This window comes from Maridesulfovibrio pacificus (SeqCode) (assembly GCF_048612815.1).
GTDB lineage: Bacteria > Desulfobacterota > Desulfovibrionia > Desulfovibrionales > Desulfovibrionaceae > Maridesulfovibrio > Maridesulfovibrio pacificus.
The window spans coordinates 742,437-800,107 of the sequence record NZ_JBLZNE010000001.1; the positions used below are offsets into that span (position 1 = coordinate 742,437).

Here is a 57,671-nt window from a genome sequence, read left to right on the forward strand (position 1 = left end):
TCATCGGCATAGTTCTCAATCTCAGGTTTGAAATGGATCATATCTGTGATTGAAAGTTCCGGCTGACGCAGCACTGCCGCAAGGGGAACAGATTTGTTAGGAACTGTTCCGCCGATTTTTGTGATTATTTCACGGGTCGGCTGATCCGGCTTGATCTGAGTGGAGTTTATCATTTCCAGAACTTCATCGAGCCCTTTTTTCTTGGCGGAATAAAGCGCCCAGTGATCATCTTTGACCAATCCCAGTTCACGGCCGATTTGTGTGAGGCGCAGATCTGCGTTACCTTCACGAAGCAGCAGCCTGTATTCTGCACGGGAAGTGAACATGCGGTAAGGCTCAAGTGTTCCCTTAGTTACGAGGTCATCCACCAGAACGGCAATGTATGCCTGATCGCGTGAAAGCAGGAAGGGATCGCGTCCGGTCAGTTTGCAGAAAGCGTTGCAGGCCGCCCAGAGTCCCTGTGCTGCAGCTTCTTCGTAACCGGAAGTACCGTTGATCTGGCCTGCCAGATAGAGACCGGGAAGAACCTTGGTTTCAAGGGTCGGCAGCAGCTGGGTAGGCGGTACGAAATCATATTCAATGGCGTAGCCCGGGCGTACAATCTGAGCCTGTTCCAATCCTTCGATGGAGTGGATCATGCGTTTCTGTACATCCAGCGGAAGGCTGGTGGGAATGCCGCTTGGGTATACCTCAGGGCTGTCATAGCCTTCAGGTTCAAGAAAAATCTGGTGACGGTCTTTTTCAGGAAATCTGGCAACCTTATCTTCAATGGAAGGGCAGTAACGCGCGCCGGTTCCCTTGATCACCCCGGTGAACATGGGAGAGCGTTCAAAACCGCTACGGATGGCTTCATGAGCCTTTTCATTGGTATAAGTGATATGGCAGCTTACCTGAGGCAGGCTGATTTCCTTGGTACGGAAACTGAACGGTTGAGGCGGATCATCTCCGCGCTGTTCTTCCAGTTTGTCGTAATCAATGGAATCCTTGAGCAGGCGGGGAGTGGTCCCGGTCTTGAGACGACCAAGTGTGAGCCCTGCGTCCTTGAGGCTTTTGGACATACCGACGGAAGCCGGATCGCCCATGCGTCCGCCGCTGAAATTCTCCAGTCCGATGTGAATGAGACCTTGCAGGAATGTTCCGGTGGTCAGCATTACCGAACGGGAATGGAATTTTTCTCCGATTCCGGTCACAACCCCTGCGGCTTTGCCGTTCTCTATGATTAGCGATTCAGCAATATCCTGCCGGACCCAGAGGTTGTCCTGTGAAAAAATATCCTTCTGGACCACGCGCATGTATTCATTGCGGTCCATCTGTGCACGGCTGGCGCGTACAGCAGGCCCTTTGCGGGTGTTCAGGATACGGAACTGGATTCCGGCCTTATCGGACCAGAGGCCCATGTAACCACCCAGTGCATCAATCTCCTTGACCATATGTCCTTTTGCAAGCCCGCCGATGGCAGGGTTGCAGGACAAATGACCGATACGATCCACATTGATGGTTAAAAGCAGGGTTTTCAGGCCAAGGTTTGCGGCAGCCATAGCGGCTTCGCAACCAGCATGGCCCGCACCTGCGACAATAAGGTCGAATTTTTCCGGCGGCGGCTGTTTTCTGATCATGATATTAACTTACTTCGCTAGAACGGCAGAAGTGCCATTACTTTTGCATCATTGAGAGTGTTGCTGATGGAGCCTTTTTCATTGGGCTGGTGGGCCTGATGCAGCAGGGTGGACCAGACAACAGTCTGGTAGCCGCGCTCGCGCAGGTGGGCAGCAACTGTTCCGCCGCCGATTCCGCCGGCTCTGGCGTTCACGCCGTAAACTTCTTTAACAGCGTCGACAACTTTTTCCACGATCTCGGCATCTGCCGGGGTGGGCGGTGCAGCCTGACTTTCGCTTTCAACTTCCACTGTGACTTTTACGCCGTACTCTTCGGCAACGTAAAGCCCCATGCCTTTAACCTGATCAATCACTTCCTTCAGGTCGTAAGTGGGCAGCACACGGCAGTCGATGTAGAAAACATCCTTGCCCGGAATGGTGTTGATGTTTTCGACGTTGGCTTCCTTTTTAGTCGGTTCGAAAGTGGAGAAGGGCGGGGAGAAAAGTTCGTCTTCTTCATCAAAATGGTATTTCAGTTCCGGCACTTCCATAATCATTGCAGCAGCAGCGACAAGGGAGTTCACGCCTTGTTCGGGAGTGGAAGCGTGGCACTGTTTGCCTTCTACTGTCACCTTGAACCATACGGATGATTTTTCAGCGATTTCAACCAGTGCGGAGTCTGGCTCGCCGGAATCAGGTACGAGAAAAAGATCGTTCTTTTTGAACAGGTCTTCGTGCTCTTTGACGATGTACTCAAGACCGTAATGTGAACCTGTTTCTTCATCGGAAACGAAGATGAGTCCGATATTGATGCCCGGAGTCAGGCCGGAATCAAGCAGGGCTTTTGCCGCAATTACGGAGCTTACCAAGCCCTGATGGTTGTCTTCCACGCCGCGTCCGTAGATTGTATCGCCATCCTGTACCATTTTAAACGGATCAGTATCCCAGAGGCTGAGGTCTCCTACGGGAACAACGTCCATATGGGAGATGATCCAGAGGGTTCTGGAGCGATCCTGACCGGGTATTACAGTAACCAGATTAGGTCTGTAACCGCACTCAACTCTATCATCCGGCGCATTGTATGATTTGACTTCGCCGAATCCGTTTTCTTTAAGGTATTCGGTCAGGAAGTCCGCTTTGGCTTTTTCCCCGGTACCATTGTTGGTGGGACCGATAGCGGGAATGGCAACCAGCTTGGCGTGGAGGTCTAGAGCTGCGTCTTTCATTTCGTCGATTTTTGAAAGAAGCTGAGTAGGCATTGGTGTTTCTCCGGTTATGCATCAGATACAGGGTTATTGGAAATTCGGCCATGTTCAGGCGTACCAAAGAGAAGAGCCGGAACAAGTCCGGCTCCCATGATACACGAAATGAATCGGTTGAAAAACATCCGTGAGAATGTTTTTCAGGTAATATGCAGTTAACGACTTGCCTGAAAAGACAGTGTTCGCTTGTACTGGCATCACACTTATAAAATAAAGCTAAACCCATTTTATAAGCGAAATTAATGAATAATTTTGCAGATGCTTTACTAGCGACCGCGTGCAGCACGCTTGGATGCTTTAAGCGGGTTAACTTTAACTTTACCTTCTTTGTCAACACCGGCACGCACGTGAGTTGCGAAGTTACATACGCTGTGAGACCACTTTTTAGCGGGCTGAGCGTAGCTGGGGCAGTAGTTTTTACCTTCGAAATCAACTGCGCGTTCACAACCGTCACACTGTTCAACAACGGTTTCGAGAATTACGCCTTTGTAGGAAAGACCTTCAGCAGTCATTTCTGCACCTTCGAGTGCGTGTACTCTTGCATTCTTTTTAGCCATGTAGCGCCTCCTGTTTGGCAAGTCGCTTGCGAACAAGCGTTAGTTTTATATTTAAATATCTTTGCTTGGAAAAGCACAAATCCATATGCAGTCTTCCCCTATGTTGTCAAGGAAAAAACTAAATTTGGATTTCAAAAAAATATCCGATTAGCGGTTTTTAAGCCGCTTCAAGGCCCATTCTACCGCCTTTTCCGCTTCCCGTGAAATAGTTTCCACATCAGCGGTTTGAAATTTACCATCCCGGTAGAGAACGGTGCCATCGCAGATGGTCAGGCAGACATCCTGCCCTCCGGCAGAGTAAATTACGTGCGAGAGGGGCTTGTATACAGGTTTAAGGTGCATCTTGTCCATATTTATAGCAATGATGTCCGCTTTCATTTCCGATTTAATTGCACCGCAGTCATCAAATCCTAAGAATTTAGCTCCAGAAAGGGTTGCCATATCAAGAACTTCCTGCGCTGGCATGGCTTCCGGGTCCTGTAGGAATCCTTTTTGGAGCATGGCCGCTGTACGCATTTCATCGAACATGTCCAGATTGTTATTGCTGGCTGCACCGTCTGTGCCCAGTCCGGTTGTTACTCCGGCATCAATAAACTTGGTCAGTGGGCATATGCCTGAGCCCAGTTTGAGGTTTGATTGCGGGTTGTGGGCAATCATTGCTCCCGCATTTTTGATCCAGCTAATTTCCTCATCTGTGACATCTACGCAGTGATGCAGGCGTGTCCGTTGTTTCAGCAAACCGTATTCTTTGAGAATCGCAATGGGCCGTTTGCCAAAGGTCTCCAGTGTAAGTTCGGTTTCCGGTACTGATTCCGCTGCATGAATCTGCCAAAGCAGGTCCAGACGCTCGGCAAGCTCCATGCTCTCGGCCAGTTGATCAGGATCGGTAGTGAATATCGCGTGAGGTGTAACCGCAGTTTTAATGCGATCATGGTCGGCAAATTGATTGTGCAGTCCTTCAATCACATCCCATGCTTCTTGAGCTGTTTTGAAAAAAGGTGAGGGGAATTTGAAAAAACCTTCCCCGAGCACAGCTTTCATACCTGTTTCATCAACTGCCTTGCCGACCACATCCTCATACATATAGCCGTCTAGTATGGCAGTGGTTCCGCTGGCGACCATTTCAGCGCAGCCAAGCCTTGCTCCCAGTTCAACCAGGTCCTTGGTCAGCCCTGATTCGATGGGGAACATATAATTATGAAGCCATTCCAGCAGGGGCAGGTCGTCAGCCACACCACGCATGAGGGTCATGGGCACGTGGGTGTGAGAATTGATCAAACCGGGAAGGATAACGGATTTGCCGCAATCAATGGTTTCATTGGCAATCCATTCCTTCTCAATATCAGCACTCTTGCCCACAGCGGAAATTATCTTACCACTGACAGCAACAGCACCATCTTCAATCAGCTCACGGTCTTCATTCTGGGTAAGAATGTAAGATCCCTTAATGATCAAATCACATTTGTTCGGCTGCATATAATTTACCCGCACAGCTTAACGTCAACAATGGCGAAGCCATAATAAAAGGTTTTAAGCCACCGGAGGGACCGTCGGTAGCCCCTCCGGAGGCGTCCTAAATATTTTCAATAGTCTTAATCAGCATGGAGGTGACGTTCTCGGCATTTGCTTTGAAAATTGCCAGAATATCATCCCATGTGACGGGGGCTTCGTCGGTTTTCCAGCAATCGTAGTCGGTAGACATAGCAACTGCGGCGTAGGGAATTCCTGCTTCGTTGGCTAGGATAGCTTCAGGGGCGGTGGACATATTGATGATGTCAGCTCCCCATGCGCGGAACATGTGCGATTCAGCTCTGGTGGAAAAGCGCGGACCTTCGATGGTGACTACTGTTCCCTTGTCGTGAACGGTAACCCCCAGTTCTTTGCAGGCCGCAGTCATTTTGGCGCGCAAATCAGCATCAAAAGGCTCAGCCATGGGCGTATGGGCCGGGGCGTGCGGTTCAAAGCTTTCGAAAAATGTAAGTTCACGCTTGCGGGTGAAATCAATGAACTGATCGATGATGACCAAGTGTCCACGGTCGATTTCTTCACGCAATGACCCTACTGCGGTGGTGGCAAGAATGCAGTCGCAGCCAAGATCTTTGAGTGCCTGAATGTTTGCACGGTTGTTCACGTAGGTCGGGGGGATTGTGTGCTCGCGTCCGTGACGGCCGATGATATGGACTTCTTTTCCGGCAATGGTTCCGGATTTGATGGGTGAGCTGGGGGAGCCCCACTTGTTGGAAACTTCAGAATCCTTTGCGTCTTTCAGAATGTCAGGATTGTCGAGTCCGCTGCCACCGATGATTCCGATTACTGCCATGATTGCTTTTCCTTATTTGCAAAGGTGAAAAAGAAAAAACTCCTGCCTCGATCGCTGATTTGTAATCCGTGATCCGGGCAGGAGTTTTGAAATATCCTGATTAAAGCTGGATGAGGCTGGTGGTATCTATTCCGCTCAGCTTGCTCTTTCCGTCAAGGAAAGTCAGCTCGGCGATAAATCCCATACCGGAAACCTTGCCGCCTGCTTTTTCAACCAGTTTTACCATTCCTTCAGCTGTTCCGCCGGTAGCAAGAACATCGTCGATGAGCAGAACATTTTCGTCCTTGGCGACTGCGTCAACGTGCATGCTCAGGTTGTCTGTTCCGTACTCGAGGTCGTAGCTTACGGAAATGGTCTCGTAAGGCAGTTTACCGGGCTTGCGGATAGGCACGAAGCCGATATCAAGCTTGGTAGCCAGCGGGGCTCCGAAAATGAAACCACGGGCTTCTGCTGCTGCGATTTTGTCTATTTTGTAGTCAGCAAAGCGTTCAGCAAGCTGATCAATTGTATATTGGAAAGCTTTTGGCTCAGCCAGAAGCGGGGTAATGTCAAAGTATACGATACCTTCTTTAGGAAAGTCGGGTATATCGCGGATATAATCCCTCAGATTCATGAAGTTCCTCCATCGGATTTATTTGATAAAATTTGCTTAAATGCTTTCGGTGCAGTTGTCAAAGGTGGAGGAACTGGACATTAAATGTTCATTTTGATGATTAAAACAGAACTTCACATAGCATTCCTTTCGGAACTTCTGTTAAAGAACTCTTGACTGTTTGTGCAGGTGTTCCGCCGCCAACTCCTCCTGAACCTTCTGCTCCTTTTTTCTTATTGAGAATATCCATTAGCATTCCCTGATACTGTTGCAGTTCCTGCTCTTTCATCTTTATAGCTTTTTCATTTTGTTCAGGATTTTGTCGTAATTCTTTGAGTTCTTTTTCCAGTTGTTTAATCTTTTTCCGTATCATTTCCTCTGTATTGTCTTTTTCAGAAGCCTCTTGAGCTACTTCTTTAGCTGATTTTTCCGTTAACTCACTGGATTTCCGAAGACCCTCAGCAGAGATATTCACCGAGTCCTCTGTTTTTAATTCGAGTGTTGTTTTTGCAAAATCTGTATCTTCAGATTCTGATTTGATTGGGGCAATTTTGAAAGTTGAACTGTCAATTTGATCTGCCGTTGTTGTTCCAATTTTTAGATCGAATCCCATATGCACCTCTTTTGATGTGTGTGAGTGTATTATTAATATCGGTAGAAAGTTTAATCTCTTTATGCTTGCTTAATGAAAGTGGCACAGATTTTTACAAAAAAAACCCCATCCAGAAGTTTTCTGGATGGGGGTTTAAATAATACTTAAAATTTGCTTATGTGAGTGAGTTACTCATTCCTTCTGCTCTGGTGCCGCCGGAAGCGTTAGTGCCGGAAGCCTGTGATTTTTGATCCTGCAGTTCAACCAACTGGCCCTGCAGCTGCATCAATTCGTTTTGCTTGGCAGCAATCTGGTCCTTGTTCTTTTCCGGATCTTTTTGAAGCTTTTCTATTTCTTCTTTGACCTTTTCGATCTGTTCCTGAATTTTTTGAATCTGATCGTCAATGGAGTTGCTGCTTTCTGAGCTTTCTCCCGTTGCTTCGGAAGATGATTCCATGGAAGTCATGGCAGCAAGTTTGTCTTGACCTGCCTGGGAAATGGAAACGGTGTCTCCGTCAGCACTTTTACCCATGGTCAGTCTGGTTGACTGGATTTCAGTTTCCTCTGCCGCAGCATTTTTGGCAGTTGATGTAGCGTACGTCTGTTGTGCGTCACCGCCGATACGAAAGTCGAAACTCATATTTATATCCTCTTTTTTAGAGTTATATGCGTGATACGACTTCCATATCGGCGGGCTTTTAAGTTTCTTTAGGGTCCTTTGTTTATTTTTATTTTAATACGGCAAATAAGGAGGAATGTGGTCGAAAATGCGGTTTGCCGTCAAAGTCCAATGTCCTGACTGTTCTAAAGGCGATGAGAGCGCTTTCGCGTGCATGGACTACGGCAAAGGGTATTTGCATATCAGGAAAATATGCGGCAAAAGCTTTCGACATATATTAGACGGGCAACCTAGAACTTGCTTAGTTGTCCATATGGAAGTTACATTAATTTTTTTAATATATTTTTTAAAGTGGAGTTTTTGTGCAAATAAGACACAGAGCCAAAAAAAGCCTCGGGCAGAACTTTCTGCAAGATGCCAATATAGCCCGTAAGATTGTAGATAGTCTTAAAATTACGGAAAACGATTCAATTATTGAAATCGGTCCCGGTCAGGGGGCTTTGACAAAATTTATTCTCGAAGCCGGACCGGAGAGCCTTACGCTGGTCGAAAAGGACCGCGATCTTGCTCCGGCTCTTAAAGCTGAATATCCGGAAGCCAGCGTAGAGTTGGAGGATGCCCTTAAGTTTGATTGGGCTGGTCTTGATCCCGAAAAGAATTGGAAGATTGTGGGCAACCTGCCTTACAACGTGGCTTCGAAAATTATGTGGGATATTGCGGCACAGTGTAATGCAACTTGCGTTTTCATGGTTCAGCATGAAGTTGCCCAGCGGGTTACTTCCGGGCCGGGGTCGAAAAAATATGGCGCGATCAGCGTTTGGATTCAAAGTTTTTGTCGGACAGACTATCTTTTCAAGGTTCCGCCGACTGTTTTTAAGCCAAAACCCAAGGTCGACTCCGCAGTAATAAAATTTTTTCCACTTTCTGAGGAAGAAAAACCCAGTGATATTGAGGGGCTTGCGAAGCTGGTAAAATACTGTTTTCAATTTAGGCGCAAACAATTAGGTAAGATATTGAAATCATTCATTTCTGATGAGGTGGTTCAATGGGCTGAAAAGGAAGGTGTTTCGCTTACGGATCGGCCGGAAGCCTTGTCACCACTGCAATTTCAGAGTCTTTATAAATGCGTTAAAAACGATTTTCCCTCTTGACTTGTTGGCGAAAATTTTGTTTTAGATTTTCATCAGGGTCGTTTGTTCAGGCAGTCCCGCTTTTTTTTTGAACGAAATACGGGGTAGGGGGCTTGTTTTAAACGGTTTTGAGTGTTAGCAAGACAAATTGTCGGGCGGGGATGTCCGGCAGTTTTTTTAATGAACCAAACTCTCGCCGGAGGGCGAGGTTAATGGCAGGTGCGATAACGTGCCGCAATAATCATTTTCCCGTTTCAAGGAGGAAGGACTGATGACTAAGGCTGAACTCGTTGTTAAGATTGCTGAGAAAGCAGGAATGACCAAAGCTGATGCAGAACGTTGCCTGAATTACTTTCTGGATACAGTAGAAGAAACCCTCGTTAACGAAGGAAAACTGACCCTTACAGGTTTCGGTACTTTCCAGGTTGACGAAAGAAAAGAGCGTGTAGGTCGCAACCCCCGCACCGGTGAAGAAATCAAGATTCCCGCTTGCAAGGTTGTAAAATTCCGCCCCGGTAAGCTTCTGAAAGACGCTGTAAAGTAGTTTAAGGAGATTTAATTATGTTGCATGGTGAAACTGTTCAGAGTCCTCTTCCTATGGATCTTCCTTGGTGGATGCCTGACCATTTTATTTTCTTCGGCGTCCTCTACATTGTGATCGGTATTCTTGGTGCCGGAATGGCCTACTGTGCTGTTAAAGCATGGATGGATTCCAAAAACGACACCGCCGCTCACTAGTATCACTTTTGAGTGACAATTTTTGTTCAGCATCTGCGTATGCGGGTGCTGAACATTTTTTTTGGGGGTTGCCCTTGACTCCATGCAATATTTAAGGTTAATAAAAATCTCTTCCGCACATTTTTTGTGCGAGATTAATTCAGGGGGGTGATTTGATTGCCCGGTGTATATCTCGAAGATTCTGATAACTTTGAAATAGCTCTTCGCCGCTTCAAGAAGCAGGTTGAAAAAGCTGGAGTTCTTTCCGAACTCAAAAAGCGTCAGCACTATGAAAAGCCCAGCGTACAGCGTAAGAAGAAAAAAGCTGCTGCCCGCAAAAGGCTCATCAAAAAAATGCGCAAAATGTCAATGGGTTAGTATATGAGTCTCATTGAGCAGATTGATAAAGACTACATTGCGGCCTTCAAGGCCAAGGATGATGTAAAGAAGGCGGTTCTGAGACACCTCAAGACTGCCATCAAAAATCGCACTGTTGAACTGAAAGGGGAGACTCTTTCAGACGACGAAGTACTTGATCTTGTTGCAAAGCAGATCAAGCAGCGTAAGGATTCCATTGAGCAGTATAATGCTGCGGGACGTCCCGAGCTGGCCGAAATTGAGGCTGTTGAAGTCGAAGCTCTTTCCGGCTACATGCCGGAGCAGCTTTCCGAAGAGGAAATTGCTGCAGCTATTGATAAAGCGATTGCCGATCTTGGCGCATCGTCCATGCAGGATATGGGTAAAGTGATGAAATCCATCACTGAAGCCTATAAAGGACAGGTTGACGGAAAGGTCGTTAGCGGCCTCGTTCGTGCCCGTCTTTCCTGACATCAGCTTAAGCTGAATTTTAACGGCAGGCCCCGGAGTTTCTCCGGGGCTGTTTGCCGTTTTTTCTGTATTGGTGTCCCGTTTCATTCGGGGTGCATGATCTAACACTTTTCTACATTGGAATCCCATGGAGCCAAGATCTCTCCAGTTACTCGAATTTCCGAAAGTTCTTAATGTCCTTTCCGGCCATTGTGTTTCCACGTCAGGTGCAGAGGCTTGTCTTGCCCTGTCTCCTATGGTCGATGCCGGTACCATTAATTCCACAGCCCAATTTTTCAGGCAGGGTCAGAATTTCGTAAAAGAAACGGGATTCAGGCTCGGCACATTTCCTCCGTTGGAAGGACTTTTTCAGTATCTGGTCAAGCCGAACAATGTGCTCGATGCTGATGCTCTTTATGCGCTGGTCCAGACTCTTGGTCAGGCTCGTACCCTCAAGGAAGCCCTTGAGATTGCAGAGAAACGGGAGTGGGATACTATCCTCGAATTTCTTGAAGGTGTAAGCTGGCCCGAAAAAACATTTTCCGGCCTCAAGCGTTGCCTTGATCAGGACGGCAATATCAAAGATGAAAGTTCCCCGGAGCTTTACGATATACGCCAGTCTATTCGTTCCCTGCATCAGCGTTGCTCTAAAAAAGTACGTGATTTCATCCACGGCGAAGATATTTCCCGTTTTCTGCAGGATGATTTCATGACTATTACCAACGACCGCTATGTTCTGCCGCTGAAGACAAATTTCAAAGGCCGCTTGCAGGGGATTGTTCACGATTACTCTAATACCGGTGAGACCTGCTATTTCGAGCCCATGTTCCTCGTGGAGCTCAATAACACAATGCAGGAACTCAAACAGCAGGAAAGGACCGAAGAGCTTAAGATCCTGACCTATCTGACCGGGCTGGTCCGTTCGGAATATGACCAGTGCGAGGCTGCATACGGTTTTCTGGTTGAATATGATGTTCTGCAGGCTAAGATAAGTTTTGCTGAAGCCGTAAAAGCTGTAGCCGTTGACGTACAGTCCGGAGCAGGTTTTGATCTTCGCGGTGCGCGTCACCCCCTTCTTGCTTCTGCACAAGGTGGCGTAAATCCACTTAATATTGAACTGCCTACAGAGCAGAAAGTTCTTATTGTCAGTGGCGGTAACGCCGGTGGTAAAACTGTCTGCTTGAAGACTGTCGGTTTGCTTTCAGTCATGGCATTCAGCGGAATTCCCGTTCCGGTGGAAAAGGGCTCAGTACTGCCGTTGTTCAAGGAAATTTTCGTCATCATGGGTGACGAACAGTCTCTTGAAGAAAGTGTAAGTACTTTTTCTGCACAGATTCAGTCCATCAGCCGTATTTGGGATTCTATGGATTCCTCAACCCTCTTCATTCTTGATGAGTTCGGTTCCGGTACTGATCCGGCACAAGGTGCTGCTCTGGCACAGGCTGTGGTGGACGGGCTGCTTGAAAATGGCGTTACCTGTTTTGCTGCTACTCACTTTCCGGCACTTAAGACTTACGCTCTGGTGACCGAAGGAGTACGTGCGGCCAGTGTGCTGTTTGATCCTTCTACCAAGAAGCCGCTTTTCTCACTTGCCTATGATCAGGTCGGAGCTTCCATCGCGCTTGATGTCGCAAGAGAGCACGGATTCCCTGAATCCTTGCTTGCCAATGCTGAGCAGTACCTGCTCATGGAAGGTTCTGATTCCGGTTCAGTTATGAACAGGCTCAATGAACTTGCGGTTAGCCGTGAGAAAGAGCTTGAAGAAATGGATCGCATCAAAACCAAGCTGGAGTCCAAGCGTGCCAAGCTGGAAGAAAAATTCGAGCGTGAACGTCTTACTGTGCTTGCTGATGTTAAAAAGCAGGCTCAGAGCGTTCTGAAAGAATGGCAGGATGGCAAGATCGGCCGCAAACAGGCTCTGAAAAAACTTTCTGAAGCGCGCTCTACAATCGGCGGCGATGAAAAGCCGAAAGCTGATGTAAAGCCGTTTTCATTTGATGATATCAAGGTCGGTAAGCCGATCCTGAATATCAGCTGGAACCGCAAGGGTGTGGTCATTGAAAAGGATGAACGCAAGAAGCGGGTGAAGGTTGATATGGATGGCGTAGCCATGTGGATTCCCGCAGACCAGCTTGGTCCTGTCGGCAAAAAGGCTGTGCAGGAGAAAGTGCGTCAGGTTACTGAAAAAGCAGACAAGAAGGCTCCCAAGGGTGAAATGACCCTTAAAATCGATCTGCGCGGTAAACGGGCAGATGTGGCGATCAGTGAGCTGGACCGTTTCTTTGATCAGGCACTGTTGCGCGGGGCTACTGAGCTTGAGATTGTTCATGGTCGTGGAACCGGGGCTTTGCGTCGCGAAGTGCATATCTTTCTGGACGATAATCCGGCAGTTGCCGGGTACAGCCTTGCTCCAGAAGACCGGGGCGGCGACGGTATGACCGAGGTTGAATTAGTTTAGTGCAAATTATTTCAGGCCGTGCTATGGATGTTCAGGCTGCAATGATTGTGCATTATTTCAACTGCTTCGAATTGTTTCGATGTTGTTACGGAGGATTCTTTGGATAGAGCTGCCATAGAGGCCATCAAAGAACGCCTTGACATAGTCGATATCGTACGCAGGTATGTAGAACTGAAACCTGTGTCCGGCCGTTGGATGGGACTTTGTCCTTTTCATAATGAAAAGACCGCTTCTTTCAGTGTGAATGGCGAGGAGGGTTTTTTCTATTGTTTCGGTTGCCAGGCTTCGGGGGATATTTTTGATTTTTACTCCCATATTAACGGGGTGGAATTCAAGGATGCACTTGAGCAGCTTGCTGCAGAAGCCGGGGTGGAGCTTACCCCGGGGAAAGTTGACCCTCAGGCAGCCAAGAGAAGTTCTGAACGCAAAATTTTCATGGATATGCATGAACATGCGGCTAAATATTTCAGTCGTATGCTCAAGCTTCCTGAAGGGCGTGAAGCCCGAAAATATATCGAAGGCAGGGGCATGGATGCCTCTGTTCTCGAATCTTTCGGTCTGGGGTGCAGTACCGATGATTGGCAGGGACTGGAAAAGTATTTGATTTCGAAAGGTTATACGACCGAACAGGGAGTCAAAGCCGGACTTCTTTCCCAAAATGCCAAGGGGCGCACTTATGATCGTTTTCGTGCAAGGCTGATCTTTCCCATCACAAATTTATCGGGAAGGGTTATTGCTTTTGGCGGAAGAATAATTACAGATGGAGAACCGAAGTATTTAAACAGTAGTGATACCCCTATCTACAAGAAAGGGGAGCACCTGTACGGCCTTTCCACGGCCCGGAACTCTATTGCCCGGACCAAGCGGGCCCTGCTGACCGAAGGGTACATGGATGTAATTTCCCTGCACCAGTTCGGATATACAAATTCCTGCGGGGTGCTGGGAACGGCACTGACTCCGGATCAGGTTAAACGCCTTTCCGGGTTCTGTTCGAAAATTGATCTCGTTTTTGACGGGGATGCTGCCGGGCTGAAAGCGGCTTTGCGCAGTACGGAAATGATTCTTACGCAGGGAGTTTCCTGCGGTGTAGTTGTTCTTCCCGACGGGGAGGACGTGGATAGCATCCTTCAGGCCCGTGGGGCAGAAGGATTTCAAGTGTTTCTGGATAAGGCACGTGACGGTCTGGAATTCAGTCTGGAAACCTTGCAGAAGGGGTCTTCTCCCCGTGAAGTTATGGATTGGGCGCAGGGATTCCTGAAGAGGATGACCAGTGCGTCCTTGCGTGCGTTTTATCTGCCTAAGGTCGCCAGCGGCCTTGGGGTGGCAGAAGCGGAATTAAGGTCGGTTTTTTCCGGTGCTCTCAATGCCCCGGTCCCGCAGCAGCAGAATACGGTTCAGAGGGATCAACCCCGCGCTGCGACTCCGGTGGGTGCACAGGTTAAAGATGATAAATATTTCTTGAGGTATGCGGTAAAACATCCAGAATATGTCGTCGAATTATCGGAAAGGGGAGTAGCTCAGGTCCTGACCTCGCACTGGGGCAAAACACTGTGGTCTAAAATTGCGGCTCACAGCGGGCAGGACATTATCCCGTTACTCGATGATTCTGAAAAAAGATTCTATGCCGGTTGCCGGATGGAGGAAGCTCTCTCCGGTGAAGATCTGGAAGATGAATGGCGACATGTCTGTAGGGTAATTGCCCGGCGGCGGTACGATATGGGCCGAAAAAAGCTCACCGATGCTTTGCGCCGTGCTCAGGCTCAAGGCGATACCGAACGCGTAAACGCGTACCTCAAAGTCCTGAACGACTCTGTATGGAGGGATGATGAGCAACATTAAGGATATTCAGGCGATTAAAACTCTGATTTCCGAAGGTAAGAAACAAGGATTTCTGACCTTTGAACAGCTGGGTAAGGCTCTGCCTGCCGAGTTCAACAAGGCTGATCAACTTGATGATGTCATCAAGATTTTCGACCAGTTGAATATTGCGATCGTCAACACACCCGAAGACGGCAAAAAGATTATGGATGCCGGGGTGGATAATGATGATGACATTGATCTTACTGAAAGCGAAGAGGAAAGCGTAGATTACGTTTCCCGTTCCACCGACCCAGTGCGCATGTATTTGCGCGAAATGGGCGCGGTAGGTCTTCTGGACCGTGAGGGTGAAGTTGTCATCGCCAAGAAAATTGAAAACGGCGAGATGGATGTTCTTTACGCACTGGTTGAAATTCCGGTTGCAATCGAAGAACTCATCAGCGTCGGTGAAGATCTTGACGAATCACGCATCAAGCTGAAGGACGTCGTTAAAACCATTGAGGAAGACGACCCCAGCGAAGATGAGATGAACCAGCGCCAGCGTGTTATCTTCCTGCTGGACGAAGTCAAGAAGCTATACGAAAAAAAACGTGACCTGTATTTCAAGCTCGATGAATGCGCTACCCTTGATAAAAAAGTCGCCAAGCAGCAGAACGAGATTGTAAACTATAAGACTGAAATCGTTGAAAGACTTCGTGATATTAAAATCGAGAAGACTCTCATCGACCAGATCATTGAAACTGTGGGTGATTACGTAAGGCAGATGCATAACTGCCAGCGTGACCTTTCCGCGTATATTCTCTCCACTGGTAAAACCCAGCAGGAGATCAAAGATCTGTTCAAACAGATTGATGACCGTGAAATCAACCCTGTTGCTGCTTCTGATGAACTCGGAATGACAGTGGATGAGCTTTTCTCATTTAAGGAAATGATTTCCGGTAAGATGGAAATTCTTGTCCGTCTTCAGGATAAATGTTGCCACAATGTGCATGAGCTTGAAGAAGTGCTCTGGCGCATCAAGCATGGTAACCGCAGTGCAATGCGTGCTAAGCAGGAGCTTATCCGCGCCAACCTGCGTCTCGTTGTTTCCATTGCCAAGAAATACACCAACCGCGGACTGCAGTTCCTCGACCTGATTCAGGAAGGTAACATCGGCCTGATGAAGGCGGTTGATAAGTTCGAATACCAGCGTGGTTACAAGTTCTCCACTTATGCAACCTGGTGGATCAGACAGGCCATCACCCGTGCAATTGCGGACCAGGCCCGTACCATCCGTATTCCGGTTCATATGATTGAGACCATTAACAAGCTGATCCGCACCTCCCGCTACCTCGTGCAGGAACTGGGACGCGATCCTTCCCCGGAAGAAATTGCTGAGCGTATGGATTATCCGCTGGAAAAAGTTAAGAAAGTACTTAAGATTGCCAAGGAACCCATTTCCCTTGAAACACCTATCGGTGATGAAGAGGATTCGAGTCTCGGCGATTTTATTGAAGATAAGAAGGCCGCAGCGCCTGCTGAAGAGGTGGTCAGCACCAAACTCGGCGAGCAGATTGCAACCGTTCTTTCTGATCTGACCCCCCGTGAGGAGCAGGTTCTGCGTAAGCGTTTCGGTATCGGCGAAAAGTCCGACCATACTCTTGAAGAGGTTGGTAAGCTTTTCAACGTAACCCGTGAGCGTATCAGGCAGATTGAGGCCAAGGCCTTGAGAAAGCTGCGTCATCCTGTTCGCAGCGCATTACTGCGTTCCTACTACGAAAATTAAAAATAAGAGAGCGGTACGGATTGTTGTCCGTGCCGCTTTTTTATATGATGTAGAGACAGCAAGCCTCCGGTTCTGTGGGAAGGATCGGATGCGGGGCATTTCTTTACCTTTACGCGAGGTAGGAATAGTGAGGTTCCGGCTCCGGCTGTCCCTGTGTGCCGATTATAGTGTAGGTTTATTAAATTCATAGATATGAATTAACTTAAAATAAATACGAATTTATTTTAAGTGTACCGCACTATTTGTCCCGGCCAAACGCTTTAAGATTTGAGGATAAATATCTGATGGACAATTCTACTGTTTTGTTTCTTGTACCTGTTATTGCACTTGTCCTTGATCTCGTTTTAGGAGATCCCAAGTGGTTCCCCCATCCCGTGCGCTATATCGGTATGGCTCTCGACAAGTACAAAAACTGGGTTTTCTCCACCGGCATGTCCCGTAAGATTATGGGCGGTGTAGGTGTACTGGTTTTCGCTATAGTGGTCTGGAGTGTACTCAAGATTTTTCTGGCAATCCCCTTCGTTGGCGTACTGATTGCCCTGTATCTTGCTTACGCAGGTCTTGCCCTCGGCTCCCTGCTCAGTGAGCACAAAAATGCTGCTGCCCTGCTGGACAGCGGCAGAATTGAAGATGCCCGTAAAGCAATTGCCGAACTGGTAAGCCGTGACGTTTCTGAACTGGATGAAAACGGTCTTCGTAAGGCTCTTGCTGAATCCACCAGCGAAAACCTGAATGACGGTTTCGTTGCTCCTTTCTTCTACCTCGTAGTTACCGGTCCTGCCGGAATGTGGGTTTACAAAACCATCTCCACCATGGATTCCATGTGGGGCTACAAGAATGAAGAATTCAAGGAGTTCGGTTACTACGCAGCTAAAGCTGACGATGTGCTGGCTTTCATTCCCGCACGCATCACCGGTTTCATGATGCTGGCTGCAGGCCGTATTATGAAGCTTGATTGGGAATCTGCTTACGATAATCTTATCGAAGATGCCAACAAGACCGAAAGCCCCAATGCAGGTTGGTCCATGGCTCCTGCAGCATGGCTGCTTGGCGCTCCTATGGGCGGCAAGGCTGTATACTTCGGTGAAGAAAAAGAAAAGCCCGTTCTCGGCCCTGAAGGTGGTGAATGGACTTCTCTGAAGTTGAAAAGACTTGGTGCTCTGGTAATGACCACCGCAATCTTCTCCGCTGTTCTGCTCGACATTTACTTTGTAATGGTCTGGGCTTCCGGCGTTGTTCATTAGAAATTAATCAGCCTATTAAGCTGACATTTAACCGGAATTCCGCAGCAGCGGGATTCCGGTTTTTTTTTATTAATACTCCGAGGTCTTCTTTTCTTGAATTTTGCCCTACCCAAGTGGCTCTAATCCGTATAAAAGAATAAAAAATATGGAGAATTTCATGCCTCAGGATTCATATAGAAATCGTCTTGTGCTGGGTGTTTTGATTCTGGCTATATGTGCTTTTGCAGTGGCTGCTTTTTATGCCTTTAATTCATCTCTTTCGAAGCCTGATAATTCTTATCTGGCCGCGCATTCAAAAGCTCGCTGGATCAAGTTAGACCTGCCTTTTCGACTTAATGCCCGCAATAACGGTTCTGAAATGACCCTTTTTCGCCGCAAGTTCGATATAAAAGATCGTATGGATATCCGTTTGCATCTCAAGGCTTTCCGCGGGGCCGGTATCTGGCTGGACGGTATGCCTGTGCGCAAGTTTGATGGGAATATGCAAAAATGGAGTGATGGTCTTGATGTTCAACTGCCTGTGATTGCTGCTGGCAAACATGAGTTGAAAATTGCGGTGGTTAATGAAAATGCACATCCGGCCTTGTTGCTGTGGGCTGAAGGTTCCGGTTCTGAGGCTTTAGATCTCTCCACTCCTGATGGTTGGGAAGCCAGTCGCGATGATTTTGTCTGGAACCCTGCTGTAGATGTTGCGAAACCGGGCAGGCTGCAAATTGCCAATGGGTTTGAACGTTCAGATCAGGCTTTGTTGGCATCTGTACCTTACATGTTGCCTTTGTTTTTGCTCGGGGCAGGTATTGTCTGGATGCGTGAAAGCGGCAGGGGGCCTGCATTTGTCCGCAGCCATGATTTTTCTCCAGCACAATTCAGGTTTGTTCTTCTTGGATTGTGGGCGGTCATGGCATTCAATAATTTTCATGATCTGCCGCTTAAGCTTGGTATGGATTCGGTTGGCCACTTCAAATATATTGAGTATGTCGCCGAAAATTTTAGTCTGCCCAGTCCGCTTGAAGGCTGGCAGATGTTTCAGCCTCCGCTTTACTACATCATTTCCGCTGCATTTTATAAATTTTTGCTCCTGTTCATGGATGTAGAAAGTGCTCTTTATTGGTTGCGCCTTGTTCCGCTGGTCTGTGGCGCGATCATGATCGAAGTATGTTACAGATGTGCTGTTAGGGCTTTTGATGAAAACCGCTTCGCTCAAATCGGGGCAACGTTGATAGGCGGATTTCTACCTATGAATTTTGCTATGGCCCAGTTTTGGGGCAATGAGCCTCTAGCTGCGGTCTTTTCCGCATTAACTATCTTGATGTGCCTGATCATTATTAAAGAACATGATAGAAGAAAGTTGAAGGATTTTGCCCTGCTTGGTTTTTGTCTCGGCTTGGCCATTTTGAGCAAAGCGACATGCACTCTTTTAATTCCACTGGTCCTCTTTTTTGTTCTTTTGCCCCTAATGGCAGAGAAAAGCGATTCCTCAGATGAAAAACTCAGCTGTATCAGGGGAGTTCTCCTGACTTTGATAACAACTTCAGTCATCGGTGGCTGGTATTACCTGCGGAATTGGCTCAGTTACGGCAAACCGTTTGTCGGCGGCTGGGATAAGATTCGTGAGATCAGCTGGTGGCAGGATCATAGCTATCGTGTCTGGGAGCATTTCAGTAGTTTTGGAAGTGCACTCATTAAGCCTGTTTACTCTACGATCAATGGAATTTGGGACGGACTTTATTCCACCCTCTGGCTGGATGCCAATCTCAGTGGAATGAGTAAATTCACGAGCAGGCCACCGTGGGATGATCAGTTGATGATGGCGACAGCATTGCTGGCTTTAGTCCCTTCAATCATGATTCTGGCAGGAATAGGGAGAACATTTTATAAGCCGGTTAGGTCTGTCTTTAATGGGCGTATGTTTCTTGTTGCGTGTATCGTGGTCTATTTTACTGCCGAAGCATATCTTTATCTCAATTTGCCCGTCTACAGCACGGCCAAGGCAAGCTACACTCTCGGCCTGCTGCCGTGTTATGGCATTCTCGCCATGGCAGGTATTAAACCATTGTTGAAAAATATCTACATTAAGTCGGTGCTATGCGGTTTTTTGACTGTCTGGGGAACTACAATCTACCTGACTTATTTTGTGTAAAAGAAAATGGCGACTTGAAAATCAAGCCGCCATTTTTATTCTATATGTATGCCTTTCGAAGCTACTCCAATTTCAAACTATTAAAAGTTTTTGGGATTCTTAAAACCTTTTTTTAAAAAGGGTTTAAGCCCTCGGAGAGCCGCCGGAGGCATTCTTATTTTTTCCCGAGTTCAATACTCCGCTTATAGCTTTGACGCACCGCATCAATAATATTGGCGCGGGTGGCTGTGCGGTCCAGATGGATGAGGGCTTGAATGGTAGTTCCTCCGGGGGAGGTTACCATTTCACGCAGCTGGCTGACGTGGAATTTGCTTTCCTGAGCCAGCTTGGTGGAGCCTTCAAACAGCTTGTTGACCATGGATGTTGCCTGTTCGCGGGGCAATCCCAGTTCAACTGCGGATTCGACCATGGCTTCTATGAAGTAGAAGACATAAGCGGGACCGGACCCGATCACCCCGGTAAATGCATCAAACTGGTTTTCTGCCAGTGCATAAACATCACCGAGAGGGGTGAACATTTCACGGGTGAAGTTTGCCTGCTCGTCGCTGAGGTGGTTGTCGTCAAGGCATACTGCAAACACGCCCGCGTTTACCAGTGCAGGAGTGTTGGGCATTACCCGGACAACAGGGCAACGGTTCTCGCAGAAGTCCTTCAGTTTTTGTACGGTCAGGCCTGCTGCGATGGAGATAATGCATTTGGACTCGTTGAGTTCAGGTGCAATATCTTCCAGAACTGCGGGAGCGTGCTGTGGTTTGACCGCCAGCACGATGAAGTCGGATTCCTTGGCAAGATCGCGGGGAGTCTCACATTGAATGAGCCCGGTCTCTTCGGCAAGGGCGTTCAGTGCTGTTTTGTTCAGGTCGGAACCAAGCAGGTTGATGCTGTCATCGCCAGCCATTCCTCTGATTATGGCGGCGCCCATGTTGCCTGTGCCGATAAATCCAACTTTTTTAGTCATATTAGTTTACCATTTCGAGGTTGCTGAAGAAGTAGGGTACTTCGATAGCTGCGGTTTCGGGTGCATCGGAGCCGTGGCATGCGTTAGCTTCGATTCCAGCACCGAAAGCCTTGCGGATGGTACCTTCTGCTGCTTCATTGGGGTTAGTGGCACCCATGAGGTCGCGGTAACGTTTGATGGCGTCTTCGCCTTCAAGAACGGAAACAACGCAGGGGCCGGAAATCATGAACTCAACCAGTTCACCGAAGAAAGGACGCTCTTTGTGAACAGCGTAGAAACCTTCAGCCTGAGTCTGAGTCATGTGGATCATCTTGGTTGCCTTGATCTTCAGACCAGCGTCAGAGATCATTTTCAGGATGTCGCCGATTTTGCCGGCTTTAACTGCATCCGGCTTGATGATGGAAAAAGTAAGTTCGCTCATTGTTTAAGTCCTCCAAGTGTATTCTTTTTTGCGGATTTTCGCATTACCCAGGTTTTACCCTGAACGGGAAGTTCATGTCGCCGCGATCAGGAAAAAAGCATCCTGTCCGTGGCTACATCCTCGCCGCGAAGGGAGTAGAATCGATCAAGCAGATCTTCCACCTTAAGCCCCTTCTTCTCCTTCCCGGAAATATCCAGAATTATCATGCCCTGATGGAACATGATCAATCTATCGCCCATGTTGATTGCCTGATTCATGTTATGGGTAACCATAAGTGTGGTCAGGTTATCACGACGCACAACGGCGTCGGTTATATCAAGAATTTTGCGTCCTGTCTTGGGGTCTAGTGCGGCTGTATGTTCGTCCAGTAATAAAATGTCCGGCCTTGTCATTGTTGCCATGAGCATGGTCAAAGCCTGTCTTTGACCACCGGACAGCAGTCCAACCTTATCCGCAAGTCTGTTTTCAAGTCCAAGACCGAGAGTCGCAAGCTGTTCTTGAAACAGTTTCCGATCACGTGATTTGACGCCTAGACCCAACCCTCTTCGTTTGCCTCGTTTGAGGGCTAGAGCCATATTCTGTTCAATGGAAAGGGAACCGCAGGTACCAAGCAAAGGGTCCTGAAATACGCGGCCCAGATTAGCTGCACGTTTGTGCTCCGGCCATCTGGTTACATCCTTGCCTGCAATGGTGATACTGCCGCTGCTGAGCATGAATGATCCGGCAATTGAATTAAGAAAAGTTGATTTCCCGGCTCCGTTTGAACCGATTACAGTGATGAATTCTCCGGCATCGACTTTGAGATCTACTCCGCGCAAAGCCTGTACTTCATTGACACTGTCCGGGTTGAAAGTCTTGGCTGCTTTTTCAACTTTAAGCATTATGCAGCCCTCCTTTTGAGCAGGCCGCTCTTAATTTGAGGAGAGACCAAGGCTACTACGACCAGTGCTGCAGTAACAAGGTTCAGGTCACTGGGAGTGAATGCGAAGTCTCCAAAACGTACACCAAGAGCCAGTGCAATGGCGATGCGGTAAATTATGGAACCGAGCAGGGCGGAAAGCATAGCCCGGGTGACATTGGGTTTACCGAAAAGGGTTTCACCGATGATAACCGAGGCAAGTCCCGCGATGATGGTTCCGATGCCCATATTTACGTCGGCAGCTCCCTGGTTCTGGGCTACCAGCGCACCGGAAAGGGCGACCATTGCGTTTGAAAGTCCCACACCGAAGATGATCATCATATCGCGGTTTACACCGAGGCTGGTGATCATTTTAGGGTTATCACCGGTAGCCAGCATTGCCAGTCCGAAAGATGTCTTCAGGAACCATATCAGTGCCAGCAGGGCTGCGCCGGAAATAATTGCGAAAAGTATGGGAGTGGAAAAGTGGGGTGCCAGTCCGCTAAATTCAATGAACTGGTCGATCAGGGTGTCTTCGCCGAGCAGGGTCATGTTCGGCCTGCCCATGATGCGGATATTTATGGAGTAGAGTGAAATCATGGTCAGGATGGAAGCAAGCAGGTGCAGAATTTTGAATTTTGTATTCAAAACTCCGGTTACCGCTCCGGCAATGAACCCAGCCCCTACTGCCATACTCATTCCGACAAGGGGATGGTAGCCGTTGCTGATGGCTACAGCCGAGACAGCAGCTCCAAGCGGCAGACTGCCGTCCACTGTAAGGTCAGGGAAATCCAGTACCCGGAAAGTCAGGTACACACCTAGAACCATGAGCCCGAAAGCAGTTCCCTGCTCAATGGCTCCCATAAATGCATATAAACTGATCATGATATGTTAAACTTATTTTTTAGTGGGAAGCGCAAATAAAAAAAGGCGCAGAATGTACTGCGCCTTTAACTCTTATACGGAAGATTTGCAAATATTTACTTAATCACCTTGTCGGCCCGATCCATGACCTGCTTGGGAATTTTCACTCCCATTTTAGCTGCAGCTTTCTCATTCACGAAAAGGCGCAGATTCTGAAGCGTTTCGACAGGCATATCAGCCGGTTTGGCTTTACCGCCAAGAATGCGGGCTGCCATGTCAGCGGTCTGCAGACCCATGCGGTAGTAGTCAACAGCCAGAGCGGCCACAGTTCCGCGTTCTACTGAATCGGTATCAGCAGAGAAAATGGGCAGCTTGTTCTGGCGGCAGACCTTGATAGCTGCTTCAAGACCGGAGACAACGGTGTTGTCCAGCGGAATGTAGATGGCTTCACATTTGCCGACAAGACTCTTGGCGGCCTGATAAACACCGCTGGAGTTGGCAATGGATGCTTCTTCTACCTTGATTCCGAAATCCTTGCAGATTTCCTTAAGCAGGTTGGTCAGCACGATGGAGTTGGCTTCACCAGCATTGTAGATGGTACCGATTGTTTTGATCTCGGGCATGAATTCTTTAATCAGTTCGACCTGACGCAGAACCGGACTCATGTCGGTCATACCGGAAATATTCTTACCGGGCAGCATGAGGCTTTTAACCAGCCCTGCGGCTACAGGATCGGTAACACCGGTGAAGAGTACGGGGATGTCCTTGATCTTCTGGGCAACAGCCTGTGAAGACGGGGTGGTGATGGTCATAACCAGATCAGGGTTTTCACCTTTTATCTGGTTGGCAATCTGAATATTGGTGGCCTGATTACCCTGAGCAATATGCTCATTGTAAATTACATCAAAGCCGGCTTCTTTAAGTCTGTCTTTAAAACCGTCCCTCATGGCATCGAGGGAGGGGTGTTCTACAATTTGGGAAATAGATACGGTGTAAGTCTGGGCGGAGTGGATGACAGGGACCGTCACCATGAACAGAAGTACGAGAAATAGGAGGATTTTTTTCATCCTGGTACAACCCTTTATTGAAAAATTATTTAATAAAATGAATTTGCCCTTAAAATGACACTTAAGTCAAGACAGGATCAAAATTATTTTTTACAATTATAGATTTAGCCATAGATTTAAACAACGGCGACACGGCTGTCTTGTCACTGTTGCATGTCACAGTACTTAACTGTTGGGGCGCAACGAACTTACCGGAACGATCCTGATTTTACCCCTGTTCTCAGCAACCCATTGGCGGATAGCTTTGAGAGTCTCGTGATTCGGATGTCCGATAGCAATGGCCTGTCCATGTTTACGTGCTATTTTGGCTGCCTTGGAAAGCTGGTATTTAATGGCCCCCACATCCTTTACGTTATCAAGGAATATGTTGCGTTCGTAAAATGTTACCCCTGCTTTAGATGCGGCCCTGCGGCAAGCACTTTTGGGGGTGGTCCGGCTGTCGAGGAAAAAAAGATGCTTCTTATTCAAATGTTTCAGCGCTGCCAGCATCCCATTATAGTTCTCAGTGAAGCTTGAACCCATGTGGTTGTTAAGGCCGGTTGCTCCGGGAACTTTTGCAATGGCAGCAAGCGTTATAGTGCTGATTTTGTCAGCATCCATGCCCACAAGCAGGGCGTCAGCACCGGGATTGACTTTAGGATACCCTTTAGGCTGCATGGGCAGATGAACCATGATTTCATTGCCGCTTTTCTTGGCAATGGCAATGGTTTTTTTCACATGCGAGCTGTTAGGCCAGATGGAAAAAGTTATTTTTGCATCCAGAGCGGCCAACCCTTTGGCCAGTTTCAGGTCTTCGCCCATGTCGTCGATTACAATAGCCAGTTTGGGCGCGTTGGGATCAAGCTTAATCGGAGCAGGCTTCTGTTTTTTTACCACGGGGGTAAAGATGGAAAATTTATGGGTTGGTACTCCGTTGATGCTGATCAGCCATTTGTCAGTGGCAACTTCGTGCAGACTGGCATTAAGAGCCGTTGATTCCAATCCCTTTTGCACGCTGGCGAGGAAAAGTTTTTTGTCGCCTGGGACAGGAAAGCTCAGCTGCTGGAAGTGGTAGTCCCGGCCCTGATGCTTTTTCAGGGAAACATCTTCCAGCCGCAGATCACTCATGGATATTTTGGCTGCCTTCAGGGTGTTGATCAGACTCAGGTCAATTTGTTTGACCATGTCGTCAAGGTCGCCTTCCATCGGCTCTTCATACAAGGGAACTGAATTAACCGCACTTTGTTCAGTCTCGGGCGATTCAACAGAAGCATTGCTTTCAGGTGAGCCGGAAACGAGCAGAGCAATTATCAGGCAGATGGATGCCGCAGCTGCAACAGTCAGGGCAGCAATGGCAACAGGCTTGGAAATGTAAGCCCGAAGTCCCGGTTTGGTTTCCGGGGCTTCGGGCTGATTGTTTTGTTCAGGATTATGCTGATCCACTTTATTAAACCTTAATGCTATTTGATTTCTTTCAGGCGGGGAAGCTGTTTCACCATCTGCAGACCAAGTCTGAGCTGGTTATCCCTTTCAAGCATTTTTTTGGCTTTATCATCCTGTACCTTGGCATTGTCCTTGTCTTTGCCGTTGTTTTCAAGGTGACGGCTGAGGTCTTTCTCGCGCAGGATGAAACGGTCATCTTTTTCTTTGTCTTCTACAAGAGGAACAAAGGGGTATACGATGTCGGGGTCAATCCCCTCGGCCTGAATAGAGCGGCCGCTGGGAGTGTAGTAAAGGGCTGTGGTCAGCTTGATGCCGGATCCGTCTGCCATGGGAATAATGGTCTGTACGGAACCTTTACCGAAGGTGCGTTCACCGAGCAGCAGAGCGCGGTCATGGTCCTTGAGTGCGCCAGCAACGATTTCGGAAGCTGATGCGGAACCCGCGTTGATCAGGGTTACGATGGGTACATGAACATCAGTTGCCTGCTCAGTTGCCATGAAATCCTTGCGGCTGGCTTTGCTGCGGCCTTCAATGTAGACGATCAGGCCGTCGTTAATGAAGGTGTCGGCAACGGATACAGCCTGTGTGAGCAGTCCGCCGGGGTTGTTGCGCAGGTCAAGCACAACACCTTTGAGGGTGTGCTTCTTCTGGTAATCGCGCAGGGCTTTATGCATTTCACGGGTAGTGTTCTCGTTGAATCTGGTCAGTCGCAGGTAGAGGATACCGTCTTCAAGTTCCTGACTCTTTGCGCTGATGATGGGAATGGTGTCGCGGGTGATGGTTATCTTGTCAGGCTTGTTTGCATCCTTATGAAGAATGGTCAGGATTACATCTGAACCGCGCTTACCTCTTATTTTGCCCACTGCTTCCATAAGGGAAATGGACTGGGTGGATTCACCATTAATTTCGAGGATGATGTCACCGGCTTTGAGGCCGGCCTTGTATGCCGGAGTGTCTTCAATGGGGGAAATAACAGTCAGACGACCTTTTTCCATGCTGATTTCGATTCCGATGCCGCTGAATTCACCGCTGGTGGATTCCTGCATTTCCTTGAAATCATCAGTGGAAAGAAAAGTGGAGTGCGGGTCGAGCTGTTCGAGCATGCCCTTTACAGCGTCATCGACAAGTTCTTTGCGGGAGATGTCGTTAACGTAATTGTGTTCCACCAGATCAAGCACCTGCGAAAATCTGCGCAGGGGTTCAAAACGGTTTTCATCAACGGCTTGTGTCGGCTCCGGTGCAACGGATATTACGAAAAGAGATATGATCGCAATCATCCACAAAGTTTTTCTCATGTGTTCCTCCAGCGTGGTGGGTGCTGTATCTTGCTCAAGTTATTATACATTAATTTCGGGCAAGCCATTTTTGCGGGTTAACGGGTTTCTGATGGAAACGCAATTCAAAATAGAGTCCCGTTTCTTTCAAGTTAGGGTAATACCCTGTTTTACCGATAATTTCATCCTTTTCAACCTCCTGTCCGGTTTTAACGAAACTTTCAGCCAGGTAGGCGTAAAGGGAGTAGTAGTTGTAGCCGTGATAAATAATCACAACCCGCCCAAATCCTCTGAGGGTGTCATTGTGTACAACTTTGCCCCAGAAGATTGATTTTACATCAACATTTCCGGTGGTTTGGATTCCGATACCGCGAACAGGCGGTTTACCGGAAGGCTTGAACCGGACTTTGGTGTCCCCCTCGCAAGGGCGGGGTAAGGACCCTTTAAAATTGGCAATTTTTTTGCTTGTAAGGCTTTTTAGCTTGTAATTCAGTTTGTTGATTGTTTCAAGGAGACCTTTCAGTTCCTGCTCTCTGTTGATTTTCAGGGCGCGGATGGATTTGATCCCTGCCAACAAGCTGAGTTTATCTTTGAGTAAGCCATCTTTTGTGTCGTTGATTTCTGAAAGCTTGGATTGCGCTTTTAAACGTAAATCTTTTTGGATTTCAAGGTTGGCAGCGATTTCGTCTGCCTTTTCCTGTGCTTTGTCCAATTCAACTTTGGTCTCTTTATATAGAGAAGCAAGCCAGACAAAATTACGGTCAGCCTTTTCCCAGTCATCCAGTGATCCGAACTTATTCTCAAGTTTGCGGGAATGAACCGGCCAGATCTTGATTAGCATGGTTTTCAGTTTAGCAACAATTTCATCCAGTTCGCCTTCAAGAACGCGCTGGTCTGCTTTGGCTGCCTGCTCATCTTCCATAATGCCTGCGAGGTCATCTTCCTTTTGGAAAAGTTCACGCTCCACATTACTGATGCGGTCTTCAATAGTTGCAAGCTCCCCGAACATGCTGCGTTCTTCGCGGGTAAGCTTCAGCAACTCCTGCTTTTGCTCTTTGACGGTATTTTTGGTGTCCTGAATTTCTTCTTTAAGCCTGTTGACCGCGGAGTCTGCAGAAGCAGATACACTTCCGCAAAGCATCAGCAATGCGGCGGTCAATATGATCAGGTATGTTTTAGTAAGCATTCGAGACATAGGCTGAAGTTAGTTTTCCAGAAATTTACCCAGCGGGCAGTTTTTGCAATCAGGGTTGGATTTTTTACACCACTCTTTAGCGGTACGCACAATCAAGGCGTGGTATTCATTGTACATATTCACGTCAGGATCAAGTACGTCCATGAAATATTCCTGTAGTTCATGGTAGTCGATGTCTTCGTGGACCAGCATGTGGCGGTTGAAAATCCTGCGTGTATAGGCATCGACCACGAATACAGGCTTATTCAAAGCGTAGAGCAAAATGGAATCTGCTGTTTCCGGACCGATTCCGTTGACTGCCAACAGTTTCTCGCGCAACTCAAAGGTCTCTACATCTTTCAAGTCCGTGATACACTTTGCAGAATTGACGTCAAGGAAATCGAGGAAATTATTGAGCCTTACCGCCTTCATACGGAAGAAACCGGAAGGTTTTATCAGTTCCTGCAATTCATCCATGGAGAATTTACGCAATCCCTGCGGGGTCAGACCATCATTCTCTTTGAGGTTGCAGATAGCCTTTTCCACGTTCGCCCAGTTTGTATTCTGGACCAGAATAGCTCCCACAGCAATTTCAAACGGGCTTTCACCCGGCCACCAATGACAAGGCCCTAATCTTTCCGAGAGGGCTTCATAGTATTTTATTAATGTTTGCTCTCTATTCATGAAAAAGACTATTTAATTGAGCTACATGTGAAGCAAGCTAAAAGTTTCCCTTCCCCAGCCGGAGGCATTAAAATTAATCTTCACTTACATCGCGCCAGAGGAGTCCGGCCCATTCACCCATGGTGAATATTTCAGGGGCGGGCAGACCTGCTTTGATGTATTCTGCTGCAACTTTTTCAGATTGCTCCACAAGGATACCGGAAAGAATCAGGATGGAATTTTCCTTCAGCCTTGCGGTTACATCCGGACAAAGCTCAATGAGCGGACCGGAAAGGATATTTGCTACTACCAGCTCATATTTAAGCTTGGGATCAATGGAATCGGCACTGCCTACGGAAAGAATGATGCCGTCAACGTCGTTGTTATCGATGTTTTCCTGTGCGCAGACAATGGACTGTGGATCAATATCCACACCGACACCTTTCAGGCCTAGCTTGGCAAGAGCGATGGCGAGGATTGCGGACCCGGTACCGAGATCAAAAAATTCCATGTCCGCATTAAGCTTTCCTTCTTCAGCCAGTTTGCTGATCAGTTCAAGGCAAAGGGCGGTGGTGGGGTGGCTGCCTGTTCCGAAAGCCATTTTCGGTTCTATGATGATGTGGTTCTTGCCTTCGGTCTTCTTTTCCAGCAACCACGGGGGCAGGATTTCGAACTGTCCGCAGGTTACGGGCTCGAAATAATCCTTCCATGCAAGCCCCCAGTTTTCATCTTCGATTTCTTCACCAACACATCCAGCGTCAGGCCAGCGGTTTTTGATCTCTTCTACTATTTCCTTGCCCAGAGGGTGGTCCTCAAGATGGATGGTATAAAAAATGGAATCGTCATCAAGCGGCTTTTCTTCCCAACCGTGTGCAACGCGTGCGCCGAGGTATACCTGACATTCATCACTTTCGAGCTCGGAAAGGGTGAATTGAATTCTAAGTAGTTTAGGCATTGGTGTTCCTTATATTTTAAAATCTAGTTGATTGTTAAATTAATGGTCAGTGTTTTCGAGATAGCAGTACATGAAAATGCCCAGATACTCCACAGAGTACCTGAGCATTTTAGGTTTATTTGCTCAATCCCTGTCTCGCAGGGAGTAGTCGTATGTTTTAAACAATTCGATCAATGAGATTACCCTTGCCGGTGAGGCTGTGTATAGCCTGATCCACAATTTTTTGTTGCTCTTCTGCATGTAGATGCAAAGAGGCCGCATCAATAGAGTCCGGAATAGCGTCCGGCATTTCAGCCAATCTTCCAGATGGCTGCCAAGGCTCAATACTGGTGTCCTGAACACCGCCTTCTACTGGTGTGGCAAGTGCAATATCATCCATAAACTAAAGATAAGCCCGTATGGCTTGATGGTCAAGCTAAGCCTGTTCTGCAAGCAGCCCCTCAAGCGCATTGAGAAATGCAACGAGGTCATCCTTATCAATGGTTAACGCCGGGAGCAGCCTGAGAATTGTTCCCTTGGTCAGGTTGAGGATAAATCCTTGTTCACGCAGGGCGGCAAAGATTTCATTGCCGTCAAAGTCCAGCTCCACGCCGAGCATCAGACCAAGGCCGCGAACGGATTTGATCTTGCCCGGGAATTTTTCCTGCAGTTTGCCAGCTTCGGCTTTGAAGAAATCGCCCAGTTCTGCTGCACGTTCATCAAGCTTGTCCTCGGTCATGATGTCGATGACCTTGGACGCAACCTTGGATACCAATGCTCCGCCGCCGAAAGTGGTGGCATGGCTGCCGGGAGTGAATCCCTTGGCTACTTCTTCTGTAGCCATCATGGCACCCATGGGAAGTCCGTTGGCAAGAGCCTTTGCGGAGGTGAAAATGTGCGGGGTGACTCCATAATGCTGGTGTGCCCACCATTTACCGGTTCTGCACAGGCCGGACTGGACTTCATCCACGATGAGCAGAATGTCGTTTTCTTTGACCAGCTCGGTCACCGCTTTGACGTAATCTTCAGGTAACGGTTTGATGCCGCCTTCGCCCTGTACCATTTCGATCATGACCGCAGCAGTTTTATCAGTGATGGCGGCTTTAAGGGCCTCAGCATCACCAGCCGGAACGTATTTGAATCCTTCCGGCAATGGCGCGAAGCCGTCCTTGATAGGGCCGTATTGTCCTGTAGCGGTCAGGGTAGCCATGGTCCTGCCGTGGAAAGAACCTTCGAGAGTGATAATTTCAAAGGCATCTCTTTCTTTAATAGTACGCATATACCGTCTGGCCAGTTTAATGGCTGCTTCGTTGGCTTCAGCGCCGGAGTTGGCAAAGAAGACTCTGTCGGCATCGCAGGTGGCGAGGAGCTTTTCAGCCAGCTCTACCTGTTCTTCCTGATAAAAAAGGTTGCTGACCTGAACCAGTTTACGGGCTTGCTCAGCCATAATGTCGGCAAGGTCGTCACGGCAGTGGCCGATGTTAACAACGGAAATTCCGGAAAGCAGGTCAATGTATTCTTTGCCGTCAAGATCCCAGATTCTGGAACCCTTGGCTTTTGTTACATTTAAAGGATATCTGCCGTAGGTATTGCAGATGGAATTTTGTTCAGCGGCTACAAGTGTATCGTGTTTACTCATGATATTCTTCTATTCAGTGGAGACTATTTTTTACCTGTATGCCCGAAACCTCCGGCACCTCTGGTTGTGTCGGAAAGTTCTTCGCTGGGAGTCAGCAGGGCATGGCAGTAAGGCATGAAAACGAGCTGTGCAATGCGCTGTCCACGCTCAATTCGTCGCTTTTCGCCCGATGTGTTTAGCAGGGAAACTTTGATCTCTCCACGGTAGTCAGGGTCGATTACTCCGACTCCCTGACTGACGGTCAGGCCGTCTTTGGTGCCCAGCCCGCTGCGGGAATAAATAAAACCGGCAATACCCGGAGAGGTGATCTCAATGGCGATTCCGGCGGGGAAGGCATACCTTCCGCCAGCTTCAATCTCCACGAAGTCCTCTTCAATGCAGGCACGCAGGTCCACTCCGGCAGAGTTGGGGGTAGCATAGTCCAGACCGCCTTCGCTGGCAGTCTCACTGAGGAATTTTACTTTTACTTCAACTGGATTGGATTGGGTAGGATTCATCTTTCTATCCTTGAACAAGTGATATTTTGAAGAGGCAGAATGCTCTTGTAAGGCAAATGTGTCAACTTTCTATCGAGATTATTGCTAAACTGTCTTGATATGTTAACCTGAATAAGGCAAATAATAAAAATAAGTGTGAAAGGTTCGGGATTTCTGGTATATTCGATCAATCATCTCATTTCGAATAAATTTTTAAGGAGATAACTATGCAGCCGCTTCGCGTTTACAGCGTCGTTCCACGTCTGCCCAGTCAGCTGAAAGAGCTTTGGGACTTGGCATATAACTATCTTTTTGTCTGGAACAGCGACATTGCCAGTATCTTTTCTAGCATTGATCAGGTTCTCTGGCGGGATTGCCAGCAGAATCCTGTGAAGTTCTTAAACAGTCTTCCTCAACAGCAGCTTGAAGAATTGGCTAAAGATGATTTTTTTGTGCAGCGACTTAAGGAAGCCGCCAAGGTGCAGAGAAATTATCTGGCCCGTGAAGGCTGCGCTTACAAATTTGATGGAGCCAAGAAAGGCGAACCCGTCGTAGCTTACTTCAGTTTGGAATACGGTATCGGCCTCAGTCTGCCTATTTATTCCGGTGGCCTCGGTATTCTTGCAGGTGACCACCTCAAATCTGCAAGTGATTTGAATATTCCGTTGATTGGTGTCGGCCTTTGTTACCAGCACGGCTATTTTCGGCAGTATATGACTCAGGATGGCTGGCAGCAGGAGCGTTATCCCAGTCATGATTTTGAGGAAATGTCTATCAAAGTAGCCAAGGATAAAAACGGAAAGGATGTAAAATTTAATTTTGATATGAAAGGGGAAACCCTTCATGTTAAAGTATGGCAGGTCGAAGTCGGGCGTGTAACCCTTTATCTGCTCGATACCAATGTACCTGAAAACTCGCTTAGCTTCAGGGGAATCACAGCACGTTTGTACGGTGGTGATCTTGAAATGCGTCTTTGGCAGGAAATCCTGCTTGGTATAGGTGGAGTCAAAGCTCTTGATGCACTCGGACTTGAGCCCAGCGTCATTCATATGAATGAAGGCCATTCTGCATTTGCCGGGTTGGAAAGAATTCGTATTTTTATGACCGAGCACGGGCTTTCTTTTGAAGCGGCGATGGAAATGGTGGCTTCTTCAAGTATTTTCACCACCCATACCCCCGTTCCGGCTGGTAACGATCGTTTCCCAGCCGAACTTATGCGTCCATACTTTGAACCGTATGCCCAGACTATGGGGCTTGCCTATAAAGTATTTCTTTCTCTCGGCAGGGAAGACCCCCGCGATGATGCGGAACAATTCTGCATGACCGTATTGGCTCTTAAGCTTTCCCGTTTCAATAATGGTGTATCAAAGCTTCACGGGCATGTTTCGCGGAACATGTGGCAGAAGGTTTGGCAGCAGTATCCTGTGGAAGATGTTCCCATCGGGGCAATTACCAACGGTGTGCATATGCCGACATGGGTTGCTACTGATATCTCTTTGCTTTTTGATCGTTACCTCGGCCCGAACTGGCGTGAGGACCCGGATTGCGCAAAAGTCTGGAGGCAGACCGATAATATTCCCGATGCAGAACTTTGGCGCACTCATGAGCGGCTCAGGGAACGGCTGGTGGATTTCGTACGCAAACGTCTGCGCCGCCAGTTGATGAATATCGGTGCCCGGCGCAAGGAAATTGAACTTGCTGACGAAGTGCTGGATCCCCGCGCTTTGACTATCGGTTTTGCCCGCCGTTTTGCTACCTATAAACGTGCCGGATTGCTGCTTAAGGATAAGGAACGTTTGCTCAAGCTTATTTCCGATTCCAAACATCCTGTGCAGTTTATTTTTGCAGGTAAAGCCCATCCGCAGGACAATGAAGGTAAGAAGCTTATTCAGGACCTTATTCAGTTTTGCCGTCGTGAAGAGTGCCGCATGAGTCTTGTCTTCCTTGAAGATTATGACATGAAAATCGCCGACTATATGGTTCAGGGTTGCGATATCTGGCTGAACACTCCGAGGCGTCCTCTTGAGGCCTGCGGAACCAGTGGCATGAAGGCTATGGCAAACGGTGTGCTCCAGTTCAGTACCCCGGACGGCTGGTGGGATGAAGCTTATCTGCCTGATAACAGCCTCGGCTGGGCTATCGGTCGCGGCGAAGACTACAACGATCATGAATATCAGGATTTTGTGGAGAGTCAGACCCTTTACAAAGTTCTGGAAAATGACATAATTCCCGAATTCTATGACCGCGGCCATGGCAGCCTTCCCCGTAGCTGGATTGCCAAGGTCAAGAAGGCGTTGCGGATTCTGGGACCTGAATTCAACGCTAACCGTATGGTGGAAGATTATATTGAAAAGGCATATCAGCCTGCATACAGTAATTACGCCACCATGCATAAAAATGAATTCCAGGGCGCTAAAGAATTGGCTGCCTGGAGAATGGAAGTGATGACCAAGTGGTCCAGCTTGAAGGTTCGCAACATTCGTTCGGAAACTCATACTGATGTATATGTTGAAGAACCGATCATCATTACCGCAGAGATTTTCCTCAATGGGTTGACCACGGATAATGTTCAGGTGGAAATCTACGCCGGACCTGTTGGGCAGGACGGAAAGTTTGCCCGCCGTAACACTGTGGTTATGACCCCTGAAGAAGATATGGGCGGCGGCTGGCATGTTTATCAGGGCGAGGTTATGCCTCATGAGGCCGGAAGGTTCGGTTATACCGTGCGCATCCTGCCCAAGCATGAACTTCTGCTTGATCCTCACTCTCTGGGGCTGATCCATTGGGCACAATAAAAGGAACTGAATGCCGAAAGGAAAAATTAAAATAATCAAGTTACGAAACGGGGTCCTTAAGGGCCCCGTTTTCATTTTGTTGTTCTGTTGCCTGTTCTTCAGTACGGCAACTGCTTCTGCCTTTGAAGCCAAGGTCCGCTACGTAATAGACGGAGATACCTTTATCCTAAGCAATAACGAGCATGTGCGTATTGCCGGAATTGATACCCCGGAAATAGGGCGGGATGGCAAACCGGATCAATACTATGCCCAGCAAGCGAAATCCATGCTGAATAAGCTGATTCTAGGCAAACGGGTACGTATTGAATATGCAGGCAAAGGAACTGATCATTATAAACGTATCATCGGCTGGGTTTATGTGGATGATGTCTTCGTGAACAGCCATATGATCCGTAATGGTGCGGCCTTTTTTTATTTTCATAAGGGAAATGACAGGGGTAAACAGAAATTACTTCTCCAGGCCCAGAGAAAAGCCTATGATGAAAAGAAAGGTTTCTGGCCTGTTATCAACAAGCTGAAAAAGTTTAACGAACCGTGGGTTGGTAATAAAAACAGCCGCCGTTGTTTTCTTTTCGGCGATAGGTTTGCCAAAAAGATAAGCCGGAAAAATAGAGTTAATTTTTCCAGTCTGGGTGAAGCGTTTTCCGGTGGTTATTCACCTGCAAGACATTTAAATTTTTGGCCTGTAGTGAAGTAAAAGTGAGGCAATAAAAGTGCTATTCAGAAAATTTGCCAGCACATTCCATGAATTCCGCATAGTGCGCGACCCGGACCTGTGCATTGATTGTAAGGTCTGTATCAAGCAGTGCTCTTATGAAGCGCACTTCTGGGACGATGCACGAGATAAAGTATCCCATGACAGCCGCAAGTGTGTGGGCTGTCACCGTTGTGCTGCTTTGTGTCCGACAGCCGCTCTTACTATTAAATTGAATGAGTTGGATTTCCGGCCTAATGCCACTTGGCGTCCTGAGTTTGCACGCAACATATATAATCAGGCTGAAAGCGGTGGTGTATTGCTGGCAGGTATGGGCAGCCCTGTTGATATCCCTGTATATTGGGACAGCTTGCTTCTGGATGCCAGTCAGGTAACCAATCCGTCCATTGACCCCCTGCGTGAACCGATGGAGCTTAAAACTTTTCTCGGGTCCAAACCTGATAGGGTTGAAGTCAAGTTTGATGCTGACGGTAATCCGATACTCAAAACTGAACAGACTCCGCAGATAGAACTTGCCACTCCGATAACCTTTGCTGGTATGTCCTTCGGGGCTATTAACTACAATCTGCATGCGGCAATGGCTATGGCAGCCAAAGAGCTGGGTACGGTCTACAATACCGGGGAAGGCGGGCTTCATAAGTCTCTCTACGAATATGGACAATGGACCATAGTGCAGGTTGCTTCCGGGCGCTTCGGAGTTCATAGCGATTACCTGAACGCCGGAGTAGGTATTGAGATTAAGGTCGGGCAGGGAGCTAAGCCGGGAATCGGCGGTCATCTACCGGGTGAGAAAATTAACGCCATGATCTCCGAGACCCGTATGATTCCGCCGGGGTCTGATGCGATTTCACCCGCGCCTCACCATGATATTTATTCCATCGAAGATCTGCTTCAACTTATCTTTGCTTTGAAGGAAGCGACGGAATACCGCGTCCCGGTAGCAGTGAAGATTGCTGCGGTGCATAATGTGGCGGCTATTGCCTCGGGTGTGGTACGTGCCGGGGCTGATATATTGACTCTTGACGGTATGAAGGGTGGAACCGGTGCTGCTCCGGCTATGACCCGTGACAACGTGGGCATTCCTATTGAACTGGCTCTTGCCAGCGTGGATCAACGGTTGCGGGATGAAGGTATCCGTTCCAAGGCTTCCATTATTGCCGGGGGAGGATTCCGTTGCAGCGGTGATGTGATCAAAGCAATTGCTCTTGGTGCTGATGCGGTCAATATCGGCACTGCGGCTCTAATCGCCGTGGGCTGTACGCTTTGCGGTCGCTGTTATACAGGAAAGTGCCCGTGGGGTATTGCCACCAATGACAAGAAACTCGCTAAGCGCCAGAACCCGGAAGTTGCGGCGGAAAGGCTGGTTAACCTTGTACGCGGCTGGTCCCATGAAATTGAGGAAATGCTCGGCGGCATGGGCCTTAATTCAATAGAAAGTCTGCGCGGTAACAGGGATAAGCTGAGAGCAGTCGGACTGACTGATACTGAAATGCAGATTCTGGGTGTTAAGCATGCTGGTAGGTAATTAAACATGAAAAGAATTTATCCTGACAGGGAGTTATGTATCGGGTGCGGTCTGTGTGTGCTGGGCTGCCTCGCTGCTCATTCCAAATCAAATGACTTGATTCTTGCTTATAAGGAAGAACAGGCCAAGGGGTTGGTTGCCCGTAAGCGGCTGATTGAAGATGACGAAGTTTGCGTCGCCATCAGTTGCAGGCACTGTGACGAACCGGAATGTGTACCTGTTTGTATTTCAGGGGCGTTGACCAAAGATGATAAAACCGGAATCACTCTCTATGATGCTGATAAGTGTGTGGGCTGCTGGTCTTGTCTTATGGCCTGTCCGTACGGGGCTATTCAGCGCGACAAATATAATGGTATGATAGTTAAGTGTGATCTTTGCGCAGGCAGGAAAAGCGGTCCGGCATGTGTGGAAGCCTGTCCCAACCGGGCTTTAAAATATGAGGAGAGATAGCCATGGCATATGTAATCATCGGTAACGGTATTGCTTCGCTTGGAGCTATTGACGGTATCAGGAAATATGACCGTAAAATCCCGATTACAGTAATCGGGGCCGAGAATACGGCTGCCTACGGTAAACCGCTGACTTCGTATTTGCTGGCAGGGAGAATCAGCCCTGAACGTTTATCCATGCGTCCGGATGATTATTACAAAGGTAAAAGCGTTAACCTGAAGCTGGCTACATATATAGAAAAGGTTGATCTTGAATCACGGGAACTGCAAACCTCCGAAGGTGAGCTTATTCCGTTTGAAAAGTTGCTGCTTGCTACAGGTGGTAAGCCTTACGTCCCTCAAATCAAAGGGCTTGAGGGGGATGATGTATATAATTTTACTGCTGCAAAGGATGCTTACCGCTTGATTGAATCCGTTAAAGATTTAAAGCGGGCGGTGGTCATCGGCGGAGGATTGATCGGCATTAAGGCTGCGGAGTCTTTATATACCAGGGGCGTGGAAGTCGCTGTTGTTGAAACGCGCGAACGCATATTACCGCTTGCCTATGATGAAGATGCTGCCGGGTTGATTTCACGTCGGGTGGAAGAAGCCGGAATGCTGGTCCGATGCGGGGTGAGCGGTAAGGAAATCGTGCGAGATAAGCAGGGTAAGCTGCGTGGAATACTGCTCGATGACAAAAGTTTTCTTGAAGCTGACGCTATCGTCATCGCCATCGGTGTGGTTTCCAATACCGAGCTTGCTGAACAGGCAGGCATTGAAGTTGATAAGGGTGTTGTGGTGGATGACAACATGTTTACCGGTAAAGAAGGTGTGTACGCCGCCGGGGATGTTGCACAGGCCCGGGATGTGATCTTTGACAAAGATAAAGTCGTCCCCATCTGGTCCAACGCTTATACCCAAGGATACTACGCCGGACGGAATATGGCGGGGAATAAATCTGCCTATCCTGGAACCATGTCCATGAGTTCAATCAGCTTTTTCGGTATGCCAACTATTTCTGTCGGAGAGGTCCATCCTGATTCTGAAAATGCTGATTATGAAATCTATACTTTTTTTGATGAACGAAAGCATAGCTATCGCAAGTTGGTATTCAAGAAAGATCGCCTTGTGGGTTACGTGCTGGTAGGGGATATAGATTTCGCAGGCATGTACACTTCATTTATCAAATTTAAATTCAAGGTAGATGCGGATGCACGCAAAAGGCTCAGTGAAGGTGAGCCGGACGTTCTAATGTGGCCGGATGAATTCTTTAACAAAGCATGGAATCCTGATTCAGAATAAGTCTTCCCTCAGCCGCCGGAGGCATCATATGAAAGCACCAGAAAATTATCATGATTTTGAGAAAGACATATCCGGTTGCGGAGTATTCGGTGTAATTAGCAAGAGCCGCGAATGCATTCCCGGCGATATCCCCATCGGGGCTATGGCTTGTATGCATGACCGTGGCAACGGGCTGGGCGGAGGTTTTGCGGCTTATGGAATCTACCCGGATCTGGCTGATAAATATTGTCTGCAATTGCTTTGCGACAACCAGCAGGCACTTGATAAGGCTGAAGTGATCATTAAAAGATTTTTTGATGTTTATGAAGCTGAACCGATAAGAACCAGAAAGGTGCTGACTATCCCGGACCCGCCTGTGGTCTGGCGATATTTTGTTTATCCCAAAGAGTTGCGGACCCAGTCGCATTTCAGCGGGGGAAGCGAATCGGATTATATTGTCGGTGTGGTCATGAAGATCAATAAAGAGGTTCCGGGCGCGTTCGTTCTTTCCAGCGGTAAAAATATGGGGGCTTTTAAGGGTGTAGGCTATCCTGAAGATATTGCCGAATTTTACCGCCTTGATGAATACGCAGCTTATATCTGGACCGGGCATAACAGATTCCCGACCAATACACCCGGTTGGTGGGGCGGGGCGCACCCGTTTACAATTCTGGATTGGTCCATTGTGCATAACGGTGAAATCTCTTCGTATGGTATCAATAGGCGGTACCTTTGTACCCACGGGTATGAATGTACCATGAATACCGATACGGAAGTTGTTGCATATTTAATTGATTTGTTGGTACGTAAACACGGTTTGAGCCGAAAACTGGCTTCGTCTGTTTTTGCTCCTCCTTTCTGGGAGGAAATCGCAAAAATGGATGAGCCGGAAAAAAAGCTTTACAGCGCACTTAGAACCACATACGCAAGTGCAATGTTAAATGGTCCGTTTGCTATTTTGGTAGCTGATTCCGACAGTTTGTGGGGATTAAACGACCGTATCAAGCTGCGGCCCCTCGTAGTTGCCCGTAAGAATGACCGTGTATTCATGTCCAGTGAGGAGAGTGCTATTCGGTTAGTCTGTCCGGATCTCGATGAGGTCTGGATGCCCAAGGCCGGAGAACCGGTAATTGTGCAGGCGGACGGGTGCTGATATGGCAGGATCATTTAAGATAGATGCTACTGATATGGACTACCGCAGGCTCAATGAAATAGTGCGGGAAAATGTTCGCAACGGAATTGATGAATTCGTTCTCGACAATGTTGTTGGACAAAGGTACATAGCTACAGCCCTTAAAGGGAATTTGACTTTCACAGTCAACGGCACGCCCGGTCAGGACATGGCTTCTTTTATGAAAGGGCCGAAAATTGTTGTGAACGGCAATGTGCAGGATGGAACCGGAAATACCATGGATGACGGTCAGATCGTTATCAAGGGACTTGCCGGGGATGTTCTGGGATACGCAATGCGCGGCGGAACTATTTACGTTCTGGGCGATGTCGGGTATCGGGTAGGAATCCATATGAAATCTTATATGGATCAACAGCCAGTGATTGTCATCGGCGGAAAGGCCGGTGATTTTCTTGGTGAATATATGGCCGGAGGAGTGATTTTACTTCTTGGCATGTTTTCTGGTAAACCAGATGCTCCCGTCGCGGGGATGTCCTTGGGAACCGGGATGCACGGTGGAGTGATCTACGTGCGCGGAAATGTTCCCGAAGATATGGTCGGCCGTGAAATAAAGGTTGAACCCGCGGATAAAGGCGATCTTGAGGCAATAGCCGAGATTGTCCGGGATTATTCAGAGGAAATCGGTGTGGATGCGGCAAGCATAATGGCTTCAGATTTTGTGAAGCTTTTGCCTCGGTCACACCGTCCGTATGGGGATATGTATGTTCCCGTGTAATAGGCGGATTGTTTTATTCGTACACAGTCTTTTCAGGAGGACGTAATGTTTTTTGCAGATGTCGCACACGCGATGGGTGCAGCCGGACAGCAGGCCCAGGGCGGGCCTATGGGCGCACTTGGCTCTTTTCTCCCCCTCATTCTCATGTTTGCAATTTTCTATTTTCTGCTCATCAGACCGCAGCAGAAAAAAGCCAAAGAGCACAAAGCTATGCTGGATGCAATCCAGAGAGGCGACCGTGTTCTTACCGCTGGCGGTATCTACGGCAGAGTAACTGCTGTTGATGGCGATGAGTTGACTGTTGAGCTTGCTGAAGGCATGCAGGTCAAGGTTGAGAGATCTTTTGTTTCCAACCTCGCCAACCCTGCGAAAAAAGAAGATAAGAAAGATAAGTAATCTTTTTTGTGTAGTGAAGCCTATAAGGCAAGTCACTTTTCGGGGTTGCCCGTGAGTGCTTGCCTTTTTAGTGTTTTAGTAACCTATCCTAGTTGAATTTATAAAGGGAGAGGAGATGAACGGGAGTCTTCGTTGGAAAATAGTTCTGACCCTGCTTGTTGTCGTGTTTGGAGTTTCTTACCTCCTTCCTTCACTGCCTGCGGTTCAGAATTCGGGAATGGCTCGCTTCCTGCCTGATGACAAAATCAGTTTGGGACTTGACCTTAAGGGCGGTATCCACCTCACACTCGGTGTTGATATGGATAAAGCCATGGATAACAACCTTGCTCGTATGGGAGACGATCTTAAAGCCGTTGCCCGCGAGGAAGGTGTAATTGTTTTGAAGCCCACAGTGCTTAATGGTGAAAGAATCGAAGCGGTTCTTCTTAAGGAAGCCCAGAAGGATAAGCTGGAAAAGCTTGTTAAAGATACCTTCGGCAACCTTACCATTCTTAGCTCAGCAGTGAAGCCTGACGGCAAAGTCACTTACGTTTTTGCTCCCACTCCGGAATACAAAAAGTACCTGACCAAGCTTACTATGGATCAGGCCATTAAGACCATCCGTAACCGTATTGACCAGTTCGGTGTGGCTGAGCCGGATATCCGTAAACAGCAGGGCAACCGCATTCAGGTGCAGCTGCCCGGTATGCAGGATCCCGAAAGAGCTATCAAAATTATCGGTAAGACTGCTCACCTCGAGTTTAAGCTCGTGGACGACGTTGCTGACCTTGAAAAAGCGCAGAAGGGTATTGTTGCCCCCGGTCGTGAACTCACTGTCATCATGCACAGACTTCCCGACGGTTCTTACATTGAAAAGCCGATTGTTCTTAAGAAAGACGCTATGCTGACCGGTGAATATATCACTGATGCTCAGACTCGTTTTGACCAGTTCAACCAGCCTTACGTAACCTTGAACTTCAACAGCAGGGGCGCAAGAATTTTTGAACGCGTCACTGGTGAGAATATCAAGAAACGCATGGCTATCGTTCTGGACGGAAAAGTTTATTCCGCACCGACCATTCAGGATAAGATTGCAGGCGGTCGCGCTTCCATTACAGGTAGCTACACTACTGAAGAAGCACATGACCTCGCTATCGTCCTTCGCGCCGGTTCACTGCCCGCTCCGGTTAAAATCCTCGAGCAGAGAACAGTCGGTCCTTCCTTGGGACAGGAATCCATTGATAAAGGTATATCTGCTGCTGTCGTAGGTAGTATCCTTGTTCTGGTCTTTATGCTCGTTTATTACGGATTTGCAGGGATCGTTGCTGACTTAGTGCTTGTGCTCAACGTTGTTCTTATTCTTGCAGGTCTTGCAGCTTTCGGTGCAACCCTGACCCTTCCCGGTATTGCAGGTATTATCCTGACTATCGGTATGGCCGTTGATGCTAACGTCATCATTTTCGAACGCATACGTGAAGAACTCAGAAGAGGGCTCACTGCCAAGGCCGCTATTGTTGAAGGCTACAGTAGGGCGACCCTGACTATTCTGGACGCAAACATCACCACTGTGATTGCTGCGGTTATTCTTTACCAGTTCGGTACCGGGCCGGTGCGCGGTTTTGCGGTAACTCTTACTCTGGGTATTATTACCTCCATGTTCACCGCTATTTTCGTGACCCGCATCTTGTTTGATCTTTACACCTCCAAGCGTGCTGCTGATGCGCCGCTGAACATTTAAGGAGAGTGAATAAATGGGATTGCAGATAATTAAACCCGATACCAAGATCGATTTTATCGGATTCAAGGCCAAAGCGTTCATCATTTCCGCTGTGCTGATTCTTCTCGGACTCGGCTCGCTGGTTATGAACGGCGGCCCTAAGTACGGCATCGACTTTGCCGGCGGTATTGTGGTTCAGGTTAAGTTTGATAAAAAAGTAGAAGTAAAGGCCGTTAAAGGTGCTCTTAAGGAAGCCAAGCTTCCCGGACTGGTTGTCCAGAGCTTCGGCCATGATGACGATAATGAAATCCTGCTCAGGACTTCTTCCTCCGATATCAGTTCCTCAGAAGTAAGGAACAAAATCTCTGCCGGCCTTGAGTCCGGTATGGATGGTACCGGATTTGAAATCCAGCGTCTGGAAATGGTCGGTCCTAAAGTCGGTGCTGACCTGCGTACCAAAGCTATCGAGGCTCTGTACTTTGCAGTGCTCCTGATTGCCATCTACATTTCCGGCCGTTTTGAAAAGCGCTGGTTTGCTGCGGCAATCATGGCTGGTGGTCTTTTCGGCGGGATTACCCTGCTGCAGATGCTTGGTATGTCCACCACCGTACTCATTTTCGGTGCACTGTTCATTACCATTGGATTGTGTTGGTACCTGAAGCTTAATTATGCGCTAGGTGCAATTGTGGCACTTATCCATGATATTATGATCACTGTGGGTATCTTCTCCCTGCTCGGCAAGGAGTTCGATCTGACCATCATTGCAGCTCTGCTGACCATCATCGGTTACTCCCTGAACGATACCATCATCGTTTTTGACCGTATTCGTGAGAACCTGCTCGGCAAAGTCAGTGATTGTCTTGCTGATACCATCAACATCAGTATCAACCAGACTCTTAGCAGAACCATTCTGACTTCCGGCACAACCCTGCTGGTTGTTGCGGCTCTGTTCGCACTGGGTGGCGGCGTTATCCACGATTTCGCCCTCGCACTGCTCATCGGTGTCGGTGTTGGTACTTATTCTTCAATCTTTGTTGCAAGCCCCATTCTTCTCGGATTTGGTCCCAGCAAAATTGAAGATGATGTGGAAGAGGCTGAAGCAGCATAGTTTCAGACACTTGCATATTGCTTATTCAAGCGGGAACGGTTTCGATCGTTTCCGCTTTTTTGTTTGGATTTGTCGCGGATTAATATTGTGGTGTCATGATGTTAATTTTGTTAAGTGAAAATGGATCGTATTTGGATTAACAGCATGAACTTGCCATTGAGCTCTTAAGGAGTTGTTTTGCACAGCCCATTCTTTTTTCTGCATATTCCTAAAACTGCGGGAACAACTTTAAATCATATCTTTGCCGCAAAATTTCCCGAAGGAACAATCTGCTCTGTCTACACAAAAGAAGAGAATGAGTTTCTAAGAAAAATCAGTGCGGAAGAAGTAGATCGTATTAAGCTTGTTCAAGGGCATATCTTTGTGCACAACTTTGATGAGTTTTTCTCCGGTGCTTTTGGGAAATATGCATTTACATTTCTACGCGATCCTGTTGCGCGGGTTGTTTCTGAATATAATTTTTTACGCACTTGGCCTGAGAATCATCTCTATCGCTATTTGAATGAAGAGAAAGTTACCTTGATTGAGTATGTCAGCAGTCAGCGGCCAGAACTTATTTATAGAGGTAAGAATCTGATGGCCAGGTCTCTTTGCGGGGCTGTTGAAGACGGCAGAAGCATGCTTGAGAGAGCAAAGGACAATCTGCAAAGATTGCATCTTTTTGGTATTACTGAGCGGTTTGACGAAAGTTTGCTACTGCTGAGACGGATGATGAATCTTGAAAATATTTTATATGAAAAACATAATGTAAGAAAGAAGCGAAGCGAGATAACAGACGAAGAGCTAGAAGTAGTTCGTGAGTACAACAGTCAGGATATCGAGCTCTATAAATTCGCCTCAAGCCTGTTCGAGCAGCGTGTTAATGATTTAGGTGATGATTTTAAGAAGGAATTAGCTGTTTTTAAAAATATGAATGAACGTTATCAGCGAATAGCCAGTCTGCTTATGAAGCAGAATGCAGATGATAACGAAGATTTTATATATGGAAAATAGCTAAGCTCGTATTGGCAGATACTGTTTTCGACGGCGGGAGTGCTTTGGGCATTTTCGCCTTTATCGTTTTTTTCGCTCTCTTTTGTTTAATTGTTAATGTTTAGGCATTAAATTTCGGTATTATTAAAATTGTTGCAAATTTTTCCGATAAGCGTATGTATTCGCAAGGGGAAGGCGGCAATAGCCGTCGTAAATAAGTTCTGGTCTTACCTATGTCCCGTTCTTAGTCCATTGTGCTTGTCTCTTTACCTGTCTGCATCTTTTCTATTCATAGCCTTATAAGGCATTGCTCCTGCTTCCTTTACGGAATGCGGGATTTTCTTTGTTTTATTATTTAAGGAGATAATTTTGAATACTAAGATGATCGGTGCAATCAGTGTGGTTGCAGGGACCTCTATCGGTGCAGGCATGCTTGGACTGCCCATTACGCTGGGAAATTTAGGATTTGCAACCGGGGCAAGCGCGCTTGTCTTTATGTGGATTGTGGCTGCTTATTCTGCATTGATGCTTCTTGAAATCAATCTTGAGTTTGGTCAGGGGGTAAATTTCAATTACATGACGGGGAAGATTCTTGGGCGCGCGGGGCAGTTGATAGGTACCGGAAGTGTTTTCTTTCTATTATATTGCTTGATTGTTGCTTACCTGAGTGGTCTCGGGGGGCTTGTCTCCAATGCCACAGGATTTGATCCCCGCACGGGGACCGTGATACTCACAGCTATAAGTATTGCTGTTCTTGTTGCCGGAACCCATTTTGTAGTGCAGGCAAACAAGTTTTTATTCATCGTTATGTTGATGGCAATGCTGGCAAGTTTTGCAGCCTTAGGCGGGCATATGGATTTGAGTTACCTGAAACAGGGAAATCCTACCCCGGCAGCTTTGTTTGTTACTCTTCCTGTGCTGATCACTTCATTCGGTTATCATGTCTGTATTCCAAGTATTGTGACTTATATAGGTGAAGACAAAAAGAGTCTCATCCGTATCCTTATTGTTGGTGGGGCTCTGCCAAGTCTTTGTTATCTTCTCTGGCTTTTTCTCTCGCTTAGCAGCACTGCTCCGGAGCAATTGGCGTCAATGACGAATGTTGATGCTTTAGTGGAATTGATCAGTGGAGGAATCGGCTGGGTTAAAACCATTGTTTCTGTTTTTGCGGCTCTTGCACTGGTTACTTCTTTTTTCGGGGTTTCGTTAAGCCTTTTTGATCTGGTTGCCGAGACTTTCAAGCGCAAAGATACCAATATGGGGCGTACCGGAACTGGTCTGATTGTTTTTGTTCCGCCTCTTATAGCTTCTTTGCTGGCTCCGGACGGATTCATTGCTGCTCTTGCTCATGCCGGGGCTGCTTTTACTGTTATCGCGGTCTTGCTTCCGTGTATTATGATCTGGAAAATGCGCGCAGCAGGACTAAATCAGAAGTTCAGGGCTTTTGGAGGGCGACCTGCAATTGTAGCCAGCTTTTTGTGCGGTGTGGCAATCATACTCGCCAATTACGTTCATGCATAAAAAAAAGGGGCCCGTTTGAGGCCCCTTTTTTTTATATTTAATATCTGAAGATCCAAGGAAGAATCAGGACGGAGAATCCGGTCCAGATTGAGTAGTAGGGTAAATAGCGGGCAAGCCCGGATTCTACATCATCCAGAGTCCCTTTACCTGAATGATAGCGCAGGTACCCTAAGCCCATAATTGCAAGGTTTCCGAATACCACCAGATTTGAGCCGATCACACTTAAGCGGTTTGCTGTCAGTCCGAATTCAAAAATGCGCCAGCCGATCGCACAAATCCCCACAATATCGAGAATTACAGTCGCTACAACCATGAGACTGATAACCGAAGTTGCAACTTTACCTGATTCTTTTTCTCCTCGTCCGGTCAGGGTGAATATGGCTGTAGCCAGCACGGTTAATAGGAGGATGTTGTAGGTGAGCAGGGTGGAGCGGTCCTGAAAGAGCTCGTCGGTATTCCAGGCCATCGCTCCCATGTACCCTAAAATGAGCACCAGCAATAATGGTGAAAATATCCGGGCCAGCAGGGGAACCAATTTTCGGGCAGCTGAATATGTATCCGTTGCCCAAGCCGCAACCAGAGGTATTGAAGCCAGTCCGTATATTGCCAGATCTTCAATTATCCAGCTGCTGTCTATGTGCAACATATCCAAAAGGCCGAAAGTCAGCAGAAGAAGTATCCCGCCTCCCAGAAAGAAAAGTCCGGCATGAATTATCCACTCGCCGCTGAAACGCAGGAACTCGATACGTTGATCTGTGGAACGCCAGTTTTGATTTATACGGCTTACCCCATAAAGCGACCAGATCAGGAAGGGTAGATTCAAGCAGGCTAATTCAAAAGTATCATTCCATTTTACAGGAAGAAAATACATGACCAGACCGATAACAGCACTGATTGCAAGCCCTGAACTAGTAACCTTTCGGGGCCAGTCGCGCATGTGCATAGTATAAAGAAACATGGCGATCAGCGAAACTAGTGAGCTCATCCAGCCTAATATTTCGTAGTTATCCAGATTGGTCCAATCCGGTAGTTTCAATATGGTCCCGGCCAGAAAGCAAAGAAGCAGCATTACCGTCAGATCAATGGCAGATAAGGAGGCTGCTTTAGGAGCAGAATATTCCAGTCGTGCCTGCCATGCCCGAAACAGGATTGAATCTTTCTGATCAGAAAATGCATCCTGATATCTTTTTTTAAAGTCTTTGGGGTTGTTGCGATAAATTTGTTCCAGTTCTTCCGGTTCATTAATTGCTTTGCTGATTTTTGAATTGATGTCCATATTTTCCCCTTTGCAGTGGATGCGGGTTAGGATCAGAGATGATTTTGATTAAAACTATTCGCAAGATGAAAATCTAGTCAATATTTGCTCTATAAATGTAATTTATATTTTTTGTGTGTTTTGGTTGTGTATGATTTTGTTTTATGTAAAATTTTAATGCAGTAGATTGATTTTGTGATGATGTGTTTATGCGTTAAGATGTTATTGTAGTGCAGTTTTGCAGCAATTTACATAAATATGTCAAAAAAGATATAATAAAATGTTATGTGCTTCGGGGGATATAATTTAAAATCTTTGACAAGAGTGCGTGCAGGTATATAATCGGGGCACTTATTAACAAAACGGATTTATTTAAGAACGAAGGTTGATTTTTACTAATTTTCTAAATTTATAGGTGGTTATCATGCCCAGAATCCTAAGAATCAATACCCGCACTAAAGAATTCAAATTTGAAGAACTTGGTGATTATGCTGGCCTCGGCGGACGCGCCCTGACCTCCAGAGTCGTAAACACCGAAGTTCCCGGCGACTGTCATGCTCTTTCCGCAGAAAACAAGCTCGTATGGGCTGCCGGTATCCTCGCTGGTTCCGGTGCTGCCAACTCCGGCAGACTCTCCTGTGGTGCCAAGTCTCCCCTGACTGGCGGTATCAAGGAAAGTAACTCCGGTGGACAGTTCGCACAGGTTCTGCCCCGTCTCGATATTCAAGCAATTATTTTTGAAGATAAGCCCGAAATGGACGCTCCTTTCTCTATTGTAGAGATTTACGCTGACCGCGTAGAATTCAAGGATGCTACCCCCATCGTGGGCAAGGACAACTATCCCGCACATGAAGAACTTAAAAAGATGTACGGCGAAAAGGCTGTTACCGCTCTGGCCGGTCCTGCTGGTGAGCAGTGCCTTGCTGCATCCACCATCCAGTTTTCCGATCCGCATCTGAATCCTGCTCGTTCTGCAGGGCGTGGCGGTATGGGTGCGGTTATGGGTTCCAAAAAGATCAAGGCTGTTGTTCTTGATCCTGAAGCCACAGGCCGTATCAAGCCCGTCAATGAAGAAGCTTTCAAGGTTGCCCGTAAACGCTGGCTTGAAATCCTCATGGGTCACCCTGTAACCAGTGAAGGTCTGCCCGCATTCGGTACCGCTATCCTCGTTAACATCATTAACGAAGCCGGCGCACTGCCCACCAAGAACTTCCGTTACGGTCGTTTTGATGACGTTGCTGATATCTCCGGTGAGAAAATTGCTGAAGTTATCGAGTCCCGCGGTGGTAAAACCAAAGAAGGTTGCCATACCGGTTGTGTTATTCAGTGCTCTCAGCGCTACAATGACAAAGACGGTAACTACCTGACTTCCGGTTTTGAGTATGAAACTGTTTGGGGTTTCGGTGCAAACTGCCTGATTAACGACATCGACGATATCGCCACCATGGACCGTATCTGCGACGAAAAAGGTATCGACACCATTGAAATGGGTTGTACCATGGCAGTTGCAATGGACGGCGGCGTCCTTAACTGGGGCGACAGCAAAGCCGGTATCGAGCTGCTTAAGAAAGTCGGTTCTTCCGATGCCATGGGCCGCATCATCGGTAACGGTGCAGACTTCGCAGGTCAGGCATTCGGTGTAGACCGTATCCCCACCGTTAAAGGTCAGGGTCTGCCCGCATACGATCCCCGCTCCGTAAAGGGTGTCGGCGTTACCTACGCTACCACTCCCATGGGCGGTGACCATACTGCCGGTTACGCAGTTGCTACCAACATCCTTAAGGTTGGTGGTGATGTTGATCCCCTTTCCAAGGAAGGCCAGATCGAACTTTCCAAGAACCTCCAGATAGCTACCGCAACCATCGACGGCCTCGGCCTTTGTCTGTTCGTAGCTTTCGCTGTTCTGGATACTGAAGATGCAGTTCAGTGCATGTGTGATCTCGTTGCCGCAACACACGGTATCGAATTCACCGCTGATGATTTCATCGCACTCGGCGTGAACACTCTTAAGGATGAACTCGAGTTCAACCGTAAGGCCGGTTTCACCAAGAGCGATGATCAGCTGCCCCGTTTCTTCAGCGAAGAAAAGCTTGAGCCCCATAACACTGTTTGGGAATACACTGTTGAAGAACTTCAGGCTGCTAAAGTCTAAGGCTGCTTAAAATAGAATTAGTTAAGCCCGGTTGAGATTTTCTCAGCCGGGCTTAATTTTTATGTGTTCTTGATTACATGCACTGATACCGGGGACTTTTTGATTACCTGCTCGGCAACACTTCCTATAACATCAGGAGCGGAGTGTTTCTTTTCACGTCCCAATCCATGACTGGAAATGACGATCAGGTCTGCATTTTCCTTTTCCGCATGTTCGATGATGTTTGTTACCGGATCACCGAGAGTCAAACGAATCTCAATCAGCGGGCAGCTTCTCAGCTCTTCATCACATAACTTATTAAGGGTCTTGCGGGCTTTTTCTACTTCCCAGTCGCGGAAGTCGTTCAAGCGGTCTTGGTCAGGGTAGTTTCCGTAGGCTGGAAAGTAGGAGCATAGATCAATGGCTGAATACAGGACAACGACTTTGGCGTTGTGGAGCTTGGACAGGGAAACTACTTCATCTATTGATTCCCGTGAATAGCGCGACAGGTCCGTCGGCCACAGGATAGTTTTTACTGACATATGTACCTCCATTTTTGAATATGTACCTCCATTTTTGAAATGGAATTTGTATCTATTCATAATATAAGTTCTGGATGTAAAAATAAAAGGGCCGTGAAATAAGTATTATTTCACGGCCCTTTTATTTTGTTTTGCAGGAATATGTTTTTTTACATCATCATATAATATTTACGCAGCATTTCCAGAGGGTAAGGAGAATCCCAGTGGTTGGTAAACTTGGCAGCAGCATAATATACCAGCAGGATCACCAGTGATCCGGCAGCAATTACATACCACGGCAGTTTTACTCTGCTCAAGCGGTCAGTGACGTTCAGGCAATCGTCCACCGGACATGCGTTGATGCATTGGGTGCAGCCTACACATTCAGGTGAATTGATGGTCTGCTTGCGGTCTACTTCAATTCCACCGGGGCAGGCTTTGTTGCATTTACCGCAGCTGATGCATTTTTCCTCATCACGTTTAACGGCAATGGGCGACACTTTGGCGATGATCCCGAGCAGAGCCCCGTAAGGGCAGAGGAAGCGGCACCAGAAGTAGGGAATGAAGATGCCCAGTATTAATATTGCCCCGACAATCAGTGCTGCAGTCATGCTCATGTCCGTAAAGAAGAGCATCATTTTTGCCTCAGCTGTGAAATTGTAAGGGGAATGGATAAATGCATCCAGTTCGCGGCCGCCCATTTTGAAAATAGCTATTATAAAAAAGGCTAAGGCAATGTATTTGGGTATCAGCATCCCGAATTCAATCTTGCCTTTGACGGTTATGATTTTACCGATTTTTCGGCCGATTTTGTTGAGCAGATTGTGGATGAATCCCACCGGGCAGAGATAACCGCAGAATCCCTTGCGCATGATCAAGCTCATGACCAGAATCGCAATGAAGATGGTCAGCCCTGCAGGATGAACTTCATCAAATATACCTTTGGTAAAGAGCTGTTTTAGGGAAAGCAGAGAGCTGATAGGCAGAAAGCCTTCAACTGCTCCGGGCTTGGTCACGGCAACGTCTGAGTTACCGATCATCCATTGGTAAAAAAGATAAAAGCGGTATCCCACCCAGATGCAGAACAGAGTCATGGCACACTGGATGGAATCCCGCAGCAGTTCAGGGGATATTTTTTTCATTTTTCCTTTGCCGGGAAGATTAATCTTCCTGATGGTCTTTCAGGTCGTTGTATACATAGTCCCTGAGAGCCTGCACCCACGGGCGCGGGGTTTTCCCGGTTACCTCTGTAAACTTGGAGGTGTCGAGAACTGAGTAGGGCGGTCGAGTGGCCTTGGTGGGGTAGGCGGAAGTAGGGACAGGGTCGACCCGGCAATTAATGGCGCAGCTGTCGATGGCCTCGGTGGCCAGCTCACACCAGCTTGCCTTGCCGGAGTTGACTACATTGAAAATTCCTTTGGCTTCGTGTTTGAGCAATTCAATGGAGTAATCCGCCAGATCAGGTGTGTAGGTCGGAGATCCGGCCTGATCGTGCACAACAGTAAGGCTTTCACGTTCCTTGGCGAAGCTCAGGATCTTGTGGACAAAGTTGGTCTTGTGCGGTCCGAACAGCCATGCTGTGCGGATGATCAGAATCCCATCGTAATCAAGATCCTTTAGTCGTTCTTCCCCGGCAAGTTTGGTTTCGCCGTAAACCGATTGAGGGTTTGTTTTGTCCTCTTCCAAGTAGGGTGAATCCTTTTTACCGTCAAAAACGAAATCCGTGCTGTAGTGGATCAGTTTAATTTTGAATTGCTTGCAGAGCCTGCCCAGAGTGGCTGGCAGGGTGGTGTTCAGCAGGTGGGCTTTGTTTTCCTCGTCTTCAGCAAGGTCGACCATTGTGTAGGCCACGGTGTTGAAGATAAAGTCCGGTTCTTCCCTTTCCAGCATTGCGGTCAGGGACTCCTCATTCAGGGGATCAAAATCGGAGCGGGACAGCGGGATGGTTATGATATCCTGTGCCTGTAGCTTTTCAGTGAGGCTCTGTCCGAGCAGTCCGGTTTTGCCGCCGAGGATTACGGCCTTTTTGCCTGCTAAATCGATCATTTTCGTTCTCCGTACCATTGGTCCATGAATTCGCGGTAAGCGCCGCTACGCACGTCTTCAAGCCATTGACCGTTGTTCTGGTACCATTCGATGGTTTTGCGTATTCCTTCATCAAAAGTAACTGCCGGAGCGAAGCCAAGTTCTTTTTCAGCCAGTGAATAGTCCATGGCATATCGCATGTCGTGTCCGGGTCTGTCTTTGACATAGGTTATGAGTGACTCATCTTTTCCGAGAATTGCCAAAAGCTCCTTGACCAGTTCAAGGTTGGTTTTCTCGGCAGCCCCGCCGAAGTTGTAGGCTTTACCGGGCTGTCCTTTAAGCAGAGTCAGTTCCACCCCGGTGCAATGGTCGTCAACATAGATCCAGTCCCTAATGTTGGAGCCGTCCCCATATATGGGCAGGCTTTCACCCGTAGTTGCCTTGATAAACATAAGCGGGATGAGTTTTTCCGGGAACTGGTATGGACCGTAGTTATTGGAGCAGCGGGTGATGGAAACGGGAAATTTGTATGTTTCGAAGTATGCCCGGGCCATGAGATCTGCCCCAGCCTTGGAAGCGGAATAAGGGCTGTTAGGCTCAAGTGGGTTCTCTTCGTTGAAGGCCGGATCATTGGGGCCGAGGGTTCCGTAAACTTCGTCAGTGGAAACATGGACGAACTTTTCAATGCCTGCACTGCGGGCGCATTCCATCATATTCTGCGCGCCAAGGGTGTTAGTGGTCAAAAAGGGTGCGGGATCATTGATGGACCGGTCTACGTGAGATTCTGCAGCAAAGTTGACTACGGCATCGATTTTATAGTCGTGCAGTACGGAAGTAACGAACTCTTTATCGCAGATGTCACCATGAATGAATGTGTAGCCGGAGTTCTCATTCTGTTCCAGCTCAAGCAGGTTCTTGCGGTTTCCGGCGTAGGTCAGCTTATCAAGGTTGAACATTTTCCAGTCAGGATGTCTTTCTTTCATCAGGTAAATGAAGTTGGTTCCGATAAAACCGCATCCGCCGGTAATAAGAAGTCGCATAGAGTCTCCGCTTATGGTTAAAATTCAAGGGCGAACATACCTGTTGCCGCAGTGTTATGCAAGAAAGTGCAGTGTGCAAATTGATGTGCAGTGACGGTCTTTATTTAAAAGAAACCTCTGTCTCCAGACATGACAATGCCTGATAGAGAATGATCCCCGCAGAGGTGGAAAGGTTCAGGCTGCGTACATTGTCAGTAGTGGGAATGTTCACCGCGTGTTTGAATTCATCAAACATCCATTCGGGCAATCCCCGCGTTTCCGGGCCAAGCACGAGGTGGTCTCCGGGCAGAAATTCAAATTCGAAAAGATGGGTTCCCCTTTTGGCGCTGGTTGTGACCAGTCTTTGGGGTTTTGCATTCTCTTTGTACTCCTGCCAGTTTTTCCAGACCGAAAGTTTTACCTTGGGCCAGTAGTCCAGCCCGGCTCGTTTGAGGTGCTTGTCGGAAATGGAAAATCCCAGCGGTTCGATGAGGTGAAGCTGGGTGTCTGTTCCGGCACAAAGTCTTGCAATGTTACCGGTATTGGGCGGAATTTCAGGTTCAAAGAGAACTATGCTGAAAGGATTTGTAAATTTTTCCTGTGTCATGGCTGGAATCGATAGCAGGAGAAGGGGGTTAGGGCAATCCCCGAATCGGGATTAAAAATCGGGCATAAAAAAATGTCCGGATTAATCGCGGGAGGGAGGCAGAATCGCTTTTGTTTATATTTCTTTTCTAAGCTGTTCGTTTCTACCGTTTCCTGCACTCGCCTATCAGTCCAGAACATTTTTCTAAAGATGGGGGTGAAGAACGACTCTTAATTTTAATGGCTGTTGCCTGAAATTTTATTTTGTTTAGTCTGTTCTTTTTGTCCGTCTTGATTATTTATAAGCAGTTTACGTGCCATTTTTGATGTTAAGTGAGTAACTGCTTTGAATAGCGTGTCTTTTCAGAAAAGGGTAGGAAAATATTTCTGTCGTCATTGTCCTGCGTCGGAAAATAGACGGGGTTTTGGCTGTTATGTTGGCGAAATTGTCAAAGAAGAAATACAATATTGTAGGCACAAAAAAAGGGACCGCGAGGGACTTTTTGCAAAATTTCCAAAATGTGATTTAGCGTCTCTAAGCGCTTTGAATTTAAAGGAATCATTGGGTATTACTATGTTCCAACGTCTATTAAAGTCCATCAATGTAACTGAGAAAAGTGGGACAGGAGTGGAACAAATATGGCCGCCAATAGATTTGAGGCAACTAAGTATACCGGTGTCCGATGCAGGAGTCATAAGACTCGCAAGCATGGAGTTCAATTCGATAAATATTATGTGATCCGTTACAAGGTCAATGGAAAGCTCAAGGAGGAAGGTCTTGGCTGGGCTTCGCAAGGATGGTCCCCGGCCAAAGCATACAAAATCCGCTCTGAGATCGTCACAAATATCAAGCTTGGAGTCGGGCCACAGTCTCTTAAAGATTTCAGAGAGGCAAAAACAGAGAAAGAGCGCGTAAAACGGGTTGAAATGCAGGCCCGGAAGACCTTTTCTGATGCCGGTGGAATTTTTATTGAAGAGTACTCCAAAAACAATAAGAAAAGTTGGAAGCACGACAGCACCCGCTTCAGGCTTCATCTTCAGCCGGTTATCGGACAGATTTATCTCGATGACTTGCGTCTGAAGCACATTGAAGAGCTTAAGAATGTCGTTACAAGGAAGGGGCTTTCTAAGGGAACAATCAAGCATTGTCTCACGCTTGCCCGGCAAATTTGCTATTACGCTATCAAACGGGGCTGGCTTACCAGTGATAATCCCGTCAAGGGAATTAAGTTCCCTAAGCCCAACAACCGCAGGCTCCGTTACTGTTCTGTCGATGAGGAATACGATTTTTTTGAGATGGCTGTGAACATGGGCTACAGCGAGTGCCATGATATTTGTCTGCTTAGTCTCTACACAGGCATGAGAATGGGGGAAATTTTTGCGCTTACCAGACAGGATATTGATCTGGTTGAGAACAGGATCATTATTAAAGGTCGATCCGGGGCGGACGATGGACCCAAGGCCGGTGGCAGCAGGGTTGCATATATCATCGAGAAGATAAGGCCGATGCTGGAGAGCAGGCTTGCTATGTTTCAAGGTCGAGAGGCTTTGATTTTCCCAAAGCCTAACGGTGGAATGCGTAAGTGCATTGGACCTGATTTTGCGACCCTGATGGAGCATCTTGGATGGAATGATGGCGTCACTGATCGCCGTTTGCGTTTTTGTGCTCATTGCTTCCGTCATACTTTTGCTTCCCGTCTTATTGCTAAGGGTGCTCCGCTTACTGTTGTTAAAAAGATGCTGGGCCATTCCAATATTCAGACCACTATGCGCTACACCCACACTCAAGATGAGCAATGTCGTGATGCTGCACAGTTGCTGCTCTAGACCAACGGGTTAGAGTCTTCGATAAACCAGTCCACAAAATGTTCACGGGAGTAGAAGACCTTGCGCCCGCGCTTGAACCTTCCTTCCAGCGGTCCTGCTCCCTGACAGTCCAGCATGCGCATGGTCTTTGCCTTGATGAGTCCGCCGGTATGTTTTTCAACTCCCTGTCTGCTGAGGATGGGAGGGAGTGTCTTGATCAGGTGATTTTTAAGTTCTTCTTTGGTCATGGACTTACTCCATCAATTAAGCTTGGGGGGTGTTGCTTTGCTGTATTATCGAGTCCGCAGATCAGTTCCTGAATGGCTGTCATAGCCTCCTGTCCTTCCTTGCGAATTAGTACTTTGTCTTCGTCATTCAACTCACCATCTTCGATTGCTTCACCATAAACTGATATGAGGTCACCGAATTCTTTCACTGCCTTGACCAGTGTGGCGTTGGGGCAGTTCTCGTCAGGTATCATTATAAATAGACCGCCCATTTCAGCTGCCAGCAAATGCATGGGGGAGTTCGAACCGCAGGCTTTCATTAAAGGGACAAGGAGTTCAGCTCCAAGCTTGTGGCTTGTATTCTCATAGTTCAGCTCATTGAGGAGGACATGGTGTTTCTTGCCCACTTTAGCGGCTACTGCACGTGTTCCGATATCTGAATTGATAACCATCTTGCGAACTGTTTCTGTCAGCTTCATGAAATTGCTCCTGAAAATTACACTGCGCTTAACGTGACCATGAACGTGAATAGACGTAATTTTTGGTTGGCTGATCCTATACTAAACAGTTTTGCGTTTAGGGCCTGGTTTTTCTGCGCTGCGTGCTGGAAGGATGTCTTCGGGCATATCGTATTCGTCCCGTAAGATATCTATATATTTCTGCGGACATTCACCGCTGCGGATAATGCAGGAAACCCTTGAGGGGGTGAGCTCAAATCTTTCCGCAAGTACTACATTGGTTATCCCATTCTTCTCCATCCACGCACGGCGCAGAAAGTGATCCGGAATAGATTCAGTAGTAAAAGCTTGCGCAGACTCTTTAGTTTGGTTAATCATCAATGGAACCTCAATAAGTTGATGGTTATTTTGATTTAATGTGTTTGGTTTAGTGAATGTATAAGATAAAAACGAAAACTGAGTCAACAGTTTTTGAAGGAAGTTTTCAATTTAAATGTCTTTGGAAGGTTTTAAAGAGCGATTACAAGAAGTTATTCATCAGCTTCGTATAGAAGATCAAGACTTCGCAAAAGCTGGGGGTATCTCAAAAGCTACTTTGTCGGGGTATTTTGGTAGCGATCGTCAACCGAAGCAGGAGACAATTGCTAACTGGGTTAGCAAATATAATATTGATGCAAATTGGTTGATGCTCGGTGAAGGAGATATGTTTCGAGGTAAAGAAACTGTATCTAACTTAAGTTTACCGAATATTACCAAAAAACTGATGGACGTTGAAAAGTCCATGGATAAAGCGGCTCAACTCGCCAAGCTGGAGGCTATGAAAGCCGTCATCGAGGGCGAGATCTTAGCTGAAAAAAATATGCTATCCGGAGATGGCGACGACCATGTCGCAAATGGATAGAGCGTAGTTCTGATTGGCCCTCATTTATTAAAGGAATGTGGGTCAATTTTTTTAGCTAAGAGACGTGTGATTTTGAAAATTGCTTTTTGGGTTTGAGTTTTTGAATATTTTAGGGGTGGAGTCTTGTCGGATTTTTCAATTCTATTGCTGCTAGTGGTTCTAGCTGTTGCTTACCGTTTTCTAAGGCCCAAGAAAAATGGTTCTCAGGTTACGAAGAAGGACGCGGAAAAAAAGGAGTTTTTCAAAGAAAACTCCATTTCCGCTACTTTGTTGCGTTCTGAAGAATATATTGAACGGATGCGCCGATTTAATAATCGTTGCTACAAAAATCTGACCGGGCAGGATCGAATCAATCATTATGGAGAAGAGGGTGAGCTGGTCGTTCTTGGGCATTGTGAGCTGGTTGGTAAGTCCGCTGTATATAGTAATGTAGGTTTAGCTCATGAAGGTGAAAAGTGCGAACTGGATATTCTCGCACTCTGTAAATATGGCCTCGTTCATGTTGAAGTTAAGAACTTCTCCGGGTGCTATTGTCCGGCAGATGATTGTACCTGCTATCGTCCTGAAAAATGGCAGAAGGAATGGAAGGGGCAAACTAACGTTCTTAGATCACCGGTTGTTCAGGCTGAAAGGTCCAGAGGGATTCTCGCCGAATCTTTGCCCGTCATTATTAATGACTCTCTCCCAGTATTCTCTGTAATTGTTTTCACCAACGGAACCTTCAAGCTCTCCAGAGTTGCTGAGGATCGTATAGTCATGTGTTCAGCAGAGACTTTTCAGGAAGTCTTTGATGAGTTCGTGAATGGTAGGAATCCTGAGTTTTCAGAGAAGATTGATCCGGTTGGTGCTGCAAAGTTTATGGCTGAACTTAAGGGTAATGATTTGTATCCGGCTTTTTATGCTCCAGAAACATTTAGGTGTTACAGGTAGAATGATGATTGATAGTTGGGGATGGCGTAAGGCTAAAGGCCTTAGCGATAAGCATGAAGGCAT

56 protein-coding genes and 1 pseudogene (2 of these 57 cut by a window edge) are annotated in these 57,671 nt (G+C 47.4%); 27 read left to right on the forward strand and 30 right to left on the reverse strand.

Annotated features, from left to right (window positions below; all coding sequences use genetic code 11):
• The 8 genes from mnmG to ACNI23_RS03645 form a co-directional block, all read right to left on the reverse strand.
• Nucleotides 1–1,616, reverse strand: partial view of a tRNA uridine-5-carboxymethylaminomethyl(34) synthesis enzyme MnmG gene (mnmG, locus tag ACNI23_RS03610; protein WP_420246844.1) — the 5' portion only. It extends 268 nt beyond the left edge of the window; only the first 1,616 of its 1,884 coding nucleotides appear in the window; the start codon lies at nt 1,614–1,616; the stop codon falls past the left edge of the window.
• Nucleotides 1,617–1,633: 17 nt separating this feature from the next.
• Nucleotides 1,634–2,854, reverse strand: coding sequence for a M20 family metallo-hydrolase (locus tag ACNI23_RS03615; RefSeq protein ID WP_420246845.1), 1,221 nt, complete (start codon nt 2,852–2,854; stop codon nt 1,634–1,636).
• A 269-nt stretch (nt 2,855–3,123) separates the two neighbouring features.
• A complete protein-coding gene (locus tag ACNI23_RS03620; RefSeq protein ID WP_015851479.1) occupies nt 3,124–3,414 on the reverse strand; it encodes a PxxKW family cysteine-rich protein in 291 nt (96 codons plus the stop codon).
• A 147-nt stretch (nt 3,415–3,561) separates the two neighbouring features.
• Complete coding sequence (locus ACNI23_RS03625) at nt 3,562–4,890, reverse strand: amidohydrolase family protein (protein WP_420246846.1); 1,329 nt, start codon at nt 4,888–4,890, stop codon at nt 3,562–3,564.
• A 97-nt stretch (nt 4,891–4,987) separates the two neighbouring features.
• Nucleotides 4,988–5,734, reverse strand: a complete 747-nt coding sequence (gene mtnP / locus ACNI23_RS03630) for an S-methyl-5'-thioadenosine phosphorylase (RefSeq protein ID WP_015851481.1) — start codon at nt 5,732–5,734, stop codon at nt 4,988–4,990.
• Between the two features lie 100 nt (nt 5,735–5,834).
• Nucleotides 5,835–6,347: an adenine phosphoribosyltransferase gene (locus ACNI23_RS03635; protein WP_015851482.1), complete on the reverse strand. Its 513-nt coding sequence runs from the start codon at nt 6,345–6,347 to the stop codon at nt 5,835–5,837.
• Between the two features lie 100 nt (nt 6,348–6,447).
• Nucleotides 6,448–6,939 (reverse strand): hypothetical protein, encoded by a 492-nt coding sequence (locus tag ACNI23_RS03640; RefSeq protein ID WP_420246847.1) that lies wholly within the window; start codon nt 6,937–6,939, stop codon nt 6,448–6,450.
• A gap of 154 nt (nt 6,940–7,093) precedes the next feature.
• Entirely contained in the window at nt 7,094–7,558 is a 465-nt protein-coding gene (locus ACNI23_RS03645; RefSeq protein ID WP_420246848.1) for a hypothetical protein, read from the reverse strand.
• A 341-nt stretch (nt 7,559–7,899) separates the two neighbouring features.
• On the opposite strand from ACNI23_RS03645, the gene rsmA reads away from it, so the two are divergent.
• The 10 genes and pseudogenes from rsmA to ACNI23_RS03695 all read left to right on the forward strand — a co-directional run bounded on the left by rsmA (nt 7,900) and on the right by ACNI23_RS03695 (nt 19,616).
• Complete coding sequence (gene rsmA / locus ACNI23_RS03650; protein WP_420246849.1) at nt 7,900–8,688, forward strand: 16S rRNA (adenine(1518)-N(6)/adenine(1519)-N(6))-dimethyltransferase RsmA; 789 nt, start codon at nt 7,900–7,902, stop codon at nt 8,686–8,688.
• Nucleotides 8,689–8,929: 241 nt separating this feature from the next.
• Nucleotides 8,930–9,211, forward strand: a pseudogene (locus ACNI23_RS03655) (HU family DNA-binding protein); the annotation flags it as partial.
• 17 nt (nt 9,212–9,228) lie between these two features.
• Entirely contained in the window at nt 9,229–9,405 is a 177-nt protein-coding gene (locus ACNI23_RS03660) for a hypothetical protein (protein WP_015851486.1), read from the forward strand.
• A gap of 156 nt (nt 9,406–9,561) precedes the next feature.
• Nucleotides 9,562–9,762, forward strand: a complete 201-nt coding sequence (gene rpsU, locus ACNI23_RS03665; protein WP_015336888.1) for a 30S ribosomal protein S21 — start codon at nt 9,562–9,564, stop codon at nt 9,760–9,762.
• A 3-nt stretch (nt 9,763–9,765) separates the two neighbouring features.
• Nucleotides 9,766–10,212 carry a GatB/YqeY domain-containing protein gene (locus ACNI23_RS03670; protein ID WP_420246850.1) on the forward strand — a complete coding sequence of 149 codons (447 nt, stop codon included), beginning with the start codon at nt 9,766–9,768 and terminating at the stop codon, nt 10,210–10,212.
• Nucleotides 10,213–10,339: 127 nt separating this feature from the next.
• A complete protein-coding gene (locus ACNI23_RS03675) occupies nt 10,340–12,649 on the forward strand; it encodes an endonuclease MutS2 (protein ID WP_420246851.1) in 2,310 nt (769 codons plus the stop codon).
• 99 nt (nt 12,650–12,748) lie between these two features.
• On the forward strand, nt 12,749–14,488 hold the full coding sequence (gene dnaG, locus ACNI23_RS03680) for a DNA primase (protein WP_420246852.1): 1,740 nt from the start codon (nt 12,749–12,751) through the stop codon (nt 14,486–14,488).
• Nucleotides 14,475–16,232, forward strand: coding sequence for an RNA polymerase sigma factor RpoD (gene rpoD / locus ACNI23_RS03685; protein ID WP_420246853.1), 1,758 nt, complete (start codon nt 14,475–14,477; stop codon nt 16,230–16,232). Before dnaG ends, rpoD begins: the two co-directional genes overlap by 14 nt.
• A 284-nt stretch (nt 16,233–16,516) precedes the next feature.
• The gene (gene cbiB, locus ACNI23_RS03690) at nt 16,517–17,476 is read left to right on the forward strand and encodes an adenosylcobinamide-phosphate synthase CbiB (protein WP_420246854.1); all 960 of its coding nucleotides are present in this window, start codon (nt 16,517–16,519) and stop codon (nt 17,474–17,476) included.
• A 157-nt stretch (nt 17,477–17,633) separates the two neighbouring features.
• Entirely contained in the window at nt 17,634–19,616 is a 1,983-nt protein-coding gene (locus tag ACNI23_RS03695) for a glycosyltransferase family 39 protein (protein WP_420246855.1), read from the forward strand.
• A 154-nt stretch (nt 19,617–19,770) separates the two neighbouring features.
• Here the strand turns inward: ACNI23_RS03695 and proC are convergent, their stop codons facing one another.
• From proC to dut, 13 genes are all read right to left on the reverse strand, one after another.
• Nucleotides 19,771–20,574 carry a pyrroline-5-carboxylate reductase gene (gene proC / locus ACNI23_RS03700; protein ID WP_420246856.1) on the reverse strand — a complete coding sequence of 268 codons (804 nt, stop codon included), beginning with the start codon at nt 20,572–20,574 and terminating at the stop codon, nt 19,771–19,773.
• A 1-nt stretch (nt 20,575) separates the two neighbouring features.
• Nucleotides 20,576–20,995 (reverse strand): nucleoside-diphosphate kinase, encoded by a 420-nt coding sequence (gene ndk / locus ACNI23_RS03705; RefSeq protein WP_319779806.1) that lies wholly within the window; start codon nt 20,993–20,995, stop codon nt 20,576–20,578.
• A gap of 86 nt (nt 20,996–21,081) precedes the next feature.
• Nucleotides 21,082–21,876: an ABC transporter ATP-binding protein gene (locus tag ACNI23_RS03710; protein WP_420246857.1), complete on the reverse strand. Its 795-nt coding sequence runs from the start codon at nt 21,874–21,876 to the stop codon at nt 21,082–21,084.
• Nucleotides 21,876–22,778 carry an ABC transporter permease gene (locus tag ACNI23_RS03715; protein ID WP_420246858.1) on the reverse strand — a complete coding sequence of 301 codons (903 nt, stop codon included), beginning with the start codon at nt 22,776–22,778 and terminating at the stop codon, nt 21,876–21,878. The genes ACNI23_RS03710 and ACNI23_RS03715 overlap by 1 nt, the downstream gene beginning before the upstream one ends.
• Nucleotides 22,779–22,873: 95 nt before the next feature.
• A complete protein-coding gene (locus tag ACNI23_RS03720) occupies nt 22,874–23,824 on the reverse strand; it encodes an ABC transporter substrate-binding protein (RefSeq protein WP_420246859.1) in 951 nt (316 codons plus the stop codon).
• Nucleotides 23,825–23,989: 165 nt separating this feature from the next.
• Nucleotides 23,990–25,246, reverse strand: a complete 1,257-nt coding sequence (locus tag ACNI23_RS03725) for a divergent polysaccharide deacetylase family protein (RefSeq protein ID WP_420246860.1) — start codon at nt 25,244–25,246, stop codon at nt 23,990–23,992.
• 17 nt (nt 25,247–25,263) lie between these two features.
• Nucleotides 25,264–26,541 carry a S41 family peptidase gene (locus ACNI23_RS03730; protein ID WP_420246861.1) on the reverse strand — a complete coding sequence of 426 codons (1,278 nt, stop codon included), beginning with the start codon at nt 26,539–26,541 and terminating at the stop codon, nt 25,264–25,266.
• A 49-nt stretch (nt 26,542–26,590) separates the two neighbouring features.
• Nucleotides 26,591–27,715, reverse strand: coding sequence for a murein hydrolase activator EnvC family protein (locus ACNI23_RS03735; RefSeq protein WP_420246862.1), 1,125 nt, complete (start codon nt 27,713–27,715; stop codon nt 26,591–26,593).
• 9 nt (nt 27,716–27,724) lie between these two features.
• On the reverse strand, nt 27,725–28,378 hold the full coding sequence (locus ACNI23_RS03740; RefSeq protein WP_420246863.1) for an endonuclease III domain-containing protein: 654 nt from the start codon (nt 28,376–28,378) through the stop codon (nt 27,725–27,727).
• A 73-nt stretch (nt 28,379–28,451) separates the two neighbouring features.
• Complete coding sequence (locus ACNI23_RS03745) at nt 28,452–29,312, reverse strand: 50S ribosomal protein L11 methyltransferase (RefSeq protein WP_420246864.1); 861 nt, start codon at nt 29,310–29,312, stop codon at nt 28,452–28,454.
• 157 nt (nt 29,313–29,469) lie between these two features.
• Nucleotides 29,470–29,691 carry a hypothetical protein gene (locus ACNI23_RS03750; protein ID WP_420246865.1) on the reverse strand — a complete coding sequence of 74 codons (222 nt, stop codon included), beginning with the start codon at nt 29,689–29,691 and terminating at the stop codon, nt 29,470–29,472.
• Nucleotides 29,692–29,727: 36 nt separating this feature from the next.
• Nucleotides 29,728–30,930 (reverse strand): aspartate aminotransferase family protein, encoded by a 1,203-nt coding sequence (locus ACNI23_RS03755; protein WP_420246866.1) that lies wholly within the window; start codon nt 30,928–30,930, stop codon nt 29,728–29,730.
• A gap of 23 nt (nt 30,931–30,953) precedes the next feature.
• Nucleotides 30,954–31,427 carry a dUTP diphosphatase gene (gene dut, locus ACNI23_RS03760; protein WP_420246867.1) on the reverse strand — a complete coding sequence of 158 codons (474 nt, stop codon included), beginning with the start codon at nt 31,425–31,427 and terminating at the stop codon, nt 30,954–30,956.
• Nucleotides 31,428–31,633: 206 nt separating this feature from the next.
• Here dut and glgP point away from each other — a divergent pair, with 206 nt between their 5' ends.
• The 12 genes from glgP (at nt 31,634) to ACNI23_RS03820 (ending at nt 45,750) form a co-directional block, all read left to right on the forward strand.
• Entirely contained in the window at nt 31,634–34,201 is a 2,568-nt protein-coding gene (gene glgP, locus ACNI23_RS03765; protein WP_420246868.1) for an alpha-glucan family phosphorylase, read from the forward strand.
• Between the two features lie 10 nt (nt 34,202–34,211).
• Nucleotides 34,212–34,898, forward strand: coding sequence for a thermonuclease family protein (locus ACNI23_RS03770; protein WP_420246869.1), 687 nt, complete (start codon nt 34,212–34,214; stop codon nt 34,896–34,898).
• A 16-nt stretch (nt 34,899–34,914) separates the two neighbouring features.
• On the forward strand, nt 34,915–36,441 hold the full coding sequence (locus ACNI23_RS03775) for a glutamate synthase-related protein (RefSeq protein WP_420246870.1): 1,527 nt from the start codon (nt 34,915–34,917) through the stop codon (nt 36,439–36,441).
• A gap of 6 nt (nt 36,442–36,447) precedes the next feature.
• A complete protein-coding gene (locus ACNI23_RS03780) occupies nt 36,448–36,891 on the forward strand; it encodes a 4Fe-4S dicluster domain-containing protein (RefSeq protein WP_420246871.1) in 444 nt (147 codons plus the stop codon).
• A gap of 2 nt (nt 36,892–36,893) precedes the next feature.
• Complete coding sequence (locus ACNI23_RS03785; protein WP_420246872.1) at nt 36,894–38,171, forward strand: NAD(P)/FAD-dependent oxidoreductase; 1,278 nt, start codon at nt 36,894–36,896, stop codon at nt 38,169–38,171.
• A 28-nt stretch (nt 38,172–38,199) separates the two neighbouring features.
• Nucleotides 38,200–39,303: a class II glutamine amidotransferase gene (locus ACNI23_RS03790; protein ID WP_420246873.1), complete on the forward strand. Its 1,104-nt coding sequence runs from the start codon at nt 38,200–38,202 to the stop codon at nt 39,301–39,303.
• A 1-nt stretch (nt 39,304) separates the two neighbouring features.
• A complete protein-coding gene (locus ACNI23_RS03795; protein ID WP_420246874.1) occupies nt 39,305–40,057 on the forward strand; it encodes a GltB/FmdC/FwdC-like GXGXG domain-containing protein in 753 nt (250 codons plus the stop codon).
• 45 nt (nt 40,058–40,102) lie between these two features.
• Nucleotides 40,103–40,453: a preprotein translocase subunit YajC gene (gene yajC / locus ACNI23_RS03800; RefSeq protein ID WP_420246875.1), complete on the forward strand. Its 351-nt coding sequence runs from the start codon at nt 40,103–40,105 to the stop codon at nt 40,451–40,453.
• Nucleotides 40,454–40,568: 115 nt separating this feature from the next.
• Nucleotides 40,569–42,170, forward strand: a complete 1,602-nt coding sequence (gene secD / locus ACNI23_RS03805; RefSeq protein WP_420246876.1) for a protein translocase subunit SecD — start codon at nt 40,569–40,571, stop codon at nt 42,168–42,170.
• Nucleotides 42,171–42,183: 13 nt separating this feature from the next.
• Nucleotides 42,184–43,257, forward strand: coding sequence for a protein translocase subunit SecF (secF, locus tag ACNI23_RS03810; protein WP_420246877.1), 1,074 nt, complete (start codon nt 42,184–42,186; stop codon nt 43,255–43,257).
• A gap of 177 nt (nt 43,258–43,434) precedes the next feature.
• Nucleotides 43,435–44,250, forward strand: a complete 816-nt coding sequence (locus tag ACNI23_RS03815; protein WP_420246878.1) for a sulfotransferase family 2 domain-containing protein — start codon at nt 43,435–43,437, stop codon at nt 44,248–44,250.
• 348 nt (nt 44,251–44,598) lie between these two features.
• Nucleotides 44,599–45,750, forward strand: coding sequence for an amino acid permease (locus ACNI23_RS03820; protein WP_420246879.1), 1,152 nt, complete (start codon nt 44,599–44,601; stop codon nt 45,748–45,750).
• Between the two features lie 37 nt (nt 45,751–45,787).
• Here ACNI23_RS03820 and ACNI23_RS03825 read toward each other — a convergent pair whose 3' ends face one another.
• Nucleotides 45,788–47,026, reverse strand: coding sequence for a hypothetical protein (locus ACNI23_RS03825; protein ID WP_420246880.1), 1,239 nt, complete (start codon nt 47,024–47,026; stop codon nt 45,788–45,790).
• A 403-nt stretch (nt 47,027–47,429) separates the two neighbouring features.
• Here ACNI23_RS03825 and ACNI23_RS03830 point away from each other — a divergent pair, with 403 nt between their 5' ends.
• Complete coding sequence (locus ACNI23_RS03830; protein WP_420246881.1) at nt 47,430–49,157, forward strand: aldehyde ferredoxin oxidoreductase family protein; 1,728 nt, start codon at nt 47,430–47,432, stop codon at nt 49,155–49,157.
• 59 nt (nt 49,158–49,216) lie between these two features.
• Here ACNI23_RS03830 and ACNI23_RS03835 read toward each other — a convergent pair whose 3' ends face one another.
• From ACNI23_RS03835 to ACNI23_RS03855, 5 genes are all read right to left on the reverse strand, one after another.
• Nucleotides 49,217–49,678 (reverse strand): universal stress protein, encoded by a 462-nt coding sequence (locus ACNI23_RS03835; RefSeq protein ID WP_420246882.1) that lies wholly within the window; start codon nt 49,676–49,678, stop codon nt 49,217–49,219.
• A gap of 149 nt (nt 49,679–49,827) precedes the next feature.
• The gene (locus ACNI23_RS03840) at nt 49,828–50,799 is read right to left on the reverse strand and encodes a 4Fe-4S binding protein (RefSeq protein ID WP_420246883.1); all 972 of its coding nucleotides are present in this window, start codon (nt 50,797–50,799) and stop codon (nt 49,828–49,830) included.
• Nucleotides 50,800–50,818: 19 nt separating this feature from the next.
• Complete coding sequence (gene rfbD, locus ACNI23_RS03845; RefSeq protein WP_420246884.1) at nt 50,819–51,703, reverse strand: dTDP-4-dehydrorhamnose reductase; 885 nt, start codon at nt 51,701–51,703, stop codon at nt 50,819–50,821.
• On the reverse strand, nt 51,700–52,722 hold the full coding sequence (gene rfbB / locus ACNI23_RS03850) for a dTDP-glucose 4,6-dehydratase (RefSeq protein ID WP_420246885.1): 1,023 nt from the start codon (nt 52,720–52,722) through the stop codon (nt 51,700–51,702). Before rfbB ends, rfbD begins: the two co-directional genes overlap by 4 nt.
• Nucleotides 52,723–52,822: 100 nt before the next feature.
• A complete protein-coding gene (locus ACNI23_RS03855; RefSeq protein ID WP_420246886.1) occupies nt 52,823–53,308 on the reverse strand; it encodes a tRNA (cytidine(34)-2'-O)-methyltransferase in 486 nt (161 codons plus the stop codon).
• A gap of 617 nt (nt 53,309–53,925) precedes the next feature.
• Between ACNI23_RS03855 and ACNI23_RS03860 the strand changes: the two genes are divergently transcribed.
• Entirely contained in the window at nt 53,926–55,113 is a 1,188-nt protein-coding gene (locus ACNI23_RS03860; RefSeq protein WP_420246887.1) for a tyrosine-type recombinase/integrase, read from the forward strand.
• Here the strand turns inward: ACNI23_RS03860 and ACNI23_RS03865 are convergent.
• The 3 genes from ACNI23_RS03865 to ACNI23_RS03875 all read right to left on the reverse strand — a co-directional run bounded on the left by ACNI23_RS03865 (nt 55,110) and on the right by ACNI23_RS03875 (nt 56,155).
• The gene (locus tag ACNI23_RS03865) at nt 55,110–55,340 is read right to left on the reverse strand and encodes a hypothetical protein (protein WP_420246888.1); all 231 of its coding nucleotides are present in this window, start codon (nt 55,338–55,340) and stop codon (nt 55,110–55,112) included. The genes ACNI23_RS03860 and ACNI23_RS03865 overlap by 4 nt on opposite strands.
• Complete coding sequence (locus tag ACNI23_RS03870) at nt 55,337–55,798, reverse strand: phage regulatory CII family protein (RefSeq protein ID WP_420246889.1); 462 nt, start codon at nt 55,796–55,798, stop codon at nt 55,337–55,339. The genes ACNI23_RS03865 and ACNI23_RS03870 overlap by 4 nt, the downstream gene beginning before the upstream one ends.
• Nucleotides 55,799–55,879: 81 nt before the next feature.
• The gene (locus ACNI23_RS03875) at nt 55,880–56,155 is read right to left on the reverse strand and encodes an XRE family transcriptional regulator (protein ID WP_420246890.1); all 276 of its coding nucleotides are present in this window, start codon (nt 56,153–56,155) and stop codon (nt 55,880–55,882) included.
• Between the two features lie 115 nt (nt 56,156–56,270).
• Here ACNI23_RS03875 and ACNI23_RS03880 point away from each other — a divergent pair, with 115 nt between their 5' ends.
• From ACNI23_RS03880 to ACNI23_RS03890, 3 genes are all read left to right on the forward strand, one after another.
• Entirely contained in the window at nt 56,271–56,678 is a 408-nt protein-coding gene (locus ACNI23_RS03880; protein WP_420246891.1) for a hypothetical protein, read from the forward strand.
• A gap of 123 nt (nt 56,679–56,801) precedes the next feature.
• Nucleotides 56,802–57,608 carry a nuclease-related domain-containing protein gene (locus ACNI23_RS03885; RefSeq protein WP_420246892.1) on the forward strand — a complete coding sequence of 269 codons (807 nt, stop codon included), beginning with the start codon at nt 56,802–56,804 and terminating at the stop codon, nt 57,606–57,608.
• 1 nt (nt 57,609) lies between these two features.
• On the forward strand, nt 57,610–57,671 hold the start of the coding sequence (locus ACNI23_RS03890; RefSeq protein ID WP_420246893.1) for a hypothetical protein. Its footprint extends 151 nt past the window's final position; the window shows 62 of its 213 coding nt (coding positions 1–62); the start codon lies at nt 57,610–57,612; its stop codon lies beyond the right edge, outside the window.

Bases quoted from the DNA above. Each gene is read 5' to 3' on its own strand.
- ACNI23_RS03675 (WP_420246851.1), top strand. From the start codon at position 10,340: ATGGAGCCAAGATCTCTCCAGTTACTCGAATTTCCGAAAGTTCTTAAT.
- ACNI23_RS03740 (WP_420246863.1), bottom strand. From the start codon at position 28,378: ATGAATAGAGAGCAAACATTAATAAAATACTATGAAGCCCTCTCGGAA.
- ACNI23_RS03620 (WP_015851479.1), bottom strand. From the start codon at position 3,414: ATGGCTAAAAAGAATGCAAGAGTACACGCACTCGAAGGTGCAGAAATG.
- ACNI23_RS03730 (WP_420246861.1), bottom strand. From the start codon at position 26,541: ATGAGAAAAACTTTGTGGATGATTGCGATCATATCTCTTTTCGTAATA.
- ACNI23_RS03770 (WP_420246869.1), top strand. From the start codon at position 34,212: ATGCCGAAAGGAAAAATTAAAATAATCAAGTTACGAAACGGGGTCCTT.
- yajC (WP_420246875.1), top strand. From the start codon at position 40,103: ATGTTTTTTGCAGATGTCGCACACGCGATGGGTGCAGCCGGACAGCAG.
- ACNI23_RS03625 (WP_420246846.1), bottom strand. From the start codon at position 4,890: ATGCAGCCGAACAAATGTGATTTGATCATTAAGGGATCTTACATTCTT.
- ACNI23_RS03880 (WP_420246891.1), top strand. From the start codon at position 56,271: ATGTCTTTGGAAGGTTTTAAAGAGCGATTACAAGAAGTTATTCATCAG.
- ACNI23_RS03860 (WP_420246887.1), top strand. From the start codon at position 53,926: ATGGCCGCCAATAGATTTGAGGCAACTAAGTATACCGGTGTCCGATGC.
- cbiB (WP_420246854.1), top strand. From the start codon at position 16,517: ATGGACAATTCTACTGTTTTGTTTCTTGTACCTGTTATTGCACTTGTC.
- ACNI23_RS03825 (WP_420246880.1), bottom strand. From the start codon at position 47,026: ATGGACATCAATTCAAAAATCAGCAAAGCAATTAATGAACCGGAAGAA.
- ACNI23_RS03830 (WP_420246881.1), top strand. From the start codon at position 47,430: ATGCCCAGAATCCTAAGAATCAATACCCGCACTAAAGAATTCAAATTT.
- ACNI23_RS03720 (WP_420246859.1), bottom strand. From the start codon at position 23,824: ATGAAAAAAATCCTCCTATTTCTCGTACTTCTGTTCATGGTGACGGTC.
- ACNI23_RS03750 (WP_420246865.1), bottom strand. From the start codon at position 29,691: ATGGATGATATTGCACTTGCCACACCAGTAGAAGGCGGTGTTCAGGAC.
- mtnP (WP_015851481.1), bottom strand. From the start codon at position 5,734: ATGGCAGTAATCGGAATCATCGGTGGCAGCGGACTCGACAATCCTGAC.
- ACNI23_RS03785 (WP_420246872.1), top strand. From the start codon at position 36,894: ATGGCATATGTAATCATCGGTAACGGTATTGCTTCGCTTGGAGCTATT.
- ACNI23_RS03855 (WP_420246886.1), bottom strand. From the start codon at position 53,308: ATGACACAGGAAAAATTTACAAATCCTTTCAGCATAGTTCTCTTTGAA.
- secF (WP_420246877.1), top strand. From the start codon at position 42,184: ATGGGATTGCAGATAATTAAACCCGATACCAAGATCGATTTTATCGGA.
- ACNI23_RS03780 (WP_420246871.1), top strand. From the start codon at position 36,448: ATGAAAAGAATTTATCCTGACAGGGAGTTATGTATCGGGTGCGGTCTG.
- dut (WP_420246867.1), bottom strand. From the start codon at position 31,427: ATGAATCCTACCCAATCCAATCCAGTTGAAGTAAAAGTAAAATTCCTC.
- ACNI23_RS03870 (WP_420246889.1), bottom strand. From the start codon at position 55,798: ATGAAGCTGACAGAAACAGTTCGCAAGATGGTTATCAATTCAGATATC.
- ACNI23_RS03660 (WP_015851486.1), top strand. From the start codon at position 9,229: ATGTTGCATGGTGAAACTGTTCAGAGTCCTCTTCCTATGGATCTTCCT.
- ACNI23_RS03790 (WP_420246873.1), top strand. From the start codon at position 38,200: ATGAAAGCACCAGAAAATTATCATGATTTTGAGAAAGACATATCCGGT.
- ACNI23_RS03640 (WP_420246847.1), bottom strand. From the start codon at position 6,939: ATGGGATTCGATCTAAAAATTGGAACAACAACGGCAGATCAAATTGAC.
- ACNI23_RS03635 (WP_015851482.1), bottom strand. From the start codon at position 6,347: ATGAATCTGAGGGATTATATCCGCGATATACCCGACTTTCCTAAAGAA.
- ACNI23_RS03755 (WP_420246866.1), bottom strand. From the start codon at position 30,930: ATGAGTAAACACGATACACTTGTAGCCGCTGAACAAAATTCCATCTGC.
- ACNI23_RS03735 (WP_420246862.1), bottom strand. From the start codon at position 27,715: ATGTCTCGAATGCTTACTAAAACATACCTGATCATATTGACCGCCGCA.
- glgP (WP_420246868.1), top strand. From the start codon at position 31,634: ATGCAGCCGCTTCGCGTTTACAGCGTCGTTCCACGTCTGCCCAGTCAG.
- rfbD (WP_420246884.1), bottom strand. From the start codon at position 51,703: ATGATCGATTTAGCAGGCAAAAAGGCCGTAATCCTCGGCGGCAAAACC.
- proC (WP_420246856.1), bottom strand. From the start codon at position 20,574: ATGACTAAAAAAGTTGGATTTATCGGCACAGGCAACATGGGCGCCGCC.
- rfbB (WP_420246885.1), bottom strand. From the start codon at position 52,722: ATGCGACTTCTTATTACCGGCGGATGCGGTTTTATCGGAACCAACTTC.
- rpoD (WP_420246853.1), top strand. From the start codon at position 14,475: ATGAGCAACATTAAGGATATTCAGGCGATTAAAACTCTGATTTCCGAA.
- ACNI23_RS03710 (WP_420246857.1), bottom strand. From the start codon at position 21,876: ATGCTTAAAGTTGAAAAAGCAGCCAAGACTTTCAACCCGGACAGTGTC.
- ACNI23_RS03695 (WP_420246855.1), top strand. From the start codon at position 17,634: ATGCCTCAGGATTCATATAGAAATCGTCTTGTGCTGGGTGTTTTGATT.
- ACNI23_RS03835 (WP_420246882.1), bottom strand. From the start codon at position 49,678: ATGTCAGTAAAAACTATCCTGTGGCCGACGGACCTGTCGCGCTATTCA.
- ACNI23_RS03715 (WP_420246858.1), bottom strand. From the start codon at position 22,778: ATGATCAGTTTATATGCATTTATGGGAGCCATTGAGCAGGGAACTGCT.
- ACNI23_RS03865 (WP_420246888.1), bottom strand. From the start codon at position 55,340: ATGACCAAAGAAGAACTTAAAAATCACCTGATCAAGACACTCCCTCCC.
- ndk (WP_319779806.1), bottom strand. From the start codon at position 20,995: ATGAGCGAACTTACTTTTTCCATCATCAAGCCGGATGCAGTTAAAGCC.
- ACNI23_RS03875 (WP_420246890.1), bottom strand. From the start codon at position 56,155: ATGATTAACCAAACTAAAGAGTCTGCGCAAGCTTTTACTACTGAATCT.
- ACNI23_RS03840 (WP_420246883.1), bottom strand. From the start codon at position 50,799: ATGAAAAAAATATCCCCTGAACTGCTGCGGGATTCCATCCAGTGTGCC.
- ACNI23_RS03645 (WP_420246848.1), bottom strand. From the start codon at position 7,558: ATGAGTTTCGACTTTCGTATCGGCGGTGACGCACAACAGACGTACGCT.
- ACNI23_RS03795 (WP_420246874.1), top strand. From the start codon at position 39,305: ATGGCAGGATCATTTAAGATAGATGCTACTGATATGGACTACCGCAGG.
- ACNI23_RS03670 (WP_420246850.1), top strand. From the start codon at position 9,766: ATGAGTCTCATTGAGCAGATTGATAAAGACTACATTGCGGCCTTCAAG.
- ACNI23_RS03615 (WP_420246845.1), bottom strand. From the start codon at position 2,854: ATGCCTACTCAGCTTCTTTCAAAAATCGACGAAATGAAAGACGCAGCT.
- secD (WP_420246876.1), top strand. From the start codon at position 40,569: ATGAACGGGAGTCTTCGTTGGAAAATAGTTCTGACCCTGCTTGTTGTC.
- ACNI23_RS03745 (WP_420246864.1), bottom strand. From the start codon at position 29,312: ATGCCTAAACTACTTAGAATTCAATTCACCCTTTCCGAGCTCGAAAGT.